Source organism: Streptomyces sp. NPDC001848, assembly GCF_042891915.1.
Classification (GTDB): Bacteria; Actinomycetota; Actinomycetes; order Streptomycetales; family Streptomycetaceae; genus Streptomyces.
In genome coordinates this window covers 57672-115342 of sequence record NZ_JBIATP010000019.1, presented here as the reverse complement: position 1 = coordinate 115342, position 57671 = coordinate 57672, and the positions used below count along the sequence as shown (strand labels likewise).

At 67.2% G+C, this 57671-nt stretch carries 43 protein-coding genes and 7 pseudogenes (2 of these 50 cut by a window edge); 26 read left to right on the top strand and 24 right to left on the bottom strand.

The features are described 5' to 3' along the window. From ACFYZJ_RS32530 to ACFYZJ_RS32520, 3 genes are all read right to left on the bottom strand, one after another. A protein-coding gene (locus ACFYZJ_RS32530) for a ferritin family protein (RefSeq protein ID WP_388573973.1) crosses the window boundary here: on the bottom strand, nucleotides 1–287 show its start. It extends 649 nt beyond the left edge of the window; only the first 287 of its 936 coding nucleotides appear in the window; its start codon is at nucleotides 285–287; its stop codon lies beyond the left edge, outside the window. 756 nt (nucleotides 288–1043) lie between these two features. After that, nucleotides 1044–1763, bottom strand: a complete 720-nt coding sequence (locus ACFYZJ_RS32525) for a hypothetical protein (protein ID WP_388573971.1) — start codon at nucleotides 1761–1763, stop codon at nucleotides 1044–1046. 147 nt (nucleotides 1764–1910) lie between these two features. Further along, a complete protein-coding gene (locus tag ACFYZJ_RS32520) occupies nucleotides 1911–2096 on the bottom strand; it encodes a hypothetical protein (RefSeq protein WP_388573969.1) in 186 nt (61 codons plus the stop codon). 79 nt (nucleotides 2097–2175) lie between these two features. Between ACFYZJ_RS32520 and ACFYZJ_RS32515 the strand changes: the two genes are divergently transcribed. Further along, nucleotides 2176–2901, top strand: coding sequence for a hypothetical protein (locus tag ACFYZJ_RS32515; protein ID WP_388573967.1), 726 nt, complete (start codon nucleotides 2176–2178; stop codon nucleotides 2899–2901). Between the two features lie 458 nt (nucleotides 2902–3359). Then, the gene (locus ACFYZJ_RS32510; RefSeq protein ID WP_388573965.1) at nucleotides 3360–4235 is read left to right on the top strand and encodes an LLM class F420-dependent oxidoreductase; all 876 of its coding nucleotides are present in this window, start codon (nucleotides 3360–3362) and stop codon (nucleotides 4233–4235) included. 79 nt (nucleotides 4236–4314) lie between these two features. Here the strand turns inward: ACFYZJ_RS32510 and ACFYZJ_RS32505 are convergent, their stop codons facing one another. The 4 genes and pseudogenes from ACFYZJ_RS32505 to ACFYZJ_RS32490 all read right to left on the bottom strand — a co-directional run bounded on the left by ACFYZJ_RS32505 (nucleotide 4315) and on the right by ACFYZJ_RS32490 (nucleotide 8143). Beyond that, the gene (locus ACFYZJ_RS32505; protein WP_388573963.1) at nucleotides 4315–5382 is read right to left on the bottom strand and encodes a Gfo/Idh/MocA family oxidoreductase; all 1068 of its coding nucleotides are present in this window, start codon (nucleotides 5380–5382) and stop codon (nucleotides 4315–4317) included. A 138-nt stretch (nucleotides 5383–5520) separates the two neighbouring features. Then, a pseudogene (locus tag ACFYZJ_RS32500) lies at nucleotides 5521–5814 on the bottom strand (FAD-dependent oxidoreductase); the annotation flags it as partial. 54 nt (nucleotides 5815–5868) lie between these two features. Then, nucleotides 5869–6609 (bottom strand): SDR family NAD(P)-dependent oxidoreductase, encoded by a 741-nt coding sequence (locus tag ACFYZJ_RS32495; RefSeq protein ID WP_388573961.1) that lies wholly within the window; start codon nucleotides 6607–6609, stop codon nucleotides 5869–5871. 94 nt (nucleotides 6610–6703) lie between these two features. Continuing rightward, nucleotides 6704–8143 carry a multicopper oxidase family protein gene (locus ACFYZJ_RS32490; protein ID WP_388573959.1) on the bottom strand — a complete coding sequence of 480 codons (1440 nt, stop codon included), beginning with the start codon at nucleotides 8141–8143 and terminating at the stop codon, nucleotides 6704–6706. 295 nt (nucleotides 8144–8438) lie between these two features. Between ACFYZJ_RS32490 and ACFYZJ_RS32485 the strand changes: the two are divergent. After that, a pseudogene (locus ACFYZJ_RS32485) lies at nucleotides 8439–8534 on the top strand (hypothetical protein); the annotation flags it as partial. Between the two features lie 167 nt (nucleotides 8535–8701). Here ACFYZJ_RS32485 and ACFYZJ_RS32480 read toward each other — a convergent pair. Next, a pseudogene (locus ACFYZJ_RS32480) lies at nucleotides 8702–9103 on the bottom strand (STAS domain-containing protein); the annotation flags it as partial. 816 nt (nucleotides 9104–9919) lie between these two features. On the opposite strand from ACFYZJ_RS32480, the gene ACFYZJ_RS32475 reads away from it, so the two are divergent. Beyond that, entirely contained in the window at nucleotides 9920–11488 is a 1569-nt protein-coding gene (locus tag ACFYZJ_RS32475) for a hypothetical protein (protein WP_388573957.1), read from the top strand. 92 nt (nucleotides 11489–11580) lie between these two features. Beyond that, entirely contained in the window at nucleotides 11581–11952 is a 372-nt protein-coding gene (locus ACFYZJ_RS32470) for a hypothetical protein (RefSeq protein ID WP_388573955.1), read from the top strand. A 2-nt stretch (nucleotides 11953–11954) separates the two neighbouring features. Here ACFYZJ_RS32470 and ACFYZJ_RS32465 read toward each other — a convergent pair. Continuing rightward, nucleotides 11955–12374 (bottom strand): annotated as a pseudogene (locus ACFYZJ_RS32465) (transposase family protein); the annotation flags it as partial. Between the two features lie 523 nt (nucleotides 12375–12897). On the opposite strand from ACFYZJ_RS32465, the gene ACFYZJ_RS32460 reads away from it, so the two are divergent. Next, on the top strand, nucleotides 12898–14583 hold the full coding sequence (locus ACFYZJ_RS32460; protein ID WP_388573953.1) for an FAD-binding oxidoreductase: 1686 nt from the start codon (nucleotides 12898–12900) through the stop codon (nucleotides 14581–14583). On the opposite strand, the pseudogene ACFYZJ_RS32455 reads toward ACFYZJ_RS32460, so the two are convergent. Further along, nucleotides 14562–14768, bottom strand: a pseudogene (locus ACFYZJ_RS32455) (hypothetical protein); the annotation flags it as partial. The gene ACFYZJ_RS32460 and the pseudogene ACFYZJ_RS32455 sit on opposite strands and share 22 nt — an antisense overlap. A 58-nt stretch (nucleotides 14769–14826) precedes the next feature. Next, nucleotides 14827–15715 (bottom strand): annotated as a pseudogene (locus ACFYZJ_RS32450) (MFS transporter); the annotation flags it as partial. Between ACFYZJ_RS32450 and ACFYZJ_RS32445 the strand changes: the two are divergent. Continuing rightward, a complete protein-coding gene (locus ACFYZJ_RS32445) occupies nucleotides 15603–16253 on the top strand; it encodes a hypothetical protein (protein ID WP_388573951.1) in 651 nt (216 codons plus the stop codon). The pseudogene ACFYZJ_RS32450 and the gene ACFYZJ_RS32445 sit on opposite strands and share 113 nt — an antisense overlap. Before the next feature lie 167 nt (nucleotides 16254–16420). Here the strand turns inward: ACFYZJ_RS32445 and ACFYZJ_RS32440 are convergent, their stop codons facing one another. Continuing rightward, nucleotides 16421–17395 carry a helix-turn-helix transcriptional regulator gene (locus tag ACFYZJ_RS32440; protein ID WP_388573949.1) on the bottom strand — a complete coding sequence of 325 codons (975 nt, stop codon included), beginning with the start codon at nucleotides 17393–17395 and terminating at the stop codon, nucleotides 16421–16423. 79 nt (nucleotides 17396–17474) lie between these two features. On the opposite strand from ACFYZJ_RS32440, the gene ACFYZJ_RS32435 reads away from it, so the two are divergent. The 3 genes from ACFYZJ_RS32435 to ACFYZJ_RS32425 all read left to right on the top strand — a co-directional run bounded on the left by ACFYZJ_RS32435 (nucleotide 17475) and on the right by ACFYZJ_RS32425 (nucleotide 20996). Continuing rightward, nucleotides 17475–18209: an alpha/beta fold hydrolase gene (locus tag ACFYZJ_RS32435; protein WP_388573947.1), complete on the top strand. Its 735-nt coding sequence runs from the start codon at nucleotides 17475–17477 to the stop codon at nucleotides 18207–18209. A 26-nt stretch (nucleotides 18210–18235) separates the two neighbouring features. Continuing rightward, on the top strand, nucleotides 18236–19312 hold the full coding sequence (locus ACFYZJ_RS32430; protein ID WP_388573945.1) for a winged helix DNA-binding domain-containing protein: 1077 nt from the start codon (nucleotides 18236–18238) through the stop codon (nucleotides 19310–19312). 706 nt (nucleotides 19313–20018) lie between these two features. Beyond that, nucleotides 20019–20996: an alpha/beta hydrolase gene (locus ACFYZJ_RS32425; RefSeq protein ID WP_388573943.1), complete on the top strand. Its 978-nt coding sequence runs from the start codon at nucleotides 20019–20021 to the stop codon at nucleotides 20994–20996. A gap of 126 nt (nucleotides 20997–21122) precedes the next feature. Here ACFYZJ_RS32425 and ACFYZJ_RS32420 read toward each other — a convergent pair. Beyond that, nucleotides 21123–21419: pseudogene (locus ACFYZJ_RS32420) on the bottom strand (Tn3 family transposase); the annotation flags it as partial. Nucleotides 21420–22158: 739 nt separating this feature from the next. Continuing rightward, on the bottom strand, nucleotides 22159–23094 hold the full coding sequence (locus ACFYZJ_RS32415; protein WP_388573941.1) for an ADP-ribosylglycohydrolase family protein: 936 nt from the start codon (nucleotides 23092–23094) through the stop codon (nucleotides 22159–22161). 343 nt (nucleotides 23095–23437) lie between these two features. Between ACFYZJ_RS32415 and ACFYZJ_RS32410 the strand changes: the two genes are divergently transcribed. The 4 genes from ACFYZJ_RS32410 to ACFYZJ_RS32395 all read left to right on the top strand — a co-directional run bounded on the left by ACFYZJ_RS32410 (nucleotide 23438) and on the right by ACFYZJ_RS32395 (nucleotide 26778). After that, the gene (locus ACFYZJ_RS32410) at nucleotides 23438–23713 is read left to right on the top strand and encodes a hypothetical protein (protein WP_388573939.1); all 276 of its coding nucleotides are present in this window, start codon (nucleotides 23438–23440) and stop codon (nucleotides 23711–23713) included. Further along, the gene (locus ACFYZJ_RS32405; protein ID WP_388573937.1) at nucleotides 23710–24243 is read left to right on the top strand and encodes an RNA polymerase sigma factor; all 534 of its coding nucleotides are present in this window, start codon (nucleotides 23710–23712) and stop codon (nucleotides 24241–24243) included. Before ACFYZJ_RS32410 ends, ACFYZJ_RS32405 begins: the two co-directional genes overlap by 4 nt. A 5-nt stretch (nucleotides 24244–24248) precedes the next feature. After that, entirely contained in the window at nucleotides 24249–25406 is a 1158-nt protein-coding gene (locus ACFYZJ_RS32400) for an XRE family transcriptional regulator (RefSeq protein WP_388573935.1), read from the top strand. Nucleotides 25407–25842: 436 nt separating this feature from the next. After that, nucleotides 25843–26778: a hypothetical protein gene (locus ACFYZJ_RS32395; RefSeq protein WP_388573933.1), complete on the top strand. Its 936-nt coding sequence runs from the start codon at nucleotides 25843–25845 to the stop codon at nucleotides 26776–26778. A gap of 112 nt (nucleotides 26779–26890) precedes the next feature. Here ACFYZJ_RS32395 and ACFYZJ_RS32390 read toward each other — a convergent pair whose 3' ends face one another. Continuing rightward, on the bottom strand, nucleotides 26891–27058 hold the full coding sequence (locus ACFYZJ_RS32390; RefSeq protein WP_388573931.1) for a hypothetical protein: 168 nt from the start codon (nucleotides 27056–27058) through the stop codon (nucleotides 26891–26893). A 301-nt stretch (nucleotides 27059–27359) separates the two neighbouring features. Between ACFYZJ_RS32390 and ACFYZJ_RS32385 the strand changes: the two genes are divergently transcribed. Continuing rightward, nucleotides 27360–31319: an NACHT domain-containing protein gene (locus ACFYZJ_RS32385; protein ID WP_388573929.1), complete on the top strand. Its 3960-nt coding sequence runs from the start codon at nucleotides 27360–27362 to the stop codon at nucleotides 31317–31319. Between the two features lie 228 nt (nucleotides 31320–31547). Here ACFYZJ_RS32385 and ACFYZJ_RS32380 read toward each other — a convergent pair whose 3' ends face one another. The 5 genes from ACFYZJ_RS32380 to ACFYZJ_RS32360 all read right to left on the bottom strand — a co-directional run bounded on the left by ACFYZJ_RS32380 (nucleotide 31548) and on the right by ACFYZJ_RS32360 (nucleotide 38642). Then, nucleotides 31548–33740, bottom strand: a complete 2193-nt coding sequence (locus ACFYZJ_RS32380) for a hypothetical protein (protein ID WP_388573927.1) — start codon at nucleotides 33738–33740, stop codon at nucleotides 31548–31550. Nucleotides 33741–33897: 157 nt separating this feature from the next. Further along, complete coding sequence (locus tag ACFYZJ_RS32375) at nucleotides 33898–34326, bottom strand: hypothetical protein (protein WP_388573925.1); 429 nt, start codon at nucleotides 34324–34326, stop codon at nucleotides 33898–33900. Between the two features lie 115 nt (nucleotides 34327–34441). Beyond that, entirely contained in the window at nucleotides 34442–35497 is a 1056-nt protein-coding gene (locus tag ACFYZJ_RS32370) for an AAA family ATPase (protein ID WP_388573923.1), read from the bottom strand. Beyond that, nucleotides 35497–37887, bottom strand: a complete 2391-nt coding sequence (locus ACFYZJ_RS32365; protein WP_388573921.1) for an integrase — start codon at nucleotides 37885–37887, stop codon at nucleotides 35497–35499. Before ACFYZJ_RS32365 ends, ACFYZJ_RS32370 begins: the two co-directional genes overlap by 1 nt. Further along, nucleotides 37884–38642, bottom strand: a complete 759-nt coding sequence (locus tag ACFYZJ_RS32360) for a TnsA-like heteromeric transposase endonuclease subunit (protein WP_388573919.1) — start codon at nucleotides 38640–38642, stop codon at nucleotides 37884–37886. Before ACFYZJ_RS32360 ends, ACFYZJ_RS32365 begins: the two co-directional genes overlap by 4 nt. Before the next feature lie 362 nt (nucleotides 38643–39004). On the opposite strand from ACFYZJ_RS32360, the gene tap reads away from it, so the two are divergent. Beyond that, entirely contained in the window at nucleotides 39005–41038 is a 2034-nt protein-coding gene (tap, locus tag ACFYZJ_RS32355; protein ID WP_388573917.1) for a telomere-associated protein Tap, read from the top strand. 212 nt (nucleotides 41039–41250) lie between these two features. Here the strand turns inward: tap and ACFYZJ_RS32350 are convergent, their stop codons facing one another. Both ACFYZJ_RS32350 and ACFYZJ_RS32345 read right to left on the bottom strand, forming a co-directional pair. Continuing rightward, nucleotides 41251–41445 (bottom strand): hypothetical protein, encoded by a 195-nt coding sequence (locus ACFYZJ_RS32350; protein ID WP_388573915.1) that lies wholly within the window; start codon nucleotides 41443–41445, stop codon nucleotides 41251–41253. A gap of 30 nt (nucleotides 41446–41475) precedes the next feature. After that, complete coding sequence (locus ACFYZJ_RS32345; RefSeq protein WP_388573913.1) at nucleotides 41476–42570, bottom strand: TniQ family protein; 1095 nt, start codon at nucleotides 42568–42570, stop codon at nucleotides 41476–41478. A 71-nt stretch (nucleotides 42571–42641) separates the two neighbouring features. Between ACFYZJ_RS32345 and tpg the strand changes: the two genes are divergently transcribed. The 8 genes from tpg (at nucleotide 42642) to ACFYZJ_RS32305 (ending at nucleotide 54000) form a co-directional block, all read left to right on the top strand. Next, entirely contained in the window at nucleotides 42642–43220 is a 579-nt protein-coding gene (gene tpg / locus ACFYZJ_RS32340) for a telomere-protecting terminal protein Tpg (protein ID WP_388573911.1), read from the top strand. Nucleotides 43221–43589: 369 nt separating this feature from the next. Next, nucleotides 43590–46013, top strand: coding sequence for a hypothetical protein (locus ACFYZJ_RS32335; protein ID WP_388573910.1), 2424 nt, complete (start codon nucleotides 43590–43592; stop codon nucleotides 46011–46013). Between the two features lie 141 nt (nucleotides 46014–46154). Then, nucleotides 46155–46496: a hypothetical protein gene (locus ACFYZJ_RS32330; RefSeq protein ID WP_388573908.1), complete on the top strand. Its 342-nt coding sequence runs from the start codon at nucleotides 46155–46157 to the stop codon at nucleotides 46494–46496. A 451-nt stretch (nucleotides 46497–46947) separates the two neighbouring features. Next, the gene (locus ACFYZJ_RS32325) at nucleotides 46948–48045 is read left to right on the top strand and encodes a hypothetical protein (RefSeq protein ID WP_388573906.1); all 1098 of its coding nucleotides are present in this window, start codon (nucleotides 46948–46950) and stop codon (nucleotides 48043–48045) included. 303 nt (nucleotides 48046–48348) lie between these two features. Next, nucleotides 48349–50355 (top strand): ATP-dependent endonuclease, encoded by a 2007-nt coding sequence (locus ACFYZJ_RS32320; protein WP_388573904.1) that lies wholly within the window; start codon nucleotides 48349–48351, stop codon nucleotides 50353–50355. Then, nucleotides 50352–51848 (top strand): UvrD-helicase domain-containing protein, encoded by a 1497-nt coding sequence (locus tag ACFYZJ_RS32315; RefSeq protein ID WP_388573902.1) that lies wholly within the window; start codon nucleotides 50352–50354, stop codon nucleotides 51846–51848. The genes ACFYZJ_RS32320 and ACFYZJ_RS32315 overlap by 4 nt, the downstream gene beginning before the upstream one ends. Further along, entirely contained in the window at nucleotides 51742–52260 is a 519-nt protein-coding gene (locus ACFYZJ_RS32310; protein ID WP_388574018.1) for a 3'-5' exonuclease, read from the top strand. The genes ACFYZJ_RS32315 and ACFYZJ_RS32310 overlap by 107 nt, the downstream gene beginning before the upstream one ends. A 678-nt stretch (nucleotides 52261–52938) precedes the next feature. Then, on the top strand, nucleotides 52939–54000 hold the full coding sequence (locus tag ACFYZJ_RS32305; protein WP_388573900.1) for a hypothetical protein: 1062 nt from the start codon (nucleotides 52939–52941) through the stop codon (nucleotides 53998–54000). A gap of 340 nt (nucleotides 54001–54340) precedes the next feature. Here the strand turns inward: ACFYZJ_RS32305 and ACFYZJ_RS32300 are convergent, their stop codons facing one another. Further along, entirely contained in the window at nucleotides 54341–54622 is a 282-nt protein-coding gene (locus ACFYZJ_RS32300; RefSeq protein WP_388573898.1) for a hypothetical protein, read from the bottom strand. Between the two features lie 1787 nt (nucleotides 54623–56409). Between ACFYZJ_RS32300 and ACFYZJ_RS32295 the strand changes: the two genes are divergently transcribed. Beyond that, the gene (locus ACFYZJ_RS32295) at nucleotides 56410–56649 is read left to right on the top strand and encodes a peptide deformylase (protein WP_388574016.1); all 240 of its coding nucleotides are present in this window, start codon (nucleotides 56410–56412) and stop codon (nucleotides 56647–56649) included. A gap of 14 nt (nucleotides 56650–56663) precedes the next feature. After that, nucleotides 56664–56882, top strand: coding sequence for a hypothetical protein (locus ACFYZJ_RS32290; protein ID WP_388573896.1), 219 nt, complete (start codon nucleotides 56664–56666; stop codon nucleotides 56880–56882). A gap of 35 nt (nucleotides 56883–56917) precedes the next feature. On the opposite strand, the gene ACFYZJ_RS32285 is transcribed toward ACFYZJ_RS32290, so the two are convergent. Then, nucleotides 56918–57671, bottom strand: the 3' portion of a protein-coding gene (locus ACFYZJ_RS32285) for a helix-turn-helix domain-containing protein (RefSeq protein WP_388573895.1). Its footprint extends 260 nt past the window's final position; only the last 754 of its 1014 coding nucleotides appear in the window; its start codon lies off the right edge, out of view; it ends in the stop codon at nucleotides 56918–56920.

Below are 57671 nucleotides of genomic sequence, written 5' to 3'. Positions count from 1 at the left end.
AGGCCCGCCTCCGTCACCTCATGCATCCAGTGGTCCTGGTGCTCGACTAGGCCCACCGACTGCCAGACGTCGGCCAGGTCCGGCCGACCGCTCCGCAGCGCACCGTCGGCGTAGCCGGCGTACTGCAGGGAGGCCGCCGACTCGGTCTTGGCGGCGTCGATCATCAGTTGCCGGCTGTCTGAGCCTGCGGCCGGTGTGGTGGAGGAGGAGGCGGCCATCGTCGCCGGGGCGGCGGTCCCCATCACTGCGAGGACCGCTATGGCGGGAACTGCGAGACGGATGTGCATTGCAAGATCCTCTCGAGCTGAGTCCTGAGACGCCCTGACCGATACATGCGCAGGATGCGAGACGGACGAACGATGCGGGGCCAGGGGGTTGACGCGCCATCCTGCGCACAAAGGACTCTACGACAAAGGGTTACAGATCGCCCATTAGTGGACAACTCTGTGTTATCGCCGCTGATCGGGCCGTGGGGGTGGCACCCGGGCGGCCGCCACGGAGGCGTCCGGCCGGGCAATCCTGACAACCGACCACGCGCCACCCCGGCGTTGGCAAGTGCACCCGCCAGAGGGTGCGTGCCGGTCTGCGGCCCGGTGTCAGCAAAGCCAGGCATGGTTGCGGACCAGTGCCGGTGCTTTGCGGAGCCTGACGGCAGAGGATGACGGCAACAGAGTCGTACACATAAGGACCTTGGCGGTAGCAAGGGGCCTGCCTTGAGCCCTTGTAGTAGCAACGCGGCAGCCCGCATGTAGCTGAGGATGAACTCCTAAAGCGGGTGTCGGCGAGATCCACAGTGCGACCACGCAGTGCGGGTCAACTACCGAGGCCTTGGGCGCAGACAGGGGCTGGGATGGCCTTCCGCGGCCATCCTCTGGCCAACTTGGTCCGGATGATGCGACCCAGGGCACCTAAGGCGCAGGTCAAAGGGCGTCTGGCCGGGGAAATCCCACTAATGGGTACGAGGGGGCCGGCAGCGCACCAGGCTCCTGATCCGGCGTGACGTCAGGCACCGAAAGCGCTGCCGACCTTTCTCGCGCCGAGTGTCACTCGGTAGAACGACGTCGGCGAAGCCACGCCACAGCCAGCATTCCCAAAACCATCAGCAAACCGCCGACCGCAATCACGATGTACTTTGCGCTCAGAAGCCCAGCGATGCAGCCAGCAGCCGCAGTATCACGCGAAACAGGGGAAAGTGTCCCCGGTGACGAGAGCATCGGGCGACGGGATCCGGACGAGCCATTCCCACCAGCAGTTTTACCACGATGCGGACCTGCACGGTCCCCGTCGTGATGGTCGTTGATGCAGTGGGCGGCCGGGAAGAGAAAGACTCGCTCGTGGCGGTCAAAGGACTTCGCCACGAAGAGCGGGTGCACCCTAAAGAAGCCACGAATCTCAAAATTATACTCTTTTGTGTCATGGGTGCGGTGATTCACATCCATATACGACTCGGGAGAAAAGGTGGTCCACGGTTTCACCGGCGACGAGGGCGAGAACCCGGAGTCCCCTTCGAGGAACAATGCCTCAGGCCCACGTCGGCCATTGGTCAGAATCACCCTCAGGCTCTTGTCGATGAGCACGACACGGCGCTGACTGTGGCAGTCGCGCCAGGGATTGCGGTGACCGCGGTCACCGTCCGCGTCATGTAGCCATGGCGAGCCGGACACATGCCGTGCAGACGCCTGCGCAGCGACGCCGGCCGACGGAAATACGAAGGCGATAGCCGCACCCACCAGCGGTGCTGCAACCCGGAGGCGAAGATTCATTCGATGACCCTCTATGACAGGCGGACGCAGGCCGGCACCTGTGGACTCAGAAGAAACTATGGGAATTCAACTCGTCACTTGTGAACATCCTCGTGGAGCCGTATTCGTTGTCACTCAACCGCAGCAGCGTCATGGGCCGCCAAGGCGCTATCCGGCGGCGCGGTCGTCCGCGCACCAGTCCGGACGTGGCTCCGGGAGTTCGTAGCGCAGCGGTTCCTCCACCGCTTGCGGCAGCAGTCCGGGGTCGTGACGCGGGTGCTCGGGGTGGCGCAGGAAGGTGATCGGCCTCGGTACTGGTGGGGTCGCGTATTCAACCGTCGTGAGTTGACCCACCTCACCCCGGCACTGCTACTGAGCGTGACAGCCGTGGGGGGAGATTCTGGGTGTCAGGGGCATCCGGTTGGATGAGCACGTGACTGTCTATGACGTAGCTCGCCAGCTCTCGTCCATCGCTGACCTGCGGAACCTGTGCCGCTCACTGGCGATGTTCGATGCGATCTTGAGTCCGGACTGGGAAGGCCGGTACTACTCCTTCAACGGCGGCTGGGCCGACGGCGAGGAGATGGCGTCGATGCGCAACGGGTCGGGGGACGAGTACTCCATCGTGTTCTCGGCGGCCGGGGCCTATGTCCGTGGCTTCGACCACGAAGCACCGATGAGCCCTTATGGCAACGATGGCGAGCCCTGGCCGGGAGTGATCGACGAGGTTCCGAAGGTATTCAAGCCCTTCGTCGAGGAGCCGGCGTTCACCGATGAGGACGACGTGCCTGTCGTGACGGCCTGTCTGTGGCGGGAGGCGACGGACGATCGGTGGCGGCACGGCGTGATCGACTTTCCCGCCGGGTGTTCCGACCCCGATGGGGCGACGAACCTGTTCGAGCTCTTGGTCGACCGTTCGCCGGAGGCGTTCCAGCGCTTCGCCGAGGACTACTACGAGGTTCCCGTGGACCTGGAAGCGGTGCGCGATGTGTATGCCTTGCGTCCGCTGAGTCAGAAGCTCGTGTCATCGCTGAACGCGGAGGTCACCCTCGTAGACCTGGCGGAGGACATCGCCGAGATCGGCTACCCGCAGTCGGTCCGGGACGTGATCTTAGCTTCAACCGTCGGTGAGGCGATGGGGAGTCCAGCCGGATGGTGACCGCAGGTGGTCGCCTGCGGCGTATCGGCTCCAGGTTCCGCCGCTTTCTCTGAGGAGGCGGCTGGTGGTCTTGTCGTGGTAGCCGAGGGCGTCCGCGACGACGGGGGCAGGCAGTTCGAGGAGTTGTTGCCGGATGGCGGCGCCGCGAGCGGCTGCGACCGGGATGCCGATCTCGCGCAAGAGAGCGGACATGTGGTCGGGACGGGCCGGTCGGCCGGCCCCGCGGCCGGGGAAGAGCCAGTTGAATACGCGACCCCACCAGTACCGAGTCCGGTAGACGACCAGCCCGACGACACGCAGGAGCCCGCCACTGCGGTGGCGGGCTCGTGCCTGTTCGACGTCTTATGGCCGTTCGGCCAACTGAGGGAACGGCGGGAATCGACCGGAACGCCCTCCGGTCGGTAGCGGCTGGAGACGTGATGATCACGGCACAGCCCACCACCCGGAGGGAACACCCGATGAGCGACACCAGAGTCCCCCTGAAGCAGCGAGTCGGCCGGTACGGTGCCTGGAGCATCGAACTGCGTTCGGAGGACCCGGCCCGGCGCGCCGAACTGGACGAGGCCGCGGCCGAACTGGAGGAACTCGGGTACGGCGCCATCTGGCTGGGCAACAACAGCACCGCCGACCACGCCGCCCCGCTGATCGGGGCGACGCGCCGCATCGTCGTCGGCACCAGCGTCCTGAACATCTGGCAGCAGGATGCCGCCACGACCGCGGCCGGCTTCGCCGAGGTGGAATCGGCGTACCCCGGCCGCTACCTGGTGGGTCTCGGCGTGAGCCACGGCCCGCTGGTGAAGGACTACAGCCGCCCGTACGCGGCGATGACCGGCTACCTCGACGAGCTGGACGAGGCCGGCGTCGCCGCCGACAGCAGGGTGCTGGCTGCACTGGGCCCGAAGATGCTGAAGCTGTCCGGCGAGCGGGCGGCCGGCGCCATCCCCTATCTCGTCACGCCCGAACACACAGCCCAGGCCCGCGAGATCCTCGGCGAGGGCCCGCTGCTCGCCCCGGAGCTGAAGGTGGTCCTGGAGACCGACCCGGCCCGGGCCCGCGCCCTGGCCCGCGACGCCCTCGCCATGTACCTCACCCTGCCGAACTACACCAACAACTTCCTGCGGCACGGTTTCACCGAGGCAGACCTGACCGAGGGCGGCAGCGACCGCCTGATCGACGCGGTCTTCGCCTGGGGCGACGAGGACCGCATCCGCGACCGCATCGACACCTTCCACCAGGCAGGCGGGGACCACGTGGCCCTCCAGGTGCTCACCGGCACTCACAGGGACAAGCTCCCGAGGGAGGAATGGCGCAGGCTCGCTGCTCTCTTGGGATAACGGTCTCGGGGAACACCGGAACGTGGTCGTCCTCGCCGAGGCGAAACGGTTGAGCTCCCGACGTGACTCACTTCGGGGCCTACGAGCCTTGCTCTGCGAGTGTGACCTTCCGGCCCGCGCGCGCCGCCTCTCGGATCCGCTCCAGCATGCGCTGTCGCCGGACGGCGTGCCGGAAGTCTGGAACGCCGTCCTCATCTGGCGCAAGGTTCCCGGTGATCTGGTCGCGCAGAAGCGCGTACGCGTGGGCGACGTTGCAGGCGGGCTCGGCGGATCGCCCGGCCCATTGCGTCAGCGACCGCTGATAGCGGGCGGGAACCGTTAGCTCGGCCAACGTGCCGCCCTCTCCCCGGGCTCCGTACAGCCGCAGCCCCCCGTACCACCACTGAGCCTGGTCGGCCTTGACGACGAGGTCACCGTCCGTGCCGTTGATCTCCCAGTGAAACGCGGTGGCGCGTGACGTGCCGCCGCGGATGTGCATCGCGGCCACGGCCCCCGACTCCAGCACCCCCATGACGGCGATCTGGTCCTCCGCAGTCTTGGCCGCGACCGCCCCGCTCGTGACGTGGCTGACCCCCGGACGCAGGTTCTCGATGAGAGCCGACACCTCGCGGAACTCCCCGAGCACCATGGCCAGCGCGTCGACCGAGTGCCCGAAGGGGATCGACAGCAGCGTGGCGCCGCTGGTGACGTCCAGCACGTACGCATAGTTGTCGTCGTAGGTGGCGCCGCCGATCCAGCCCGACCCGAGCATGCTGGTCGACAGCACCCGCCCCACGTAGCCGTCGGCGACCAGGTCCCGCAGATACCGAAGCGGCGGAGACGACCGGGCCTGCAGGCCGACGGCCGTGAGCACACCTCTGCGATGCGCGAGGCCGGCCAGCTCCTCGGCCTGCGCGAGGTCGGCACCGAGCGGCCACTCGCTGAACACCATCTTCCCCGCTTCCAGCGCGGGTCGGATGAGTTCCAGGTGATGCGGAACCTTCACCGTCACCACCACAAGATCGACTTCCTCACTGCGGGCCAGCTCCTCCGCGCTGCCGTAGGCCAACGGCACCGCATATTTTTCCCCGGCAGCGCGCGCGGAGTCGGCGCTGCTGGCGCTCAGCGCCCGCAACTCGTATCCATCGAGCCCGGCCAGTGCCGGCACATGGGCAGTGGCCGCTCACCCGCCGCTCGCGCTCAGACCCACGACACCGAAGCGGATCAGCTCCCGATGAGGGGAAGTGGACGTCATGTGCGCCCCGGCGTTCGCGGTCATCTGCTCTCTCATCTCAAAGCGGCCCATACCGTCGGCCAGCAAGACCTGCCGGCCGACCGGGTCGAGCCCCGTGGCACGCACTCCGAGGCGCCAGTCGGCGTCCGGGTCGCGGCGCATCGGCAGCCCGGTAGTGTCCGCCGCCGACATGCCGAGCAAAACCTGCTTGGACAGCGGCGGTCTGTCGTAGGGCGGGTGGGGCTCGTCCCCGACCACGGTCAGCGAGCCGGTGAAGCCCCTCTCGCGCAGTGCCTCAGCGGCCCGCAACCCGGCCAGCGACGCGCCGACGATGACGATGGGGCCCTCCCGAAGGTCACCGGGCAGACATCGTGGGCATGGGCGTCGGGTTTGGCATATCCATCGCAGCCCAGCCCAAAGTCATCCGATCGCGAGCTGTCCGCCGCGTGCCTCAAGAACCGCGCCGGTGATGTAGCTGGCGCGGGACGAAACAAGGAACAGAACCGCTTCCGCGATTTCTTCAGGGTCTGCGACCCGCCCCAGTACGGTGGTTCGCCCGATCGCCTGGAGGGTTGCACCTCCCATCTCCTCCGTCCCGGGGGTATGGACAGGGCCCGGAGCCACGGCGTTCACGCGGACGCCCTGGGCGCCGAACTCGTCAGCCCATACTCGTGTGAGAAGTTCGAGTGCAGCTTTGGAGGCCCCGTAAGCGCCCGATTCCCGCACCGGCGTGGTAGCCGCCGCTGTACTCACATTCACGATGACGCCACGCCCCCGCGCAGCCATTCCCGGAGCGAGGGCACCGACCAGGAGCATCGGCGCGCGTGAGTTGACGACCATCTGAGCGTCGAACATCTCGGCGGTGGTGTCCGGCGTACTGGCGAACCGGTAGATACCGGCGTTGTTGATCAGAACGTCCACCTCGCCTGTTTCAACGGCAAGACGCAGGACATCTTCCGAGCTCATCAGATCCGCAGCAACGAACCGAGCCTTCCCGCCTGCGGCAGCGATCTCTTTGACGGTCTCAGCACCCCGCTGCTCGTCCCGCCCGTGGACGATGACCGAGGCCCCCAACGCTGCCAGGCGCAGGGCCACGGCCCGGCCGATGCCAGCGGTGGCGCCGGTGACAAGAGTGGTGGATCCGTCCAGTTCCGCAGCCATGGAAAGCTCCTCCAAGCCGAGAGGAACGACATGCTGTCGGTTGTTCCTCGTGTAACTGATGATCCTGATGGTTCATGCCATGGCGAGGACGGAGTCACTTCTCGATGTCCAGTACCGCCATCATGCCCGCGTCTTCGTGGTTGAGGATGTGGCAGTGCAGGACCGTCTTGCCGGTGTAGTCCTTGAAGCGCATCCGGATGACGAACCGGCCCTTGGCGGGAACACTCGCGACGTCCTGCAAGCCGTGACCGTGGTGCGGGCGACCGTTGATGCTCATCAGTTGGAAGTGATTGGTGTGCACATGGAAGGAGTGTTCCTCGTTGCTCTCGTTGACCACAGTCCACTCCTCGACCGTGTTCAGCTTGGCCCGGACGTCCACCCGGTTCGGATCGAACTGCTTGCCGTTGATGTAGAACTTGGTGCCGGCCTTGTTCTCGGAGAACACCACGGTGCGCCGCGTGGCGATCGGCTCGTGGCTGAGATCCACGGTGGGCGCGAACGGCGTGGTGGGCAAGGCCGCTGCCAGCATCGGAGGTCCCTGGGAGGCCAGGGTGGCCAAGGTCGTCTGCGGGAAGGAGTTGCCGCCGGGCCCGGTCTGGTAGGCGAGTGTCTGCAGTTGGGTGCGGCCGGCCGGGCCTCCTCGTACGAGCACGTCGAAGCGGGCCCCAGCCGCAAGGAGCAGCGAGTCCGCCGTCCAGATGCGGTCGACAGGGGTGCCGTCGTGGGCGATGACATGGAACTTCTGTCCTTGTAGGTGGACCTTGTAGTAGATGTTGGCGCTGGTGTTGGCCAGCCGCCACAGCTGGGTCTCGCCCGGCCGGATGCGGATGGTCGGGTTCAGCTGGCCGTTAACGGTGCGGTTAGTGGGCGCCCCGATGTGCAGCCCCTGGGTCTTGATCGCGTCGCCCTGGAGCTGGAAGTCCTTCAGCCCGATGACGTGCTCGGTGATGTGGCGCAGGTTCGCCGGAAGGTACTGCTGCAAGTCGTCGACGATGAGGATGCCTGACATGCCCCCGGCGACCTGCGGTGCGGAGGTGGGGTGCGGGTGCGGGTGGTACCAGTAGGTGCCGGCTCGCAGGGTGCCGGGGAACTGGTACGAGTAATGGAACGTCTGGCCTGGGTGAATGTGGAGGAAGATGTTGTCGGCGTTGCCGCTCGGTGACACGTGGAGCCCGTGAACGTGCAGGTTGGTGACCTCATTCAGCGTGTTCTTGAAGGCCAGCTCCATCTTGTCCCCCGGCCGGATCCGCAGCGTGGGCGGCATGTAGCTGCCGTTGTAGGTGAAAGCCCACAACATGTGCCCGCCCACGTCCACGCGCCGTTTCCCCACGACAAGGTCCGCCCGAAGCAGCCCATTGTGGCTGACCAACTGCGCCGGTTCCTTGAGCGGAGAGCCTTCCGCGAACGAGAGCGTCGCCGATGGGGACGCCCCCATCGGCGACGGGGGCGGGTCGCTGGTGCAGCCGCTCAACAGGGCGCCGAAGGCGACGATCAGCGCCATGGCGATCCAAGGCAGCGTGGAACGGGATCGCATGACGCCTCCACTGATGGTCACCCGGAATGCGCGTAGCTGACCACCCTGAAAACCCCAAGGAAAGCAATACGCGCACTGGCTGAGCTGTTCGAGCGACGCTCTGCACCCCGATGCCGCACCGCAGCGACCGGTGGCGTACAGGCCTCCCACTGGTGCGCGAGCACGCCGTATCCACCAGTGCCAAGAGGCGCAGGAGTAGGGCCGACTCCGCTAGTAGGACTCCGCTGTCGACAGGCCACCAGCTCACGGAGCGCGGCGTAGCGCCGCTGCCACTCCGCCGGCCCACGAACGCCTCATGCGGCAGCCGTTCGACTCCCATGCGAAGGTCGACCAGGCCATCGGTGTCCTCCTCGCGACCCACCGGCTCCCGCCGGCGGCTGGGTTCGAGGTGCTACGCGAGGTCTCCCAGCACACCAACGTCAAACTGCACGCGGTCGCGAAAAACCTGATCGCCTGGGCGCTGGGGCAGCCGCTGCCGGTGCCGGTGGGCCAGGAGCTGGACGCGGCGGTGCGGCGGCGCGCACATCGAGGACAAGCCGGGACCAGCCCGGGTAGAGCGTTCAGGGCCTGCTCGATGGTGGGGTGGCAAGGGATGACTGTGTCGACGCCGACCAGCTGCAGGACGCGTAGGACGGAGTCCTGGGCGCCGGCTATGCGCAGCCACCCCTGCGCTTCACTCACCTGCTGGCAGGCGGCGACGAAGACGTTGATGCCGCTGGAGTCCATGAAGGTCACACGGCTGAGGTCCACCACGATCCGCGGCGGCACCGTGCTGTCCTCGGACATCAGGGCTGCGCTGTGGACGTCCTTGACGTCGTGGTCGATCTCGCCCTGCATGGTCACGACGCGGACGCCGTCGACCACTTTGGGCTCGACGGAGAGCCGGTTGGACCGGTCAGCCGCTCGGCTTGGTGAGCGGCGAGCGAACGGAACGGAAGGATCGCGCGTGGAGCTTGCTATCCAAGGTCATGGATCGGCTGCTGCGCAGTGATCGAGCCGCACGGCTCCGAGGGATGGCGCCCCTACGGCACCTGGGTCTCGCTGTCGCCGACCATCATTCCCAGCACCTCTGAGGTAGTCGATCCGTTTCTGGATGCGGCGGGGGTCATAGCAGCCGTCGATGTGTTCAAAGAGCGCGAGGTTCGTCTCGGCCCGGACGGCGAAGACGAGGCCATGGACGCACTCGGTCTTGATCAGTCAGTATCCACAGGTGTTCCGCCAGGGCGTTGTCGAACGAGTCCCCACCGAGCCCATTGACTCCTGAATCCCGGCTTCTACCAGGCGTGTGGTGAGCTTGATGGACGTGTACTGCCCGGAGTTCAAGAATCGTCGCAACACTGTCTGTCAGCGAGTCTTGGGTGAGCGGATAGGTTCATGAGGCGCACCAGATTGGTGTTGGATTCAATGACCCAGGATGCCGCGTGTTGGCTTCAATGACCCATACCGCGTGTGGTTATATCGCGACAGTGAAGGTGATGACAATGGCAACTGGCCGGCACGCCCACCGTCATCGGCCATCTGGCGGCACGTGCGCAGGACCCTATCGGCGCTGCGAACTCCGCATCGCGAGCAGACCCTTATGGCGGAGACGTGGTAGCAGGCTAATCGAGGGAGGTCCTCAGCGACGGCGCACTCACTCCAGCCCTCACCCTCTATTTCAACTCTGACCCCTCCGATGCGCATGAGTGGCAGGAGGTCAGTCCCGGTCATTCGAGCAGGTGAGACCTCGATGCCGGGTGATGGCGGACATCTACTCCATAGTGGGGAATACGTTTCATGTCAGATAGCAACGAAAATACCCGTGCGGGACGATCACATGGGAACTTGAGTAGGCGACGCCTTCTTCAAGGGACAGCGGGCGCCGTCGGTGCCGCTCTGGCATCCGCCGGCATCTATGAGCTGGTCGACGGCATTGCAAAACCACCGGACCGGCCCGCTGCCGGCGCCGACAGCCCGACCATCCAGGAACAATACATCCTGCAGAACGAGCAGGTGGTCATGGTCGATGGCTCGGGCGTGAAGAGCAGCAATGGCACGATTGCGGTCCGGGTGCCGCCCCTGCACGATCATGTCATTACCGCAAGGCTGAATGTGCCGGCGAATGCTAAGGCGTTGCAGGAGGCGCAGCACCACTTCGAGTCCGCCCTCCTGGATGTGGAACGCCAATTTCCGCCCACCCCCACAGGAGTGGCAATCACGGTAGCCTGGGGACTTCCCTATTTCCACCACTACATCCCAGCCCTGGGCAAGACGTCGGGCTTCTTCAAGGCGGGAACGCGTTACCCAGAGTATCTGCCGGTCGATCTGATGACTTCCAAGACAGAGGGCCACACCGTATATGCGCTGCAGGAGGCCAGGACGTTCCCCAGCGACCAGCCGCCTCCTGGCTTCGGGCCGGTCCGCTTGGAACAGAATGACGTAGCCGTGCTACTCCGCAGTGACTCGCTCGCCAATGTCAAGGCAGCCCAAAACGTCCTCTTCGGGTCTGGAAGCACCCAGGCGGGCAGCCTGTTCAAGGTGACGAGTATCCGCTACGGCTTCTCCGGGGGCGGTTTCTACGGGCAGCAAGGCCTGCCGAGCAAGCTGGCACTGGCAGCCGGTATCCCCGGTGCACAGTCGATCCCTCGACAGGCGCAGGGCTTCCTCGGCTTCGCCACCACCCTGGACTCGAATATGGGACCCGGCAACATCGCCAATCTCGAGACCCTGCCCGGCCTCACCGATCAGTGGCCCAACGGCTACTTCAAACAGGGGACCACCATGCATCTCTCGCACCTGTTTCAAGATCTGGTGACCTGGTACGGACGGAACTTCCCTCATTACGCGGATCGCGTCCAGGCCATGCTCCAGCCGGGCCTCTCGCCCGCGCCCGCACCGGGCACGCTTGCCCTCCAACCGCCAGGTCAAAGTGAGGCCGAAGTAGCGCAAGGGGTCCAGCGGTACCACGCCTACGGCCACACAGGGAGCATGTCGCAGGTGGACAGCACCACATCACCGACGACCAGCAACTACGGGAAGGCCTACCCCACCGGGACAACCATCCCCGTGCGCGGCGATTTCGACACACTGGACAATCCATTCCACTACACATCCGATCCGACGGCAGACCACTACAGCGAGAAGAAAGCCGCCGGGTTGCACTTCATTTCGTTCCAGCCGACGATTGGAATCTTCAATCGCGTTCGCCTTGCGATGGATGGCCACTATCCCGATATGACACTCCCTGTCGCACCGCGCAGCCCCCACGCCGGCATTAACTCGGTCCTGCACACGACCCACCGGCAGAACTATCTGGTTCCACCACGTCGCCATCGGTCCTTCCCGCTCGCCGAGTTCCTCGTCTGACACGAGCCGCGCGCCGCGTGGGAGTGAGCCCATTCCAACTTCGGGCGACAGCCGATCGGCGCTGTGTCGCGGACATCTGGTAGACCCTGGCTATGACGTTCTTGGCGGTGGTCGAGGGTGATGTGGGCGGATGGCGCATTGATCGGGATGCGCTGACAGACGCGATCCGTGCCCGGTGGTCTGGGGTCGAGATCGACTCGATGCACCGCAGCGAAGTACGCAGCCTCACACGGCAGTTCGAGACCGAGAACGGCCCAGGTGAGGCGTATCTGCACGAGGACGGTACCTGCCTGTACATGGATGTCTGCGAGGAGGACGCGATCTGGTTGGCGATCGTCTTTCGCAGGCTGACGCCCGTGGACCTTGACGTGGTGTTCTGTGATGAGGGTTACACCTTCGACGTTCGTCTGCGGGCGGAAATGACAGAGGCCGAATTGACGGACCTGGTGACTGCTGCGGGTTGATCTCAGTCCGCGGCGGCGAGCTGGAGGACCAGCACGGCTTGGACGAGGCTCGTGATCCGGGTCGTCGAGCAGCGGAGTTTGCGGAGGAGGCGCCAGGATTTGACGGTGGCGACGGCCCGCTCGACCAGTGCGCGGATCTTTGCGTGGGACCCGTTGACGGCCTGCTGGCTGGCGGAGAGGCTGTCCCATCGGCCGCGGTAAGGGAGACGGACCGTGCCGCCTGCGCCCTGGTAGCCCTTGTCTGCCCAGCAGGTGATGCCGGCCTCGGCGAGTGCCTCGATGAGGCCGTGCTCGCGCGCAGCACGGACGTCGTGGACGGCGCCGGCCAAGGCAGGTGAGGCCCACATCAGGCGCCCCTGCGGATCGGCTATGACCTGCACGTTCATGCCGTGCTTCTTGTGTTTGCCCGAGTAGAAGGGCTCTGGCTGCGGTGCTCGGTCCGGGTGCCCCCCCAGGTCGTCCCGGCGCTGGCGCTGCCCGCCACGGCGGCGGTGCGCGCGGCCGCACTGGCCGGCACCGCACCAGCCGTCATCAGCGAACTGGCCGTCGAGGACGATCTGGCCACAGGCCAGCTCGTGACGGTGCGGACCGGAGCTCGACCTGCGCAGGACTCTGCGCGTCATCTGGGACGGCGCCTCCACTCCGCCGAGCGGTGTGGCACGGGACCTGATCGCTCACATCACCCGCCGCGATCAAGCTTGGCGGACACGCAGGCCGGCATCCTGCCCGCAGCCGGCAACCGGCGCCGGCATCCCCCGCCGTTCTGCCTCCTGACCTCGCCGGACTCGCACCACGCGTTGTCTGCGAGCGTGTGCGGTCGCCGGCCTGCCCCCAGTGCAAAGGCCCCGGGCCCCAGGAGCATGGTCCGGGGCCTTGCCCCGAGAGCGACAACTCATCGTCAGTCATATGGTGGGAAAAGGTATCAATCGTCATGAGGGCGATCCCATGACCACAGTCGAACTGACCCGATTCCGGATGAACCCCGCCCGAGTCGATGATCTCCTCGCTACTCACTCCAAGATGCTGGCGGACTTCGCCGATGACCTGGCCGGACTTCTCGAGGCGCGCCTCGTGCGTCTGTCGGAGAACGAGTGGCTGGACGTGCTCATCTGGGACACGCCGGAAGACCTTGCCGCCTCTCACACAAAGGGGCGCAATCCTCCCATTGTCGCCTTCCTCGCCACGATCGGCGAAGTCGTCAGCGACGAGTACGGCGAACTGAGCACGCAGACGGAAGCTGCCGCCCTTGCCGTGCCCCGCAGCGAGGCCGCGGAACTGGCACGGCACATCGACGGCCCGGTGTTCTTGCCGGATGACGAGGGCTACGCCAAAGAATGTGCCGCCTACAATCGGAACCGTGTGATGGAGCCCGCACTTGCGGTGGGTGCGACCTGCGAGGGCGATGTGCGCTCCGCGATTCGCTTCGCCGCGGAGCGCCGCATGCCGGTGGCGGTGATGTCGACCGGACACCAGGTGGTCCTGCCCGCCTGCGGCGCCTTGCTGATCACCACGCGTCGGATGACCGGCGTCACCGTGGACCCGGAGCACCGAATCGCGCGGATCGAGGCCGGGGCACGCGCGCGCGATGTGCTCCACGCGGCGGCAGTTCATGGTCTCGCCCCGGCAAGCGGGTCCTCACCGACCGTCGGAGTGGTGGGTTTCACACTCGGAGGCGGACAAAGTCCGCTGCTCGGCCGCACTCTCGGATATGCCGCAGACCACGTGCGCGAACTGCGGTTCGTTTCAGCTGAAGGCATGTCGCGGACCGTGACCGCTGACAGCGAGCCCGACCTGTTCTGGGCGCTGCGAGGCGGTAAGGGCAATTTCGGTGTCGTCACCTCGATCGACGTCGAGTTGTTCCCGGTGGCCCGGTTCTATGGCGGGGGATTGTGGTATCCCGGCGATCAGGTGGCCGACGTACTACACACCTGGCGTCAATGGGTGCCCGAACTACCCGAGGAGTTGACCTCGTCGGTCGCGGTACAACGGCTTCCGCTCCGGCCCGAGCTCCCGGAAGCGCTGCGCGGAGCCTTCGTGGTGCATCTGCGGATTGGCTGTCTCAAGGAGGCGGAGGACACCGAACGGCTGATCGCTCCGCTGCGGCACCTGGGATCACCGCTCTGCGACACGATCGGGGAAAAGCGCTACTCCGCAGTAACCGAGATCCACATGGACCCGCAGGACCCGCTGCCGTACTACGACCGGACGACCTGTCTGCGTGAGCTGCCCGAAGAGGCGGCGAATGTACTCGTCGAGCTCACCGGCCCGGAGTCGCAGTGCCCGCTCGCGAACGTCGAGATCCGTGCTCTCGGCGGAGCGTTCGACCGCGAGCCCTCCGCGCCCAACGCGGTCTCGACCCGGGGCATTCCGTTCGTCATGTTCGGCTTCGGCGTGGGCGGTCCGGAACAGGGCGAGACAATGCGCAGCCACCTCGCCGGAGTCATGGGCGGGCTAGAGCCTTGGGCGACCGATCGGCGCATGCTGAACTTCATGTCCGGTGACGAGGCGACCACCAGGGAAGAGGTACGGCGGGCCTACGGCGCCGACCGTTACAACCGTCTGGCGCGGGTGAAGCGCATCTACGATCCATCCAATATGTTCCGGATGAATCACAACATCCGCCCTGTGTGAGGCCCGGCACGCCGTATCCGCCGCCGACCGGCCACTCGAAGCGGACGAACCGCCTCCGGGATTTCCACAAGCCCTTCCCCGGCGGGCGGGGTGAAGGCGTCGGACACGTCACCCTGCACCACGAACGACCCCGCGGCCGTGCGGTATACGTTCGGGCAGTCCTTCTCTCCGCACTCGCCGTTGCCAAGTGCAGGTCGGCGACTACATCGTCGGAGTCACGGCCACCGGAACCCTGGGTCCGTTGCTGCGGCCCCCGCGCGAGAACGTAGACGAGCAGGATCGCCATGACTGCTGCGCCTGTCCACATGGCCTGCTGCCAGCCGTCGACGAAGGACTCCTGGGCGGCTCGGGTCAGCATCTGCTCCTGGGCGCCGGCCCCGTCGGCGGCCGCTAGGGCGTTGGCGACCCCCTCGCGGGCGGTCTCGGCGGCGTCGCCCGGCACTCCGTCGAGCCGGGAGTGGATGGCGCCACGGTAGCCGGCGGTCAGGACCGCTCCGAGCAGCGCGACACCGAGCGCGGTGCCGAACTCCCGCGTGACGTCGTTGAGCGCGGACGCGACACCTTGACGCTCACGCGGCAAGGCGGCGGTGATGGCCTCGGTGGAGGGCGTCATCGTCAACCCCATACCGAGTCCCATGGCGAGCATGCCGGGGAGGATCGAGAGGTACCCGCCGTCAACGGAGACGAAGACGGCCATGAGGACCAGTCCCGCTCCGCCCAGGAAGATCCCCGAGGCCATCGTCGAGCGGCTGCCGATGCGCGCGGCTGCCTGCGGAGCGAGGCCGGAGGCGAACATCATCAGCAGCGCCATCGGCATGAGCGCCAGAGTGGAGCGAAAGCCGGACCAGCCGAGCACCGCCTGGAAGTACGGGAAGAGGACCACAAAGATCCCTGCCTGCACGCCGAAGACCGTCAAGAGCGACACCGAACCGCTCGCGAGACCTCGCTCGCGGAACAGGCGGACGTCGAGGAGGGGATCCGGCCGTCGCAGCTCCAACGCCACAAATCCGACAGCGGCGATGACGCCGACGAGGAGGCTCAGCAGCGTCGCCGGCGCGGTCCAGCCTCGTTGGGGGCCCTCATGGAGAAAGAAGACAAGCCCGACCGCCGCGACCACGGACACGCGAGAACCTCCTCACCTCCCGGCGCCGCACAGCCGCCACCGTGGCGCCGATCGTGGTGGCCGTCGGTCTGGTGGGCACGCTGCACTGAGCCACCAGCAGCGCGACCAGATCGAGCGGCGGATCCGCGCGGCCATCGACCGGCTGCTGGCCGGGCAGATCCCGCCCGGGAGCGCCTGCGACGTCAAGACGCTCGCCCGCGAGGCGGGCATCTCCCGCGCATCCCTCTATCGGACCTGGGGCCACCTCAAGGACGAGTTCGAGAAGCGGCGGGCAGCCGCCTGGGCAGCCGGTCAGCAGCCCGACCCGCGGGAGGCCCGCATCGCCCGGCTGCGTGATCTCAACCAGCGGCTCACCGGCAAACTCGCCCGTACGCACATCGAGTTCAAACAGCTCAAGGAGCGTCACCAGCTTCTGCTATCCGTCCTGGCGGCCAAGGACGACGAGGTCCAGCGGCTCCGCCGCGAGCTGAGTACGTTTCCCGCTCCGGGCCCTGATCAAGGGCAGGGGGACAACGCCATGAGCGTCATCCCCCTGCCCCGGCTCTGATGCCCGCACCGGTGACATACCGCTCGACCGCCGCGGTGTACGTGGCCGGAGGAGCGGACAGGGGCACCACCCTGGCGCGCGGCAGCCGGAGCGCGCGCCCGCTCCCGAGTACGGTCACCGGTTCGATCGTCACGCCGTCCCGCCCTTCCGGTCCTGCCGCACGGTATTTACTGCGGTAGTGCTTCCCGTTTCCGCTGGGCGGCTGCGGTGAGCTGGGCAGCCAGATCCTTGAGCGCCTGCCGTAGTTCGTCGGGCTGGTGGATGGTGAAGGGCCACTCCATGGAGGCGAGCATGTGGGCCATGCCGTCCAGCCGTTCTGCCCGTGCGTGCACGAGAACGCCGGTGGGCTGGGCGGTGAGGGTCACCGCTGAGGAGGGCAGTCGGCGGGCGATCTCATCGAGGGGGCCATGGATCGTCACCTCGACCTGCCAGCGGTAGGGCCCCTGAGCGAGGGTCGAGGTCAAGTGGGCGACGGGGTCGAAGCCGTCGGGTGCAGTGAAGCGGTCGGCTCGGGGGTTGACGGAGGTGATGCGGTCGATGCGGAAGGTCCGCAGGCTGTCGCGGAGGTGGTCGTGGCCGACGACGTACCAGCGGCCGGTGTGGAAGACCACGCCGTAGGGGTCGATGTCGCGTTCGGTGTGTTCCTGGCGCCAGGACTGGTGGCTGATACCGACGGTCGTGCGGGCGCTGGAGGCCTGGGCCAGTGCCAGCAGGACGCCGGTTCCGGGTGCCTGCCCGATCACGGCGTTGGCGGTGAACGACAGGGTCTCCCGCATGGCGGCGAGCGGTTCGCGCAGGGCGTGCGGAAGCACCCGCTCGATCTTGGCCAGGGCACCGGCGCTGGCCGGCGCGGTGGTGCCCATGCCCAGACGCTCTGCCGCGAGCAGGCCAAGGACGACGGCGAGGGCCTCGTCGTTGGTGAGGACCAGAGGTGGCATGCGGTAGCCGCGGGCCAGTCGGTAGCCGCCGTAGCGGCCGCGTTCGGCCTCCACGGGGATGCCCAGTTCCCGCAGGTGCGCGGTGTACCGGCGCACCGTGCGCACGTCGGTGTCCAGCCGGTCGGCCAGCTCCACACCGGTGAGCCGGGCGTTGGACTGGAGGAGTTCCAGCAGGGTCAGCACACGGGTGAGGGGATGCGACATGGATCACTCGGCATTTCAGGGCGGATTCTGTCCTGTATCGACTTTACGCTCCCCGCAGCACCTACTTCTGGGAGATCGCATGGCCACCTTCGTACTCGTTCCCGGCGCCTGGCTCGGGGCGTGGGCCTGGGAAGACACCGCCCGAGCTTTGCGGGAGCGCGGCCACACGGCGCTGCCGCTGACACTGACGGGCCTGGCCGAGCACGCAGACCAGGGCGAACCCGAGACGGACCTGAACACGCATATTGCGGACATCACCGGCTTCATTGAGCGGAACGATCTGCGCGATGTCACGCTGGTCGCCCACAGCTATGCGGCTGCCCCGGTAACCGGGGCAGCCGGACGTCTCAGCGACCGGCTGAAGCGCCTGGTCTACGTGGACAGCGCCCCGTTCGCAGCGGGCATGCGCATGCTCGACCTCATGCCGCCGCAGGCAGCGGACCAGCTGCGCCAGCAGGTCGACGCTTCTGGCGACGGGTGGCGGCTGCCGATGCCGCCGCTTGAGGTCCTGGGCTTGTCCAGCAGCCTCGACGGGCTCGATGAGAGCCAGCGGAACCTTCTACGTTCGCGTGCCACTCCACAGCCGTTCGGCACCTACACCCAGCGTCTCGACGGCCCGTCCGAGCCCGGTCCCGGTGTGGACCGTGTCCTGGTCGCTTGCCATGACTTCACGGGTCTGCTGGCTGCCGGGGTGCCGATGCTGGCCTACCTGAACCAGCCGCCGTGGCGGCGTTTCGACCTGCCCACCGGGCACTGGGCGCTGCTGTCCGCGCCCGCCGAACTCGCCGACATCCTCGACAAGGCCGTCTCCTGACCGCGCTGGGTGAGAGGCACGGCCCGATGCATGACCACGAATGCCTCCGCCGACTGCGGGCCCACGCCCAGGCCCTGGCCGGCAGAGCACGGGAGGCTTCTGCCGAGGCGGTCGTCCGACGGGTCTTCGCCATCCAGGCCCAGGACGCCACAGCCGCCGACCTGGGCATCCGGGTACGCGGCCGGTGCATCACCGCCCAGGCCATCCGCACGGCATACGAGGAGGAGCGGAGCATCGTCCGCAACTGGTACATGCGCGGCACCCTGCACGCCATCCCCAGCAACGACGCCCGCTGGGTCCTGCAACTGCTCGCCTCGCGGATACTTGCCGCCACCAATCGCCGCTACCAGCAGCTGGGCCTGGACGATGGCCTGCGCCAGCGCTCCGACCATCTCATCCGGCGCGCTCTTGCCGCGCACGGGCCACTTACCCGGGCCGAGCTGACCGAGCACCTCACCACTCTCGGCATCCCGCCGGACGGGCAGGCGCCGTTCCACCTGATCCGCCACGCAGCACTCACCGGCATCCTCTGCCACGGCCCCCAGCGCGTCGGCGAGACCACCTATGTGCTGCTCAGCGACTGGCTGCCCACCACCGGGCGCTTCCGGTGGGAGAACGACGCTGCTCTCGCCGAGCTGGCCCGCCGCTACCTTGCCGCGCACGCCCCCGCCAGCTTGGAGGATTTCGCCGCGTGGTCCGGGCTGCCGGTCACCTGGGCCCGCACGGCCTGGAAAATGCTGGCGGAGTCGGGCGCGATCACCGAGTACGGCGTGTTGACCATGCTCGCCGGGCGGGTGAAAGAACTCCCTGGCTCGCCTGATACCCCGGACGTTCGCATGCTGCCCGCCTATGACAACTACCTGGTCGGCTACCGCACCCGCGAGGTGTCCGTCCCCGCTCTCCACCAGGCCCGCGTCTGGCCAGGAGGCGGCCTCATACGGCCCACCGTCATCGCCGACGGCCTGGCCATCGCCACCTGGACCCGTGGCTCCGGCTCGCGCTCCATCCAGGTGGATGCGTTCGAACCTGTCCCGCCTCAGGTTGAGCAGGCTATCGACGTGGAGAAGGAGGCCGTCGTCGGCTTTCTGCGACCTATTGCATAGCCGACCCGCATCCCGATCCCAAAAAGGGCGGCCGCGTGGGCGAGAACGTTGGGTCAAGCGCTGTCCTGAGCACTTACGGCTTCGGCTCAGCTCAACGCAAGGCCCCCGTGGCCACAATGCGGCTGCCGACGTCACACTGCAGTCCCAGTCGTAGTCGTCGTCCGTGCCTCGATAGCGCTCGGGGTCGCGTTCCACTACAGCACGAGCAACCCGCCAACCACCGTCATCCACCGGCGCGAAGGTCGCCGCGAAGACTCCGTTACCGGTCCAGCTTCGGTGCAGGAAGACAACCTCGCCCTCCGTGAAGACGTCCCACTTCTCGTCCATACCTCGCGACGAGTACCCATGCTGGATCCGCTCCCAGTCGTCATCCGACCAGATCCGCTGGGGCACCCGTGGCATCGGTCGAGGAGCCGATATCGGCTGGATGCGACCGGCAAACGTAGACCGGGTTACGCGTTCGTCGGCGGGCATGCAGCGATCCTATGGAAGAAGCCGAGCGTGACAACAGCAGCTCCAGCAGCGATGTCATTGTGAAACGATCAGTTACTCGGTGAGACTGGTCGAGATCGAGCAGGCCCACGCCTGACCCGCGCCGCTGATCCGCCCGGCCCTGCTGCGCGATCGGCAAGGTGTTGAAAACCGGATGGTGCGAAAGGAGCAGGGTCGCTAGCGTGCGCGCATGGATCTTGAACCTGGACAGACCGTGCCCGCCGTTCCCGTTCCTCTCGATGCCGAACTTCAGGTCGCTTATGACGCCTACCTGGCGGAGGAACCGGACTTGGCGCCGATGAGCCTCGAGAAGCTGTCGGTGATCCGCGCGGAGGTCGACGCCGCAGTGGCGGCGCTCGAGGACCTCAGCCATGGCGGGCGCTTCACCGTCTTCCAGCCCTCGGTGCCCGGCCTGGACGGCGCCCCCGAGATCCCGCTGCTGGTGTGCACACCCTCCGGCGCGCCCGCATCGCGGCCGGCGCTCTACTTCATACACGGCGGCGGCTTCTACTGTAGCGATCACCGCACCGGGCTCGACCAGATACTCGAGACGGCCGAGCGGTTCGGGGCCACGCTGATCTCGGTCGGCTACCGGCTCGCGCCCGAGCACCCCTACCCCGCCCAGATCAACGACGCTTACGCCGGTCTGCTGTGGGTCGCCGACCACGCGGACGAGCTCGGCATCGACTCGGAGCGCATCGTCGTCACGGGCTTCAGCGCTGGCGGCGCCCTCAGCGCCGCGCTCGCTTTGACCGTGCGCGACAAGGGCGGTCCCCGCCTGCTCGGCCAGCTGCTGATTGCCCCGCTGCTCGACGACCGCAACGACAGCGCCTCGGCCCTGCAGATGGACGACGTCGAACTCTTCGACCGCAGCCGCAACGGGTTCGCCTGGAGATCGCTGCTTGGCGACGCCCAGGGCGGAGCTGACGTGCCGCAGTACGCTGCGCCCGCCCGCGCCACCGACCTGGCCGGCCTGCCGCCCACATTCCTCGACGTCGGCTCCGCCGAGTGCCTGCGCGATGAGATCCTCGCCTATGCCGACCGGATCTGGCAGGCCGGCGGCGAAGCCGAGCTGCACGTGTGGCCCGGCGGAATCCACGGTTTCGACCGGAAAGCCCCCGAGGCGCGGATCAGCAAGGCCGCTGTCGCGGCACGCCGCAACTGGCTGGAGCACCTTCTCGCCACCAACTGACGGTCTCCTCCGGCGGTAGTCGGTCGCGGGATGGACAACGTGCCGGGCTACAGCGCACTCGTCGGGGCCCGCGACGTCACCGGAGACGGCCACCCCGACCTCCTCGCCCGCGACCACAACGGCGTGCCCGCGCTTGAAATGGTAGTACTTCGGCGACGGCCCGGCGTGGATGGTCCGCTTCGGCACCACGAACCGCAGCCCGTCGACCGAGGCCAGCAGGCCCTCACCCCAGAACTGCACGATCGGCACCTTCGCCTGATCCTCGATCAGCTTCGCGTTCGCCGCGGCGATGGTGTCCACCCGCAGGTAGTACTGATCGACGTCGGCCAGCCGGGCCCGCGTGAGCGCCTCGTCCTCGGCGTCGATGATCGGCGTGTACCCGATGTTGCACGCCTCGCTCACGAGCAGCGCGACCAGCGAGGTCTTCTCTGGCTCTACACCGGCACCGGAGGCACTCCCCTCTTCAAGCCGCGCACCCGCGTCGGCTCGGGCTCCCGGTGAACGCGTCAGGCTAAGGGCTGATCTTGCCGTCTAGCACAGCGCCCAACTGCTCTGCCGAGCGGCGTCCTGTGGCTCTACACCGGCGCCGGGGGCGTCCTCTTCGGCGGGCAGCTTGGCGTCCTCCTGTTGTCGGTTCTTCACATGGTTGAGACACGTTCATCGCTGTGACCTGCTACATCTCAACTGCACTCACAGAAGCTAAGGTTGAGCCATCTACCCAGCTGACCTGCTCTGATGAGATAAAAGGGCTCTTGCGGCCCTTGACCGCAAGCCTCTGAACTGGGGTGCCGCATCTTTATCGAGAATGTCTCAGCTTTACGGAGAATTTCTTGGGATTGGGGTCCCTGGGGATGCGAAGAAGTTGATCTTTGTTTGAGGAGGTGGGACGCCGCTCTACGAGGGGGCGGAGGAGGAGCAAGCCAGCGTTCGTCAGAGTGCGCCTGCAGCGGGTGTCCAGCGGCCGTAGGCTCAGTTCGGCGCCTAGAAAACCACTGCCCCCGATAATCAGGACCGTCATGGATCGACAGCCACGTAGTGCGCCGGCCGTCGGCGCGTCGAATCGGGCCCGCGCCGGGCGAGGCGCTGCTGCAGCCGCTCGAACGCCAGCCGGTTCCGTTCCCACGCCACCAGCTCACCGTTTCGGGCTACCAGACCTGTCTCATCAACGGCGCTCTGCGAGGCGGTGTGCAAGGTGGAGCAGATCTGCCAGGTGCAGCACCCGCCCATCGCATCCTGGGAGAGGGACATGGAGCGGCTGGGTCCAGTGGGCGGGGATTGCGTCCAGCCCGTAGTACGCCCCCGCGAGGCCTCCGGTCACCGCGGCAACGGTGTCCGTGTCACCGCCGAGGTCGATCGCCGCGCGAATCGCGTCTTCGAAGCTGGTGGTGGTGCGCAGGGCCCAGACGGCTGAGCCCAGGCAGGGCCAGACGGCACCGTTGAACTCGGTCGCCTGATCGGGGTGCCAGTCGGGTGAGAGGACTGCGGTGTAGCGGCCGCGGTGGTCTGGATGGACAAGAGCCAGGATGTCAGGGAGCGCGGTGAGGGGGTCGGTGTCCTCGAACGTGACGCGGATGAGCTCGTGGAAGATCGCGGTGCCTTCCCAGGCCGCACGGTCACCGTGGGTGAGGGCAGCGATCCGGCGGGCCGCGTCCATGGTGGCTTCCTGGCCGGAGGAGGCGAAGTAGACCGCGGAGGTCGATGCCCGCATCAACGAGCCATTTCCCGCTGCTCGCTGGTTGACCTGGAAGTGAATCGCGGCGGCGAGGTCCCAGGGCATGCCGTTGGTCAGGACGTCTTCGGTCTGCAAGCCGATGTCCTTCGGTTCTGATGCCGCCCACCGCTGGAAGCGGGCGAAGATGTCCGGCAGATCCAGTCCGCCCCGCTCCAGCAGCGACTCCGCGACCAGGACGGCCATCTGCGTGTCGTCAGTGGCCTCGCCAGGGTCCCAGCCACCGCCTCCGCACATCTCGCCACCGGCACCAGGCACGGGAAACCGCGCGGAGAACGCCCCCCGGGGACCGAACTCGAAGGGACCGCCCAGGGCGTCACCCACCGCTGAGCCGACCACCGCACCAGCGGCCCGCTGAATCCGCTCCATCCGCGCAGGGTATCTGTGCCGCGCCGACGGCCGCCTGGCCCTATTTACTTCTTCGGCTCCCCGAACCATCGGCGGCGAGCGCGTCTCGTCTACGGAGGTGCGCCGCGTGAGACACCTCGGGACTGAGACATCCGTACAGGTCACACAATGCCGTCCAGCCCAGTGCCCGCCGACGAGCTGCGCAAGGGCCGCTGCCCGGAACTCGGGGCACGATGCAGGCAGCCCCCGGCAGGACCGTCTGCGCCTCGGCGCCTCGCTCCCAAACCGATTCCAGGTGGGACCCAACCTTTCGCCGGACAGCACGCCTAAGGATGTGTCAGCTTGGTCAAAGGGTGAGGACAGCATGGTCACCATCGAAGGTGTGGCTCGCGTTGCCGGGCGCCGTTGCAGCGGCCTGTGGCACTACCTGACAGCGCGTGTACAAGGGCGCCAGGCCGTGGAGATGGAACGCATGAGGAACGAGGCCACGATGATGGTGCTGTTGTTGTTGAAGCCAGGCACCGACTTCTACGAGTCTGAAGCGGGCGGGCGCACGCGGCTGATCCGCGTCGCGCAGCCGCCCGCCGGACCGGCAGCCGTAGGCCCGTCGCAACCGGCGACGGACCGAAGCGACCGATGACGGCGGACTTGCCGGGCGAGGAGTCCTACCTTGACGACGAGGTCGTCGCTCTGTGGTGCCTGCACGCACACCGGCTGACGGCGTGGCTCGTCAGCCAGCAGATCCCCGAGGACCTGGCGGCTGGCATGACGAACGACGCGTTCCTGGTGCTGCGTAGAGAGTGGAACCGTATCCGTGACGGGGCACCCATCGCCTACACCTACAAGGTCGCCTCGCGCCTGGCTCTGCGGCACTGGGAAAAACGCGGCCGGGACATAGCCTTACAGCACAGACTGCGACTGGAACGCCCGCACATCGGCGCCGACGTGTTCGAGGCGTATCGCAACAGAGTGGTGCTGCGCACCGCACTTGCCGAACTTCCCCGGCGCCAAAAAGAAGCGGTCACTCTGCGCTACCTCCAGGAACTGACTGTCGAAGAGACGGCCGAACTGATGGGGATCACCACCGGCACAGTCAAGACGAATACCCGCGACGGACTGCGGGCGCTGAGGGCGGCGTTGGAGAAAGCCGACGCGGACGAGAAGGAGTGAACTCTATGGACAGCACCACGCCCTCGCTCGCTGACAACCCTGACGTCCGGGAGGCACGATGGCTTCAGCAGTTCCAGCACGGGCTTAACCGGCTGCATCATGACCCGGGCGAGGCCGCCAGAATCGACGCGATTATCCGTGAGGTGGAAGAAGCACCCGCCGATGGCCCGGACCTCCTCGCGGAGCCTCTCGTATCCGCGGGCGCACGGGCCGGTGGCGGAACGCGGCTTTCGGGCACGCGCTCTTCGGGAGCGCAGCCGCCGCTCGAAGCCCAGGTCGAGCCGACTGGGCGGACTCCCGGGAAGCGCGGACGCCGCCTGCGAGGGATCGACGATGCTGTCGGACCTGCGCACCGCAGCTGGCTGGAACCCATCCGGCACCGCTTCTCAACCACCGGCATGACACTGAACGAACTCTCCGACCGTACCGGCCACTCCAAGTCCCGCCTGTCGGAGCTCATGCGCGGCAGCGGCCCGCATCCGCGCTGGGTCGTTACCGCCGGCGTCGGCCGCGCCTTGGGGATGCCGATGCCGCCGATGCTGCGCCTGTGGATGAACGGAGCCAGGGAGGCCGGAAAGGACCAGTCCTGGATTGACGCCTGTGTCCAGGAGTCGGCAGTCGAAGAGACGTCCCAGCCGCTGGCGCTGCGCGCCCTGACCTCGGTGATGGCCGGGCGCTACACCGCATTCGCCGGTGCCTTCCTGCCGGTCTCGCACCAAGCCGAGCAGGTGGTGGCCGAGGTCTTCGACATCTTGTGGATGCAATGGGAGACGGCAATGGCGAGTCCCAACGTGCACCGCTACGCATGGCATGTGCTGCGCGCACGCGTCCTGTCGCAGGCACCACGTGATCGCGATGGTCGTGTTGATATGAGCGCAACGGCGTTCTCCACCGCCGCCGCTCACGGCATCAATGACCTGGACGAACTATGGATCCATCTGCAGGAGACCGGCTCCCTGCTGAAGGCGATAAGCCGGCTGCCGGACAACCTTGTGGACTACACCGTCCTGCGGTACCTCTGCGGTATTCCCAAGGGAGAAATCCCGGGCATCCTGGGCATCGCGTCAGCGCAGGGCGGGCACTTCGACCGCGAAGCACGCCGGATGCTCGAAGCCGACCTGTTCGCCGCCGACCACGCGCAGGAGGGCCCGACGGGAAGTTGAGAATCGAGCAGCTCCCGTCGGGTTCGAACAGCAGGAGAGCCCTTGCCGACGGCTGGGGGCAGGACGACGACATGTCAGCGGGTGCCGGGCCGGTGGGCCCGTCCCGGCGGGGCGTCTTTCGGAGTCGAGTCCACACTTCCGTCGGACACCATGGCCTCCGGGCCACCGGTGGCACGGGCGAGGGCGCAGGTTTGTGTGACTGCACGGCTTCCGACGCCTGTGGATCTGCTGGGAACGCAGAGCTGACACATGGCCCGCTCCCAGGCGGACACATAGGTCAATGGGTTGGTCAGGCCATGGAGTTAGGGTCCTGACACGTACGGTGCCGGGCCGTGGGAGAGCTAACCCCCGGCTGTTTCTCCCCGGCCCGTGCTGCTGGATCACCTCCCGTAGAGTGTCCGCGGGGAGATATGAGACACAAGGGGGTGCTGTCGGCGTGACAGCGACAGCCGAAAGAAACATCAACGACAGCGTGTTCGTACGGGAGTTCTGCCGCATCGCGCTGCCCGAGTTGCTGATCGGTGCAGGGCTGAGCGACGTTGACGCCCACAGCGTCACCGTCGATGTGATCCGCCGTGCGCGGATGCTGACGGCGCTGCCCGTCGACTACTTCGACGTACTGGTGACACCGTTCATCGAAGAGGTCTCGCAGCACCGGCCGCTGTCGGCACCCGCCTGGCTGCGGGCTGCCGTGGTCGTCGCGGTGCGCAACAGTCGCCTGGAGGACTTCCACGCCCTGGGCGGACCGCTACGTGCTGCCGACATCACGGCCATCACGGAGGCCGCCACCGATCCGCTCGCCCTGCTGCTGAAAGAACCCGGCACACCAGTCAGCAACAACACGTTGGCCGGACTCGACGCGAGGTATCCCAGGGCCTGGGCGTGCCTTACCGCCTTGTCCGACCTGATGGCATCCGACGACGACACCGAACGCGCTTACAGCATGCCCCAGGCGCCGGTACCGGGCCTGCCGGGCAGCCACGAGAAGATCTACGCTGAACAGTCCACAAGCGTTAAGCCTCTGGTCGCTGGGCAAGGCGTCGTCGCCTCGGGCGTCGACCCGAGCTTTGACCAGGCGCTGCTGGCGATGATGCAGCAGGTCAAGGACGGCAACGCCGGAGTGGTTCCGCTGTCAGCGCTCAGCCGGTTGTCACGCAACAGCGACAAGCAGCTGCGCGTGCTGGACTTCCTCCTGGCACACGGGGCAACCGTCCTGACCACCAACTACCTTCTCAGCCCGGGCATGGTCGGAGTGCGTGCCCGACCGCTGGTCAAACCCGACTCCTACGACCTGCGGCGCAGCATGAAGCAACTGCGCGGCTTGGGCCCCACGCACACGGGCTGGATCAAGGCTCTGCGCAGACAGTGGTAGGTGCCCTCAACGCCTCGCATCTGATGCCGACGGCGGCCTGAGCACGGATTGCCAGGGACCTAGCAGCCTTCGAATGCAGGGTCTCGGGCGGATGCCCGCCCGAGACCGCGTCTTACGACGACTGCCGGGGATCGGCGACAGCCGCTTCCAGTTGCCGCAGGAGGCGGCGGATGAAGTGGCCCCACTGCCCCTCCTCGCCCTCCACGTCGAACCAGTCGTCGGCCGACGAGGTGGTGTCCCATCTGCGGCCCTGGTGCTGGCAGCCGGCCAATCGGGGCATCCAGCCCCTGCTCCGGGAGACGGGCCAGCAGCATCTGCTCGTCCTGGCCGCCGGCAGTGCTCGCCTGCGCCGCGGCCGTCCAGGCCGCCACCAGTTCCTGGCCACCCTCCAAGTGCCGCCTCCCGTCCCTTGCGTCGGCTGCTGCCCGCCGGAAGGCCGGGCTGCGCCCGTGCCAGGATGGGCTCAGCGAGGCAGGACGCCTGCTGCTCAGGGACGTTTTTTTGGGGGGGCGATGGGGTTCGTTGCCGGCGACCGGCTGCCGTGGTCCCGCTGGTGGGGGCCAGAGGGCACGGAGAACGAGTTGTTCGACGGGCTCCTGCCTGATCCACGGGGCGAACACACGCGTTTCCTCAACAAGCATCTGAAGGAGCTACAAGACTTCGCGGCATCGCGGGCGCTCGTGCTGTTGGGCGAGCCCGGAGCCGGCAAATCGACCGAGCTGGACGCGGAGGTCGAACGGCGGCGGGAGGCAGGCGAGTGGGTCGCGAAGATTCCCCTGGGAACATACCTGACAGCACCCGAGGTGCAAGGTGCCATTCGTGATGCCAGACAGAGCTGGAAGAATGACGGTGCGTCGGGAGATCTGACGCTGGCCTTCGATGGCTTCGACGAGCCCCTTGTCGCCGTCAGCAACCTCGCCCATGTCCTGGAACGAGAGCTGAAGCGCCTCGACACCGAACGTCTGCGCGTCCTGATCACTAGCAGGAGATCGGTCTGGCCGCAGCAGCTGAGCGCGGCGTTCAGCCAGCTGTGGCCGGGTGGGGACACGTTCTCCTTGGTCCTGGCCCCACTGACGGAACAGAACGTCACACAGGCCGCAGCAACGGAACTGGGCGCCCCGGCCGCCTTCATGAGGTCCTTGAGGACCGCCGGTGTGCAGTCGCTCGCGGCGTCCCCTTTGCCGCTGCGGCTGCTACTGGCAGCGCACGCCGAAGGAACCCAGGCCTCATCACGCCACCGCATCTACGCCCTTGGTGTCGAAGGGCTGGTGACAGAGGACAACACGGCCAGGGTGGAGCAGGGACTCGATGATCCACCTCTGCCGCAACGCCTCTCCGCTGCTAAGAGGTTGGCTGCGGCCAGCCTGCTTTCGGGGCGGTCCCAGGTGATCCGGCGGTCCAGGCCTGCGCAGGGTGCGAGCGTGCTGAGTCTGAACGAAGCGGCCGATCCCGGTGTTGGCCTCGACGCCCTGCAGGCTGTCTTCGACAGTGCTGTCTTCACCGACGGCCGTGAGGGGCGGGGGTGGATGCATCGCAGTGTGCAGGAGTTCCTCGCCGCCGAGGAGTGCGAGGCTTTGCCGTTGGCTAGCGTGCAGAACCTGGTGGCCGACCCGTTTCATCCCAGCCGGGTGCTCCCGCAGCTGGCCGGGATGGCGGCGTGGTTGGCGGAGGCGCGCGGTGAGGTGTTCGATTGGCTGGTCGAGGCCGACCCCGCAGTGTTGATGCAGGCTGATCTGCGCAGCTTGACGGGGAGTCAGCGCACGCGGGTCGCGGGGGCAGTCGTGGCTGGACTGGCGTCCGGCCCGGTGTTGGGGATGCGCACGGGGTACGGGAAGCTCCTGCACCCCGGCCTGGCCGGCCAGCTCGCCCCCCTGCTGGCTGTGGGTGAGCCGCCCTGGCGGCAGCAGGAGGCCATGCTGATCATCCAGGCCACGGGTTTGCGAGCACTCGACGAGCAGCTGATGGCCCTGCTCGAGCGGATTGCCTCGGGTCAGGGTCCTGAGGACTACGACGAGCACACCCGCGTGGCGGAGTGGGCCGCGATGACCCTGGTGCGAACGCGAGACCTCGATGTCGTGGAGCGGGCCGCACAGATGGCTGCGGATTCCGGGCGCCCCCTCGCGGTGAGAGCCGCGCTGTTGTCTGTGCTCTGGCCTGAGCATAGGGACATGAGGTGGCTGCTGCAGGCGGTGGAGGAGGCGGACCGTGCACCACGCAGCACGATCGGTCGCGGGTGCGTCACCATGCTGGGGCAGCAAGCCGGGATGGGTCGGTACACCGTCGAGGACCTGAACGCGTGGGCTGCGAGCTTCACCCATGCCGATCATCGAGATCCGGCCGTGCAGCGGCTGCTTGGCCGCGCCGCGTGGACGGCTGTCCTCACCGGCCCGGTCGGAAGCAGCGGATGGCGATCAGGCGGAAAACTGCTGTACGCGCAGTTGGCGGCCAACCAATCGCTTGCCGGTGTGGGCGCAGCGGAGATGGCCCAGCTGCCGCCCGAGCGTCGCCGGCAGCTGGTGAAGGATCTGCTGGACCAGACGGGTCGCCCCGACGAGGTTCTGTATCGGGTGCACAGGGCTGGATGGCTGCCCGCTGATGACCTGCAGTGGTGGCTGGACGATCTGCAGGGTGTCGACGCCGGCCACGTGGAGAGCGCTCCGGCATACTTCGTGTTGTCCGCCCTGGCCGATGCTGTCGACGGCCAGGCCGCCTCGCGCGTGGTGGCTGCCGCACAAGCATCGACACCGCGGTGGGAGATCTTGGCCGAGCGGTTCGCACCCGCCGCCCGCGCCGAACGCGCCCGCGCTCGGCAGCAGCTAGCGCCCACCGACGCCGAGGCATGGGACGCCGAGGCCGTTCTGCACGAGCCACAGTTCGCCGCCCTGGTCGGGGGCCTGCAACATCGCGTCGACAACAGAGGCTCCGGCCCGCGACCGCTTCCCGCCTGGCCGGCCCTGACCGAGGAGCAGCGGCACTCGGTTGCAGGCCGGGCCCTGGAGTTCCTGGATTCCGATCCAGACGCAGGCGATGAAGAGGCCGCTGAACTCATCGGTGTTGCGTGCACGATGATCGAGGCCGTCGACGCCAGCATGCTCGGGCGGGTCGCTGCAAGGTCCTGGCTGGGCTGGTTGCCCGGCCTGTGGGACGTACCCGGCGGCTTGGCGGCACTGACGTCCGCTGTGAAGCGGGCCGCTGCCCACGACCCGTACGCGACGACTGCCTTCCTCATCCAGAAGATGAGCGCCGACGCACCGTCCGTCGCCTTCCACCAGCGCAGCCTCCGGTCCTGGCAACTCAGCGCCCACGCTCTCGCTCAGATCGGTGCTGGCGGGCAGGCGGACCGTACGCTGAGCGCGCTTTTGGACATCGGTGCCGCTGCCCTTCCCGACCAGGCCGCCCGGACTGCCTTCGACCTCCTGCAGCGCCACAGGCCCGGCGGGCCCGGAGGCGACTGGCTGCCGGAACGGGAGACCGCGGTGGTGGCCGGGGCCTGCCTTGCCGCGTGCCCCATGTCTGCGGCGGAGTTCGACGGCCTGCTGGAGGCGTTGGAGGAGCATCCTGATCTCGGAGCAGAGATCATCCGGCGGGCCCACCAGAACGTGAGCGGCGCGTGGACCGGGCTGACTGCACAGCAGCGGGGCCGACTGCACCTGTGGGGGCGGGGGGCGCTGCCGAAACGGCGGCCGGTTGCGCCCGGACGCGTCGTGCGCATGGACCCTGTCGAGGAGTTCGCTTCACAGATCCTCCAGCCGCTGCTCAAGCAGGCGTCCCAGGAAGCCGTGGAGGTCCTGGAGGAGCTCGCTGAGCAGACCGGGGATGTGTGGCTGCGTGCCGCTGCGGTGCAAACACGTGACGCTGTTAGGGCCGCAGCCTGGCGTCCCCCGACTATCGCGCAGGTGCTGGCGATCCTGACCGATCCCTCCCGCCGGATCGTCACCTCTCATGAGCAGCTCGCCGTGCTCCTGGCCGAGACTCTCGACGAGATCGGTGACGACCTGCGCGAGGACCGCGGCCTGCGCGCCCAACTGTGGCACCGCCAACGCCCGGCCAACCAATGGGCCGGTTACGTGCCTGCGGAAGAGCGGGAGGTGTCAACGTGGCTCTCCCGGGAGCTGCGGCGCCGGCTGAAGGAACGGGCGGCGGTTCTGCGCGAAGTCGAGATCAACCCTGGCCTCGGCAAGACCACGGGCGACATCCCCGACCTGTTCGCGGTATCGCTCACCACCGAGGGTGAGGAGGTATCCGTCCCGGCCGAGGTGAAGTGCAGCTGGCACAAGGACATCGTGAACGCCGTCCACGACCAGCTCGGCACCCGCTACCTGCAGGGACTCCACGGTACCGCAGGGGTGTACATCGCCGTCTTCTTTAGCGGCACCGCGTGGAACGCCACCGACAGGCGCCGTGCCGAGTCGGCCCGACACGCATCCACCCTGGACAATCTTCGCGCGGACCTTCACAGTCGCGAGGTCGCCCTGGCCGCCCGCGGGGTCACCGCCCACGTCTGCGTCCTCGATGCTTCGCTGGAAGCTGACCAGGACTGACGTTGCGTTCTTGGCTTCGGTGGCGCGAGCGGCCGAGTCACGGGGCGGCGTTGGTTCGCGGACCACGGAGCACCACCGATCACACGTCCTGAACGTGGCTCGAGCACGGTGTGGACAGGCTGGCGTGGGCAGCCTGTGGCCGCTATGGCGGCCGCGACAGCGCGTCGGTCAGGCCGTGCGCCGGGATGGGGCCGCGAGAGGATCAGTTGCCGTCTCCCTCGCCGGGTCCTACGAAGGAGCTCCGGGGGCATCTCGCACCGCCCGCGCGCGTTCGCCGATTCCGTGGGCTACAGCAATGGAGTTGGCCGCTCGATGTGCTCTTGCGCTGGCTTCCGCGGCTTCGCCTGGTGACACTGGTCCACTCGGAAGTTCTCGGAGAAAGTCGACCATGAATTCAATTTGGTGTACTGCCTCGACGGTGAGAGGGGAACGGAGGTGCAAAGGGAGTACTTCGTCAAGGCGCTGCAGCGTGCGGTCGAGGGCGTGCAGGGCGCCATGCCGATCACTCGGGATGAGCTCGGCGCAGCGCCTATGAAGATCGGCAAGGGGAACGGTGACATAGGTTGCCTGGTCTCGAGGGGTGAGCAGGCCGATGCTGCCGATAAGCCACTTAGCTGTGATGAAGCTGAGAAGCACGGGCGTTTGGGGCAGCCCGCTCGGCTCCATCCCTTCGGTGAACTCTTCTCGGGAGAAAGTGACGGGTTGGCGATCCTTCAGCTGGATGGTCACCGAGGTTGGTACTGGTTGAGTCCCGAAGGAGCCGTATGCGACCGAGAGGAGAGCGACCTCGGCGGTGCCTGTCGGCATTGTTGGCGCGGTGGCGGAGATCATCATCTGCCCCCGGGCTATGGTGATGGTGACGTCACTGAAGCCGGCGATGCCGGCCAACAGGGCCAGTGTCTGATCGTATTGGCGCCGGGAGGGTCGGGCGGCCTGGACGGCAGCTGACATGTTGGGGTCGGTGTGGCCAGTCATCCACGGCCAGATAGCGAGATGAAGGGCCAGGAGCATCTCGTGCAGTGCCAGGAGTTCCTCGCCGAACTCGTCGTCTGTCAGCGACACGATCTTGCTTGAGACGACCCGCCCATCGCGGATTTCCTTCTGGGTGGCGGTGATTCCTGTGTCGGTGACGGTCACGGAGGCGTGTGCGCTGGCGTTGCGGTAGAGCATGTCGATACTGCTGGCGCACGGCGGGCCGAGACGAAGGAACTCGCTGACGATCTCGCCGGCCTTGACTGCTTCAACCGTGGCAAATTCGTAGACGCCGTTGGGCTCCTGCCGGCTGGCCCTGGCGGCGGCCAGGAGCACGCTGCCGAGGTCGCACAAGGCGCCCTCGACAAGCTCGCGATAGACTTCTGTGAGGCTTCTTGCGACGTGATGACGGGGAAGGCCGTGCCGCCATTCGCGGTTCAGCCTCTCGGCCTCGTCCTCTATCCGCTCGATAGACGAGAGGACGCGTTCCACGAGCAGCGCGTGATCCGCGATCCAGGCCCCACTGGTGTCGGCTATGTCGAGTGCTGCCCTGAGTTGCTGCGCCCGCGCGACGAGCAGTTCGAAGTCAACTGCCCTCGAGCTCATGGCAAGGACGGGCAGGAGGCCGATGACGTGCTCGTCAGCGGCGCTGGCTACCCCTGGAATGTCAGCGAATGCGTCTCGGACCAAGTCTGCGGCAGAAGCGATCGAGGTGACCTTGCAGCCAACACTCGCCCATGCTGCCGCAGCGTAGTTGATCGAGCCGCTGGCCTGGATCGGACCGTCGGCGGGAGAGTCACTGATGATCCGGATCAGTGAAGCGATTCGACCGGCGTGGCGAGCCGCTCGGTCAAACCACGCCTCTCCCTCCGCCATCTTCTGTCGCGCTTCCTCGAGGTCTACGGCTGTGATCGTCATGGCCATTGTGGTCTGCCCTCTGACCATGGCCAGCGCCGCACGCACCAGTTCGCGGTGGACTGCACGCAACGTGAGCGGCGGAAGGGCGTCGCGCAGAGACTCGACCAGCTCCCTGCCTGCGTCGATCTCCTTGACCAGTTCCGTGAAATCAGCGATGGTCCCTTGCTCTTGGGGGTCCCAAGGACGACTCCCAAGCAGCTCTTTCACCCTGGACTTGCCGCCCAGCCTTTGGAGGGCAGGAAGGAGCACTTGATCCCGATGAGCGTCCTCGTCCAAGGGGACTCCGCGCGTGGCGAACTGGTCGAGTTGGTCAGCTGTCGCGGACACGCGCTGATCCAGCCGGAGAAGTCCGGCTTTGAAGGCGCTACGGCGAGCCTTAACCGCACGCCGAACCAGGTCTACTTGCTCTGCCGGCAGAGGATTGCCACACGTCGGGCAGTCGCCCTTCCCCTTGACCGCCACAGCTGCCTTGCATCCCTCGCAATACGAGGCCAGGGGCAGGCGCACGGTGTAGATCTCAGGCGTCGTCATGACATCAGGATCTCAGGCGCGACACCGTGTCTTCACTTTCGCCGGGTGCAGTCCCCGTAGGAGCACCGGGTTGATGAGCCGATCGCTGTGTCAGGAAACCCAACAGTTCGGCGCATGGATGCCACGCCCCCGGCGTGCCACTGGTCGATCGCGTCTGTCAGCACTTATGGGTGCGCACCGCACCGTGAACGATCATGAGACGGTGGGTGGACCAGGCACTGTGGCAGGTATCGCACACGGCCTTGCGCCATCCCCCCGGGCTGTCGTTACGGGTACGGATGTGGCCCGGCGCGCCGCAGAACTCGCAGGTGCGTATCGACTCCGCCACGGCGGAGTCGATCAGGAGGCGCAGCGTGTCGCTGGTGCCTGCTTTCGGATTCTCTGCATGCAGGCGCAGGCCGCCAAGCTTTTCCGTGAGATCGACGAGGCGGTAGCCGGGGGCGATCGCGTGGATCCGCTCGTGCAGACGGTCGAGCAACTGCCGCCAGCCTGGCCCTACCGCGTGCGCGCGTTCAGGAATCTGCACCGGCTGCGGCTGCGGCTGCGGCTGCTGCTGCGGACCAGGCGCCGCACTGGAATCGGACATGCCGCCATCATCGCGTCCACAGTGCCGTGCGCACGCTGTTCTTCCCTTGCTGGTTGAACTGTGACCAGAGTCCGCGCCCTGGGCTGTTTGTCTGCCCGGGCGGTTGTGAGCGGTGTCAGATGGTGCGGCTGCGGCCGATGGTCAGGGATTCCAGCAGTTCCTCGGTGATGCGTTCCTTCTTGGTCCAGATCGCTTTCTGGGCGCCTTGGCTGATGAGCTGGGACAGGGCCCGCAGGTAGCCCTTGCTGCGACGGTGCAGGTATTCGTGCAGGCTGGTCAGGTCGTCCGGCTGGTGGTTGCGCAGGCACAGGTTCTCGTCGAACTTGCGGACGATCTTCGTGAACAGCTTGTGTCCGTCCTCGTCGTAGCCGATCCGGCTGGTGCGTAGACCGGCGTAGTCGCCCCAGATCTCCTCGTTGTCGGCCAGGACGGTCTCTCGGGCACGGGTGAGAGGATCGACGATGGAACGGGCGGCGCGTCCAGCGAAGACGAAGGTGGCGCCGGTGCTTTCACTGATTTCTTCCAGGTAGGCGAACGACTCCTCGGCGTCCGTGCCGGCCCGTAGCTGCTCGATGCCGTCGATGAGGACGAGCAGGGTGGAGCTGTTGCGCATCACGTGGCAGATGGAGCGGGTGGGGTCGGTACCGCCGTCGTGCTTGAGGCCGAGGAAGGAGGCGAAGGCGGCCGGCCAGTTCCGCCGCCCGCCTCGGGCCAGGGGCGGCACGCGCAGGGCGATCACCGGGATGCGGTTCTCGTCCGGCTCGTACAGGCGGGCGATCTTGTTTTCGTAGTGGCGGCCGATGTACTGCAGGATCTCGGTCTTGCCGGTGCCCCGGGGGCCCTCGATGATGACGCCGGTCTTGCCGTGGGTGCGTTCGCGGTTGGACAGCAGGTGATCGTGAACGACGACCAGAGCACGGCCGATGGCGGGGGTGACGATGGTCGGCATCAGGGCGTGATAGCGCAGCCGCAGGTCATTGTCAGCGACGTCCGTGCCCGCCGGTGGACTGTCCGCCAGGTCTGGCCGGGTGCGATCCAGCGCGGCGAAGGTCCGCCAGTTAGTCAGGGTGTTGAGCCACAGCGGCCGGGGCGTGGTGAACACCGGCGTGGGGGCGGGGGAGTCGACCAGCAGACGGATGTCGTCATCCTGGAGATCTGGCGGCTGCATCATCACACGTCCTCCTGTGGGGGCTCGGGTTTTTCGGTAGGCAGGTCCAGCAGCAGACGCGCATCGGCATCCAAGCCGTCCTCCAGGCCGTCCAGGTCCGCCCAGAGCGAGACCTCTTCGGTGTCCCCACGGCCCGGGCCAGGGCCGTCACTACCGGCTGCGGGACCGGGGTCGGCTGCTTCCGGGAGGGGCGGGGCATCGGGGGCGTACAGGCTCGTCTCGTCGAGCGCCAGCACCGTCAGGGGGCCCAGCGTGTCCAGGTCGAGCGCGGCCGCACCGGCGAACGGATCGAAGTCGCCTTCACCGGGCGGCGCCCACCCCGCTTCCAGCCCGGGCAGGGGCCCGTAGCCGTCGGGCACGCTCACCACACCGGGTTCGTCCGGGCCGCGTCCGGCCCGCTCCAGCAGCTCGGCCAGGACCTGGGCGATGTTCTCGTCGTCGGTGTGGCGGCCGCCGCGCGCCACATGCTCGGCGGTGGCGGTCTCCCACAAGTGCTGCGTCCACGGGGCGCCGATCAAGTGCTGGTGCTTGAAGACCGCAGTGATCAACTCACCGCTGCGGTGATCACGTAGCCATACCTGCTCCGGGGTATAGGGGTTGTAGCGCAGCTCCCACCCGTCGCGTTTCTTGCCCTTCAGCCCCGACGGCTTATTCCGGACCTCCTCCAGCTCCCCCTTGTAGTTGTCGTAGGTGCGGTTCCTGAAGCGGATGCCGTCGTCGCGGACGCCGACCCAGGCGGTGGGCAGCAGCTGCAGGTAGTCCTTGAATCCCAGCGGGATCGGCACGTAACCAGCCGCCTGCACGCCCGCGGCATACACCTGGTTCGGTGTCAGCGGCGGCAGGTTCGGTTCGTAGGGGTTGCGCAGTTCCTCGTGCGGCCGTGCCTGCCAGCCGACCGCGATCCACTGCTGCAGCAGGTCGTCGAGTTCCTGCAGGGTCCATAGCCGGTCGGGATCGGTCTCCTTGCCGCGGCGGCTGAAGTCCCGCCCGGTGTAGGAGTTGACGTGCTGGCTGAACAGCGACTTGATCGACTCGAAGGTCCGCTCGACGATCGCCTTGTCCGTCGGGGTGCGCTTGCGCGCCGGACGCACGGAGATGCCGAGGTAGGAACAGGCGTCGAAGAAGGTCTGCCCGGCGAAGACCGAGCCATGGTCGATCACGATCGTCTCCGGCATGATCACAGGCCGGGCCGCGGCGTGCTCCATCCGCGCATCAACCTCCAGCAGCTCCTCATACGGCAGATCCGAACGGGCCGCGGAGGCCGCCGCATCAAAGCCGGGCCGCATCGGAGCCGGCACCATGCACAGCGCCAGCAGCAGCGAGGCGTCCACTGCCTTGGTGGCTCGCCCCTTACTGGTGCCGGTGCTCAGCAGCGCCCGGGTCTGCTGCCGGGTCTTGCGCCGGCCCGGGGTCTTGGGCCGCAGCACGGCGGCGATGATGCTGCGGGTGAAAACATCGATGGCCGCCGTCAGCTCCACCTGTGTGGGCCGCCCGTCATCGCCCAGCACCTTCACATCCAGCGCCGTGGAGTCGATCTGCACCAACTCGCCCGGGGCGGTGGCGGTGGTCACCCCGAATGGCGGCGCCGGGCGGTTGAGCCGGTCCCTGCGGCGCCGGGTGGGGTCCCGCAGCTGCAGCGCGTCGATGCCCAGCCGTTTCAGCAACGCATACAGGGTCGCATCGGCCGGCACCTTCACCGCGGGGCCCAGACGGGCCCGTGCGGCGCGCCGCAGGTTCTTGAACAGGGTGCGCGCGTCGGTGGCGGCCTGCTCCTTCGCCTGGCGTTCGTACAGGGCCAGCAGCAGGTCCACGACTCGTGAGTCGGTGCGCCCGTGCAGAGTGCTTTTGCGGGTGCACCGCTTGTCGACCAGCCCCCAGATGCCGTCCTGCTTGAAGGCCAGCCGCTTGCGCTGGACCGTCTTCCACGACACCTTCCAGCCGAGCACGGCGCTCAGTTCGGCGGCCTTGCGCTGGTAGCGCTCGACCAACGTGAACCGGTCGGGGTCGTAGCCCTCGCGCGGTCTGCTGCCCTCGGGCACATCGGGCAGAAGGCCGGTGTCGACCTCGATGACGTGCCGCTGCCAGATCCGCGCATCCCGGGCGCAGTCGGGACTGACGCCCTCCAGCATGGCCCAGTTCGGGAACGGGGCGGCCGCCAGGGGCAGGCCCGTCTCGTCGAGCACGGCGAAGTCCTCGGCCACGGCCAGGAACTGAATCGCCGCCGCGATCGAGGGCGCCGCGCTGCCCGGGGCGGGGGCCAGATGCACCGTCGTGCCCGACAGGGCCGACACGGTGTACTGCTCACCCATCCACCGCACCCGGTCCCCGGGTGCCACAATGCCGCGCGGCGCCAGCCCCGACACCCGTGGCCGCGCGGTGAGTACCTCGTTCACACCGCATCCCTCTGCACTGGGCGGTGCATCGCCGACGGCAACCGGCCCGACACACTGATCACGCTGTCCGGCCCCATGGCCCGGTTCCACTCCATGGCCAGTTCCCGACGCCACAGCAGGTGATACAGGCGCGGCAGCGTCGACAGCCGCGGCAGTCCCGTGGCCCGCACTCCCTCTTCCAGTGCACGCGGCGTGCGGAACGCGGCCTTCAACGCCTGCTCGACGTCCCGGTCACCGAAGCGGGGATGCCGGTAGCGGGAAACCCACCGCAGATTCGCCAGCGCCATCGGCGCCGGAATCCGCGGCATGCCCAGCTCCCAGCCTGCCTCCTGGCAGGCCTGGCGCAGTACCTGCTGCTGGCTCTGCCACCGCGGGCTCGGTCCGCTCGCCGGGGGACAGGCCACAACCAGTGTCGTACCCTGAGCGGTGCGGACGAAGAAGTCCGGTACCACACTGCGTTCCCGGCCCCGCGTCCGCCACTTGATCTTCGCGGGCCATGCGGTGAGCTCCGTCACTGACGGATCGAAGTCCAGCAGCATGGCCACCGCCAGCACGTTCATCGACCGGCAGCCCACATGCCTGCCCGTCGTCGCCGCCCACCACCAGGTGGCGATACTGCGCTGCGATGGATGCCGGACCGGCTTCCACGCCTCACCCCGGCGAGTCAGCGGCACCGCACCCGCCTGGGCCACAGGGACCGTGACGCTCCTGCTGCCGTCTTCGGTCCGGTGGACGACCTCCAATGCGACAGCCACCGTAATTCCCGCTTCCTATCCGAGCCCTGCAGCCGACGGGGAAGTCACCGCTACTGAGGAGGGCAACCCCTACAGCAGCAGGGGAGTTGACTCTAGTGCAGGGCGGCCGCTACATGATCCGTAATCCGCCATCCAGACCGTAGAAGCGCCGGCAACAACCGCTGCCGTCCAGGTTCAACAGGCATGACGGTCCGCAACATGGTGGAGCATCTCCCGCAGGGCGCGCTCGACCGAGGCCACCTTTTGCCCCCGGATAGGGTCGTTCGTCCGGCCGGCCTCAGGTATCGAGCCACTCCCAGCACACCGACCCGCGATGACGAGAATCCGACGGGCATGGCACGGAAGCCTGACAGATTCGGCGTGTGCCAGCAGACCACGGTGACGAAGCCGAACTCTTTGCGCGCGTGGATGAGCTCCTCGCAGACCTCTCGGCGCAGCGCGTACCCCTGCCTCCGCCCCTCGAACGGGCACGGCTGCGCAAGGCCGCCGGTCTGTCCACAGACCAGATAGCCGATGCACTCGGCTGCCCGGCCGAGGACATCGCAGCCTGGGAAACCGGAACCCAGGAGCCGCGCGCCGCGCGCCGCGCCGCCTACGCGCGCCTCCTTCAGGGCCTCAAATACCTGCAGAGGCCAGAAGATCAGGACAGGCCGGCCCGTCAAGAGCCGACTCCCACACCACCCTCGAGAGCCGGCAAGAAGGCCGAGCAGCCGTCACTCTTTCCCGCCACCACCCCCGTGGCATCCACACCGCGCAGCCGAACCGCACTTTCTCAGACTGTTAAGCCCACCGGACCGCTGGCCGTCATCGACCACGCCGCCACCCTCACCGCCCACTTCACCAACGGCTCCCAACTGCCGCTGGACGCCGGCGACCTCGTCTCTCTGCTGCAGTGGACACTGCGCAGCGGCCTGCGCCGGGACAAGCTATCCACGCAAGGCCGCGACAGCGACTGCGACCCACTCATCGTCCTGACACCCGCGGCCAGTGCAGCCCTGCACCTCCCGGCCGCCCTCGACGACCGCGCCCGTCTGCGTCTTGCCGACTCCCATCCGGTCATCACCCAACTCCAGCAGGCAGGCTTCAGCCTCACCCGCCGCGGCTTCGGTCCCTGGCCCCGCGTCTATCGGCCTGTCACGAACAACAAGCGCGCCTCCATACAACTGGCCATCACCGCATGGGGAGCCCTGTCCCAGGACGGCTGGAACCTTCCACCGTTGCCGCCGACCGACCTCGCCCGCGTGCTGGGCACCTACACCGACCGGCTGCTGACCCCCCGCGGCTCCACCGCCGTGTGCGGCGAGGAACTTATGACCGCCCTGAGGCCGCCGACCAGACCACGCCGCGCTCCGGGCGGCGGGGGCGAGCCCAACCCCCGTGGCCTGCACACGATCCTGGAACCTGCGCCACCCGAGGCCCCCGATGCCCATCCGCTCGCCCGGGGCCGCCTGCCCGGGCAGGCCATGGAGGAGGAAGCCTGGGACTGGAGCCGCCCGCCCAGCGACCAGGAGACGGCCGAATTCCCCCACGTCGTCGGGCTCGACACCAACCTGGCCTTCGCCGCCGCCTCCTCCGGCCTGTCCGTAGGCCTCAACTCCCCGCCCCGCCACGTCCTCGCGCCCACCTTCGACAAGAAGATCCCCGGTGCGTGGTTCTGCGATCTCACCCACGCCGCACTGGACCCGCGCCTGCCCTCACCCTTCACCGCCACCGGACAGGCCCCGACCGGACCGGCGTGGTACACCACGCCCACCCTGGATTACGCCCAGGAACTGGAGATCGAGGTCCGCCCGATCGAGGCCTACCTACGTGACGATCACGGCCCCTACCTCACCTCCTGGTACGAACGGATCCGCAACGCCTACCTCGCCACCATGGCCGACCTCGGCGTGCACGAGAAAATTCCCCAGGCTGACTACCTCGCCGCCATGAAGAGTCTCGCCACGGCCGACCCTGCCCTGCTCGGCCTGCTCGCGGCTATCAAAGCCACCGCCAAAGGCGGACTCGGCAAACTCCGCGAAGGACCACGCGATATCACCGCCCCTTACACACGCTGGCCCGCCCTGAACAAACCGACCTGGCGCCCCGACATCCGTGCTGCCGTCGTCTCCCGCGCCCGCGTCACCCTGCACCGCAAAATGCGCAAGATGGCCGAAGAAACAGGCCGCTACCCGCTCGCCGTGCTCTCCGACTGCGCCCTCTACCCAGCTCACATGCCCACCGCTCTCGACGTCGTCCCGACAGCACCTGACCAGCAAGGCATGCCCGGCCTCCTGCGGCTAGGCGTCAACCCCGGCTTTGCCAAGGAGGAAGGCATCCGGACCATGGACTGGTACCAGCACCAGCACACCCAGGGCCTCAACCCGGCCCGCTACATCAAAGACTCCCGCGCCTGACCCAGGCACCCGGCGCCGTGACGGCCGTACAAAGTCGCAACGTGCGAACCTGCTGCCGCCACCCGATCCGCAGCATGGTCAGCGACGCCCTGGGCGCACTGGCTACCCTCTGGAACGAGCAGTTCCGCACGCAACAGGAAACCGAACGCGCCGCGTACCACCCCAAGAATCAGGAACAGGGAGACGAACCGTAGAGCGCAAAGCGGATCCCTTCAGACATCCCGTGACGGCACGCGGGCTGCCAACTCTGCGGCGAAGCGGCGGGCCTGTGCACCCCAGTCGTGATCTGCCGCGCCGAAGTGGTGCAGCACATCCAACAGCTCGTGCGCCTCCGACAGCGTGAACAAGGCCAGGCGCGGCTCGGGCAGTTCCATGGCGAAGTCGGCGTCCAGGAGATCGTCGTCCATGTACAGCCAACGCGGGGCGGGTAACCACGGTTACGGTCCCGCCGCCCCCCTGCCCATCCCGCCCGGCCAGCCCCACGACGTGCTCGTCATGGGTGAGCCCAGCCGCCACGGCAGGCACGACGCCTCCTCCAGAGGCCCGTGCAGAGGAATCGTCCGATGCGGCTCCAGCAGCGGCAACGGCACACTGCGCGGCACCGCCCGCTCCTCCTGCTGCGCCAGCCGTGTCACAACCGGCAGCGTATTGCGGTGCGCCATCAGCCACGCCTCCAGCCCGCGATGCCCGCCGTCGGCCATCTCCTCGCGCATACCGAGCCGTTCGCCCACCCACGCCGTCCAGCGGCCCGTCGACCAGCCCGCCGGGCCGCCCGCGAAACTGCGCCCCACCGCGCGTTGGCGCTCGCGCACGGCCATCGCCTCCGCCACGGTGACCGCTTCCGGATACACCACCAGCGGTACCGCCCACAGCGCCGAACGATCCACCCCCAAGATCTCCTGCCGCTTCCGCCACAACCCCCGCCAGGCCATCTGACGGCACTGCCACCAATACACCGCCACCTGCTGCGCGTCCGCCATCAGCGCCCGCGTATACGGGCCCGTGCGGCGCTCCAGCCGTATCCGCCGCACGTGGGCGTCCACCACCTCGGGCAACTGTTCCAGCCCGATCTGGAAGTGGCCCTGGTCCGTCGCGGTCCACCGCCCGTGGCGGACACACACCGCCCAGCGCTCCGAGGGCACCCGCCACACCGGCCGCTCACTGCGTCCCGCCGCACACAGCGCACAGGCCTGCACCGGCAATCGCCCTTCAGGCCAGGACACCATCTGCACCTGGTGGCGTGCCCGGGCGCTGATCCGGCTGTCGTCCAACGACACCAGCGCCTGCGCCAGTTGCCCGACCGGCCGCCCGCTGGCCTCCGCCAGCCGCTGGCGCGCCACCGGCCCCAGACGCACTTCCTCAATCCTCGGGTCCGCCGGCCTGATCGTTCTTGGTGCGCCGATGTGCTGGGCCAGCTCTTCGAAGGACATTCCGTTGCGTTCCGCTAGCCGCCACAGGTATGACGCGACCGTCTCGCCCCGTACCATCACCGCACGCCGCGGCAGCGGCGCGACCGGCTCGTTGATGCCCATCCGGCGATCGTGCCAGCGCCTGCCGACAGCACCGAACAAACTGGCCATCTCCGCGACGAAAGCTGCCTGCCTTGTCTCTGCGTCTGAGCGCCGACACAGTCCAAGAAGCCCTCGACCGAGCAGACTCCCGCCACTGGACGCGCACGCCGCCCCGTTCCACACGCGCTCGGCTGACCTACCTCCGCAAACAGACCCGACACGACACGGCCACTCTTGCCCAACTGCTCCAAGCGAACACCGCGGACCTCAAGGCATTACGTGAGACCGGGCAGATACCGACTGACCACCCCCTGTACCAGAGCGTGGAGCGCGAAGTCATCCGCCTCTGGCAGCCCCGCGTGCGTCGCCGAGCACACGACACCATCCTCGCCAACGGCGGCCAGATGATGCTCAGCTTCCGCGCATGGCTGGGATTCACCGCAGCCGCCGGATCAAGTGACGATCCCCGCCTGCGCTTTCTGACCCTGAGCATGCAAGCCCCCTATCCCGAAGCTCTGTTCACGGCCAGGCACCACGACGCCCCGGAAGCGGAGCTGCGTGCCATTCTCAACGACGCCCTCAGCGTCTGCTACTTCCACCGAAACCGGCCGGCACACACGACCGAAACGGTTAGTCTCGACCGCATCGACTACCTGGAGTTCTACTACTGAGCCGGGAGGGTGTGGCGGAGTCTTGCCATGTGCACCTGATCAAAGCAGGGTGAATGTGGTGCAGCAGGGTCGGGGCTTGAGGCGGGGAAGGAGCGACCCGTTCGGCGAGCGGGTAGAAGGCGCTCCGGTGGGTGCGGGCACGGCACCTGCAGATCTGGACGTCTGGACCCCCTCGAGCAGGCGCCCCCGGCTCCCAGCCGGGACAGACCTGCGGAAAAATGGCGCCCTCCCACCGCGCAACCCAGTCGCTCCGACGTATGGGACATCGGGTCAAGTCACCTTGATGCAGCGACTTGGAGGCACGTCTCGGGTGATAACAGCCTCATAACGGCTCTCGCCTCAGCCGGGGCGCAGCCCTAACCTCCTGCCGTGGTCGCTGAACCGGGTTTGACCTTAACCCCGACCGAGCAAGCGCTGATAGAGCACGTAGCAGCCGGAGAAGTTCTGGACCTGGCTGGTGCCGATCCTATCGACGAGGCCGCTATGCGCACGTGGGGATCTGAACGTTACGTGCGCGCTCGTGTCATTCGCGACATCCTTCGCGGGCGCCTTGCTCCGGATCCCGATCCCCATGGCCTCCGCTTACGCGGAGCCGTGATCTCTGGGCGCATCGATCTGGAAGACCTCACCACAGCGGTCAACCTCGATCTTGAAGCATGCCTCCTGGACGAGGGCCTATGTGCGAGCGGCGCACACCTGTCCGATCTCATGCTCACTGCATGCTGCGTGACTCACCCGACCGAACCCGCCGTCGACGCCGCCGGCCTGGTCGCACGTGGAGTCGGCCTGGCCGAATCGGTAATCACGGCAAACACCGAACGCGGCGCAGTGACACTGAGCTACGCCAAACTCCTGGGTCTCGTCTGCTCCGGTGCCCGCATCACCAACCCCGCTGGTCCCGCCCTGGTCGCGGGTCACCTGCAAGCCGACGACGTAGGACTCGACGACGGGTTCGAAGCCTCCGGAACCGGAACGGCCGGAGCAGTATCGCTGTATGGCGTCCAGATCACGAGTCGGCTGTCATGTTCCTCGGCACGCCTCGCCAATGTTTCCGGACCGGGCCTGAAAGCAGACAACGCCCGGATCGGACATGAGGCTTGGTTCGACGCATTTGAGGGACAAGGTGCTGGCGAACTCGGAGTCATGCGCCTGTCCGGGGCCAAAATTGGATCACTTATCTGCTTCGGTGCGCGCCTGATCAACCGAACCGGGCCGGCGCTGGTAGCTGAGGCGATGAACGTTGAGGGCCACGCTCACCTCACCGAGGGATTCTTTGCGAAGGGTAGTGGTGAGATAGGCACGCTTCGACTGATAAACGCTCGGATCGGCGGCGAGCTATTGTGCTCGGGGGCCCGCCTGGTCAATGATTCGGGGCCAGCCCTCTACGCGGACGGGATCCACGTGGCCACCGTTGCACGCTTCGATGACGGGTTCAAAGCGACAGGCAGCGGTAAGCGAGGCACTGTCCGACTCCCGGTCGCCGACATCGTCGGCGACCTGATCTGCTGCGGCGCCCGACTGGCCAACGATTCGGGACCAGCCTTGATCGCCGACCGGCTGCAGGTTGGCGGCGACGTCTGGCTCAATCAAGAATTCCATGCGTCCGGGCGTGGTGATCAGGGGGCCCTTCAACTCTTCGGCGCCCGCATCGGCGGCCAACTCAACGCCTCGCGCGCGAGGCTGCGCAACAAGACCGGCCCCGCTCTGTCCGGTGACTACCTGCAGGTGATGAACGATCTCAAGCTCGAACGGACCCGCGCCAGCGGCAGCGGTGGGAAGGGCGCGGTCCACCTGAACGGCGCACGGATCGGCGGCCAACTGATCTGCGCGCGCACCGCGCTGCGCAACAAGAGCGGTCCCGCCCTACGGGCGGAGATGGCGAACATCGAGCAGGGCTTCCGTCTTCTCGACGACTTCACGGCCTACGGCGACGGCGAACTAGGAGCGATCTGCCTCGTCGGAGCCCGCGTCGGAGGGCAAGTAGATTGTTCCGGGGCCTCCTTGCGTAACCACAGCGGGCCCGCACTGATGGCCCAGGATCTGCACGTCGGACTGCTCCTCCTCCTGGCTGGCACTGGTGCCTCCACTGGCTTCCGCGCCACAGGCGGAGGTCATGGAGTAGTCCTCGATCTCACCAACGCCAGCGTCGACGGCCCGCTCATCTACGACCCTTCGCTCATCACAAACGTGCGCAACCCAGATTTGTTCCTGCGCCTGGAGGGCCTCACTTACATTGGCCCACCGCAGCGAACGGACGTCCAGGAATGGCTCAGCCTGCTACGCGAGGCGACCCCCGCCTATGCGGCGCAGCCTTATCAGCACTTCGCGACCGTTCACCGGGCTTCTGGTCACGACCGTGAAGTGCGTACGATCCTCATGGCCCAGCGCCGCGACCAGCTTGACCGCGTCGTCACCAGCCGGTCCGAGCGCACCTGGGGTCGTGTTACAGGCCTCACCCTGGGCTACGGATACCAACCCTGGAGAGCTCTGATCGGATTGCTCGGCACGGTCGCCAGCGCCATCGTGCTGTCGCTGATCCTCGGCATGCACGGTGCCCTGGCACACGTCAGCGGCACCGCCGCCTCTTCCGGCAGCTGCTCATCCCTCGACCAGGTCGGGTTTGGTCTCAACGTCTCGCTGCCGCTTGTCAAAGTCGCAACCGGAACCTGCGCCGTTACGAATACAATCGCTGGGCAAGCGCTCACCACCGCCGGCTGGCTCCTGCAAGTTCTAGCGTGGGCGTTCACTACCCTCTTCGTCGCTGGCTTCACCAGCGCCGTCCGCAAGACATGACGTACGGCATCATCCACGTCGGCGCCCACCAGCGGTTCTCACCGTGTCCCTGGCTGGGAGGGGGAGGGCGACCTGCTCCTCGACGAGTCGATAGCCGCTCTCGATTCGGAAACACGGCACATCGGCGCCGGCATCATCGTCGTGGCGGCAGCCGCCGTCCTCGAGTCGCTTATGAACCAAATGCTGGACCGGCTCGCGGACGATCGCCTTCACAGGGCCGGGCTCACGCGGAAGGCAGACGAACTGGCGACACGGTGGCAGGCAGCGTTCGATGCAAAGCAATTCCTTGAGCACGTCTCATGGCTGAAGAGCCGACGCAATGCGTTCGCACACCGTCTTCTCGACGTCGACCGCACGGAGCACAACCGGTCGCCCGCATGGACCTTCGACGACAACATGGCATACGAAGCGCTGGAACGGATCAGCTCAATCGCTGTCATGCTGGAGGAAGGCTGGGAGCAACAGCTCACAGGCCGCATCTAACGCAGGATTTAGGCTGCCTGGCCGGTGGCCCGCAACCGTGTTGAGCTGTTTGTACGTCTCGCGGTCAAAAGCCGGTGGTCTGCCGCCCCGGCTGCCTCGACGCAGCCGGTGGCCCCGCTGGTCGGCCGGGACCAGAATCACCGCCCGGAGGCGGCGCTTGCGCAGGTGCTCGCGGATCGCGCGTGACGAATAGAGCCGAGCAGGGTCCGGGACCTCACCGCTGCGGCCATAGCACCGGCCGTTCCTACCTGTACGGCACGTTCGCCGCTCGGCTGCACTTGCTTCCGACTCCGCGCTGGTCGCCGGACTCAAAACCTGATGTGTGCCGGCACAGACTGGTGACACGATGCCTTGAGCGACTGCCCGACTCCTTGTGCCGACACCAGGTCGGGGCCAGTGCCGTACGACAGGAGGCGACACTCGCCCCCAGCACCTGGAGAAGAGCACAGCCGTGACGACCAGCGCCCCCGGTAACGACATCGCCCTGGCACTGATCGCGCAGGACATCATGTTCCTGCGACGCTTCGCCCACAGCGTCACCGCCGCCCCGGACCAGGCTGTCATTCCGATCTTCTGCATGCACAACTACATGTGCCTGATCATCCACGAGTCCCACCGGGCACTTCGCCACGTCGCTCCCGACCTTGCGGACGCACTCACCTACGACTGCGCTCGCGCCATCGAGCGCGCCCGGCACTCGGTCAAGCTCTACGACGACAAGTACAAGGAACTGGACGACGTCGGCACCGACTTCCGGCGCATCATCGAGGAACACCGTCAGGAGTTCCTCAACAACACCTGGCTGCCGCTGGCCCGGCCGCTGGAGAGGGACCTCGTCCTGTGGCGCTTTCGCGGCAGGCTCGTCTCGACCTCGCACACAGCGAGCTTCTTCCTCGCCTTCCCTCCGCAGGCCTTCAAGAACCTCGACGCGCTGGGCCCCGAACTTCATGCCATCGCCGTGGAACAGGGCAGCTACATTGCCGCCGCGGCAGAAGGTCTGCCCTGGCAAGGGCAGACTTTCCTCGACGCCATGCAGAAAACGGACCTAACCGAGAACAAAGTGCGTGCCGAGAAGCACTACCGACGAAGCTTCGACCCCGCCCTCCGAGAGGAAATCAAGGCATCCCTGACGGCCATGACCTGCGCGCTGAACACCGTTGATGTCCTCCTCGCCGACGACACCAGCCAATCCTCGGCGATCACTCTGTGGAAGCTGCGCTACATCACCCTTCACCACGTGCTCTCTAGCCTCCGCAAGCTCGACGAACAGTACGGAGCCGAGCTCCGCCCGCCGGATCGAGCGCTGCTGAAGGAAATCCTCGAGGCCCCGATAAGCAACCTGATCCTGCAGGCCCACGGAGGGTTCAGGAACACCCTGGTCCACTATCGCCCCACGCGGCATGTGCAGGAACGGCTGTCCCTTAACGCACCGCTCTATGGACTCCTGGATGCCTACTTCCAAGAAGATGAAGCACGTTCGCTGAGCGACGCACTCGCGCTCCACACCGCTTATGTCGCCAGCCGCATGAGCACCTGGTACGAAAACTGAGTCCCGCAGGACTTGCGATGCGCCGCCTGCACCGCAGCACCGCTCCGCGGCTTGAACCGGAGCCCGCCGTCAAGGGCGAAGATCTTGTTTGACGCCAAGCAGGTGGCGCAGCAGGCCGGCCCGAACCAGACGCGCCAGCTCCGGCGCCCGCCGAGGCGAGCCGTGCACCGCATAGCCGCGGCCCGCCCGCGGGTCGTCAGCACGCTGCCATGCCAGGCTCTTCCAGCGGCATCTAGGCTGGTGTGCCCGCAGGTGCGGGCAGCGGTTGTTGCGGCGCCTGGGGAGCGCCGGGGGAGGGGAGCTATGCGTCTTTCAAAGGTCAAGATCACCAACTTCCGTAACTTCCGGAATCTAGTGATTGATCCCTTCCCGACTCCGGCAGTGATCGTCGGAGAGAACGGCGTCGGCAAGAGCAACCTGCTGTACGCGCTGCGCCTGGTCCTGGACCCCGATCTGTCCAACCGGTGGCGCCGGCTCCAGGCCGATGACGTCCATGACGGATCCCCGGCACTGCACGAAGGGGCCGAGGTCAGAGTGCAGGTCGAACTCTCCGACTTCGACGAAGACGAGGACGCCATCGCCACCCTCGACGGCGCCATCATCACCGAAGACGGCCAGCCCCGCGTCGCCCGGCTGACCTACCTGTTCCAGCCCAAGGCGCCCGCAGGGGCCGTTTTCGGCGCCCAGCCGAGCCAGCCGCTGACCGCCGACGACTACTCCTGGACCATCTACGGCGCCGACGATCCGGGCGTGGACATGCGTCACGCCAAGGACTACATCCCGCTGTCCGTCCTCCCCGCCCTACGTGACGCCGAGGGCGACTTCGCCCGAGCCGACCGAAGCCCCCTCGTCCGGCTGCTGCGCGAGCGGCCTCCCTCGGCCAGCATCGTCACATCCACCCTGAAAGCCCTCCAACAAGCACGCAGCCAGCTCGCCCAGGACACCGCCATGCAGCAGGCGGTAGACGAACTCACTACACGCCTGGCCGCCATGACCGGCCCCCAGCTGCCCCTGACCCCTTCGCTGGACTTCGCCGGCAGGGAAGACGACCTGATCCGCAGCGTCCAGCTCATCATCGACCCCCTCAGCAGCCGCGGCATCCAGCACACCTCCACCGGAACCGCCAACGTCGTCTACCTGGCCCTGCTGCTCGAGTGGCTGAAGGTGCGGCGCCAGGCCAGCGACGGGGAAGACACACTGCTGGCCGTCGAGGAGCCCGAAGCCCACCTTCACCCCAGCCTGCAGCGCAAGGTGTTCGCCCACCTGCTGCATGAACCCAACCGGCTGCTGCTGACCACCCACAGCCCGCACATCGCCGCCGTCACTCCGTTGTCCAGCATCGTCCTGACCAGCAGGCGCGGTAACCACACCGTGGGCTCCGTCGTCCCGCCCGGCGTGCTCAACGCTGCCCAGAGGGACGACCTCGAGCGCTACCTCAACGTCACCCGCGCCGAGATCCTCTTCGCCAAAGGCATCGTCCTGGTCGAGGGCGCAGCCGACGCCTACCTCCTGCCCGCCCTCGCCGAGGCGGCCGGATTCCCCCTGGACGACTACGGCATCGTCGTCTCCAGCGTCGAAGGCACCGACTTCGCCCCCTACGCCACCTTGCTGGGCCCCCGAGCACTGCGGCGCCCGCACTGGATCCTCACCGACGGCGATGCCGCCGACGGTGAGCACCGCCACCAGAAGGAACCGGGCCTGTGGAGGGCTCGAAACCTGGCACGCATCGCTCAAGACGATGCGCTGCACCAGGAACTCGACCGCGGTATCAACACCCTCACGATCCAGGAACTGCCCGACCGCGGCTCACGCCACGGCCGCCAGCACGTGATCAAGGCAGCGACCCACGTGGGCGTCTACGTCGGAAACCACACGCTGGAAACCGACCTCGCTCCCTTGCTGCACCAGGAAATGGCCGCGGCCTACTCCGCATTCCGCCAGCGCGAGAGCAACAGGACCGCCTTCCGCGAAGCCCTCGCCCCCTTCGAGGACGGCACCGCAACCAGCCAGCAGCGTGACACCCTGGTAGACAAGATCGAAACCATCGGCAAGGGACGCTACTCCCAGCGGCTGGCGGCGAACGTCGCCCGCATGACCGACCTACGCGATCGCGTCCTGGACCTTCTCGAGCGAACGCAAGGACCCATCACCCGCGACGACCTCCTGACGATCGAGGGCCCAGGGGCGATCCTCGGCCTGCTGGACGACCTCAGCTGCACCTTCCGCGACCTGCCCCTGTTTCCCACAGCTCCAGACATCAAGGCCACACCCACCGGAGCACCGGCCGCCTCCCCGGACGACCTCCGATGACGGCCACCAGCAACGAGACCGGGCCCGCAACCGTGCCGCAACTGACTCTGCTGCCGCCCGCCCTGGCCGCGGAACTGGGCGCACTACACCCCGATCAACGCGCTGCTGCCCTCCACCACGGCAACATCACCGTGCTCGCCGGTCCCGGCGCCGGCAAGACCCGCACCCTCGTCGCCCGCATCGGATACCTACTGGCCACCACCACCAGCCGCCACCGCGGCGTCGCCGCCCTCACCTACACAGAAACAGCCGCCCACGAAACGACCGTGCGCCTGCGACGCCTTGGACTGCGCCCAGACCGCCGCCTGTCCAGCACCACCGTGCACGCCTTCTGCCTGCACCACGTCCTGCGCCCCTACGGCCGCCTCATCCGCGACCCGCTCCCCGAGGACCTCGCCATCCCCGACTCCTCCACATGCCGACAGCTGTGGGACACCGCCGCCTACAACTCCGGCCTGGACGTCAACCCGCAGAACCGAACCACCCTCGAGCGCCTGCGCCGCCTGATGGCCGCACAAGAGCCGATAGCCGACTACCCCCGCGAATACCCGCGCACCGTCCACCGCTACGAGCAACTGCTCCGGGACAACAACGCCCTCGACTTCGAGGCCATGACCATCCGCGCCCTCAACCTATTGCGCCAAAGCCGCACCGCCCGCGAGCAACTCGTGGCACGCTTCCCGCATTTCGTCATCGATGAATACCAAGACCTCGGTCCCGTCCTGCACGCCCTGGTCACCACCCTGCTGGACGCAGGAGCACACATCACCGCCGTCGGCGACCCCGACCAGGTCCTCTACGCCTACCAGGGCGCCAGCCCCCACTACCTCCAGCAGTTGAGCGCCCGACCGGACTTCCAACGCCAGCGACTGACCGTCAACTACCGCAGCGGCAGCGCCCTCGTGGCAGCAGGCCGCGCAGTCCTCGGAGAAGACCGCGGCTACCACGCCGCACCAGACCGCGACGACCTTGGCACAGTCACCATCCTCCACGCCGACGGCGACCTCGACGCACACGCCGCCCGCACCGTCGAAGTCCTCCAAGATCGCCTGGCAGCCGGCATACCCGCCGAAGACATCGCTGTCCTGTACCGCTCTCAAGGGCCCCTGCTCGACGCCCTGACCACCGCGATCCAGACCACCGGCATTCCCTTCGACAAAGAAAAGCAGCGCCGCCGCCCCAGCGGCCCCCTCGCCGACCTGATCGCCGCATGCGCCGCCCGACGCCTTACCGGACCCCTGCCCGGCCCGGCCGCAGACGCCACATCACCACCCCCCCAAGGCCCCCGGCATCGCCCCCGCCCGAACCCTCCGCGAACTTGCCAGAGCCTGGCACCGCCAACTCCAACTGGCCGGCCGCACCGACCCAGACGACACCCCCCGCACCCTGTCACGACGCCTGGCAGCCCTCCTGGACGCTCCCCACCGCGAGACACCAGCCCACCCCGCCAGCACCTTCCTCACCGCACTCTGGAACACCCTGAAAGTCCCTGAGCTCGCACAGGACAGTCCCGACCAGCGCGACCGGGACACAGCCCGGGTACTGGAAGACGCCGACGACCTCACCATGGCGGAACTCGCCGGAGGGCAGATCCCCGGCCACATTGCCCTGACCACCTACCACAGCGCCAAAGGCCGTGAGTTCGGGATCGTCATTCTGCCCGGCCTCATCGAGGGTCTCCTCCCACGCCACTACCCCGGCAAGCCACCCACTGCCGAAGAAGTAGCGGAAGCGCGCAGAGCCTTCTACGTCGCAGTCACGCGCGCCAGGGACGAGGCCGTTCTCCTCGGTGGCGACCGCTACACCATCCCAGCCAACCAGTGGTATCCCCGACGCCAGCGGGACTCCAAGCGCTCCAGATTCGTCGACGAAATCGAAGCCCAGATCATGCCCTCGCCCGGCTGACCGCCGGAACCTGACAGCACACCTGGCCGGGCCAGCACCCGTCAGACCTGACCGGAACAAAACGTGCCGCCGTGCCAGAAGGCCACGCCAAGCGAAGTCCGGACCGCCTCGCGGTAGGAGGTAGCCGCCGGTTCCCGGCCGGCAAGGCGCCCACGCCCCGGAAAGCCCGGCCGCACGCGGTCACCGGCGCGCGCTGCGGCCCGGCCGGCCGCGGTCTGCTGCCCTGGCAGGAGGGCAGGATGAGGCTGCGAGCAGGCATGCGTTGCGCCGCCATGGCGTGCGCACATAGGTGTGTGCTGGTGAAAGTGCTTCGGATTCTCACCAACAGGCGGTCTGCACATGGTGCGACTCACGAAAATCGAATACATCGAATTCTCTTACTGAGCCAGTCAGCTACGCGGCCCTCTTCCGCAGCGATGAGCCGAAGCATGAAAGTTGTCATATAGGCAGGCTGGTTGTCACTACGAGTTGGAGCCCGGCTCTTGCCGGAGTCGGCGGGGTAGCCCCGCCGCAGTCCGTGGTTGGGGCGTTGATGAGGAAGAGCGTGGACTGCGCCGTCGGAGCCTGATGCACGCCGTCGGCCGCCGCGTTCTGCCATCGCGGCGGATGGCAGGTGGTCGGGACGCGTGAGATCCGGACCTGTGGCTTGAGTTTTGCCGGCCTGACATGCTGTGGCTTGTGGGGACGGAAACGATCTGGCAGATGGTGTCGCGCTGGTTACGCAGACAAACGGGAGCCCGCGTCTTGCGTGCAGCAAACCGTCAGGTCGAACTGCTCAGGCGGGACATGCAGGTACTCCTCGGACCCGACAGCCGGCCTCCGGCGCGTGTGTGTCTGGGGTTGCGCCGGTTTCTCATCAGCCGCCGTCCCGCTGTGGCCGGCCGCCTGATCGCGGCGCTGGCCTTCTCCGAGATTGTAGTGATCCTGGATCGCGCCGTGGTTTCCGCGGCAGTGTCCCCCGCGCCCAGCCAGACAACCAGCGCCTCGACGGAGTCCGGTCTGCCCCCGGCGATTCTGCAAGGGCCGATGATGTTGGCAGCCCTCGCGCTGTTGGCCGCAGTGATCGCCGCATCGGTGGTGGTATTCGCTGCGCCTGTGGTGGCTTTCGTCGTTGTGTGGCGTGGATCGGCATCAACTCCCTGGCGATCGGGCCGGTGGGTCACTCGATACCGTTTGGTCTACAACGCTGCCCTGACTATTCATGCTTGTACGGCGGCTTCGACAGCGTCGGCGGACGACCAGCCGCAGCGGCTGCGTGAGGTGGCCCGTCGTCTGGCTGTGACCTCCAGGCTGATCGCGAGGTCCTACCGCGACGCGGGAAGCGTCCGGTGGCCCTCTCACCGTAGGAAGGCGCTGAGGCGCCACACGGGCCTGGTCATCGCCAAACTACGTCTCGTAGAGAGCCGTCTGGACACGGACTGCGACGCGGCGCTGCGGGAACTGGCAGCAACCCTGATCGCCGTGTGCGATCGATACGTGCACGGGAGGGTCGGCGCACTTCTGGACGAGGAGGCGCTGGCCGGCCTGGAACCGGTCAGGGACTGGGAATGGCTACGGCTGGTAGCGGCACTGCTGGCCTGTACCGGTGCTGCCGTGGGCGCATCCTTCCTTCCCATACCGGATGCCGGGCAGCCTTACGTGATCGGAGGCGCTGCAGCTGCCGCATTCACGCTCGCCTACACCGATCAGCCAGCCAGGGCGTTGGAGTTGTGGGACCGCATTGGCAGGACTGGAGCCTGACCCGCTGCACCGTGCGCTGTATGCGGTTGAGCACCCCAAGATCTTCGGAACCGGAGGCAGAAAGGCTGCCGAACGAGTGTTTGTGACAGGTCGCTTGCCTCTGTCGTGACAACCAGACTACTTCGACCCGTCCCATTTGCCAGCTCCTCGGGCTCTGCCAGTAACTGTCGTGCTTTTGCTCAAGCGGCGAGATAAGCGCCCGCGAAGCCCAGCACCTCAAACGAGCCCGCCGACGCCAAGCCGACCACTCCGCTGTTAACGGCGCCAGCACAGGCAGCGCTGGGGGAGGGCCTGAATGGATCAGGATGGCTTGGCCCGGCCGTCGCTAGGACCTAGAAGGTCATCGGGCCAGGCCCTCGTCGTGGTGGGACCGGAAGAGCCCATTCTTCAGTGCTGTCTTGTCTTCCAGCCCAGTGCTGGCCTCAATCGCGCGGGCAAGGCAACGTAGAAGCAGCCCTCGCAGTTGCCGCCCAACTGCGGCTCCACCCTGCAAAGTTGAACCCAGCGATCCTGCTGAACAACCCGAACCGAGCGCAGCATCTGAGCAGGTCAGAGCCACTCTTTCCTCAAATCTGTCCTGCGCCGTCTTGTTGATTTCCGGTTCTTCCAGATCCTCGCCCATGCTGAGGAACCGAAGCGGGTCGCGTATGGTTCGCTTCAGGCACGGTTGTTGGCGCTCCGGAAAGGGGGGCCCTTCTGTGCCGGCTCTTCGTCATTCTTCATCTGTTGGTCCAGACGGGGTGACGGAAGCATTGCGTGGGTGCTGGTTGCAGCCTCACCTGCGCCTCTGCGTGTGCGGCGGGGCTCATCTGCAAGCCCCGCCGCAGCGCAGCCCAGCTGGCCCCAGGGGACGATGCAGTGGCCTGTAACCGAACGCTCGCAGTGGCTCTCAAAGCAACGTGAGGGCTCAAACGCAGAACTTCCTACTGGCCAGGCCAGGGCGCTCTGACATCCATCCCGCTCGGCGGGTCGCCATGCGGGGACACGCAGCACTTGACGCTACACAAACAGCGTCATGCAGCTGAGGCAGAGGACGCCTGCGGCAGCCAATGGGCGGGCCAAGCCGCCTGATGGAGGAGTCGTCGATGAGATTCCCTGAGAAGCCACCAGCCCTGCCCCTCGCCCCTGGGCTTTCCTCCAGGAGACCTCTTTGAGGTGCTCGAACGTCCTCTGACGGCCGTAACGCTGCCCCCCCACACCAGGGGCCGCGCGTGGCCATTCGTTCTGGAACGCAGCGCTCACCGAAGGAACCGCTGCGGCAGATGAGTGACCAGCCGAGGGAACGCCGGAGCAGCCCGTATCCAGGTCGACGCGGCCACGGGACAAGAGGAGGAAGATCTGGTGCTGGTCTGCACTCAGCCGCCTCGCCGGCGCGGCGAAGAGCACCCTCCGCGACGCCCATGAGCCACTGGCTTCGCGGTCTGGCGGCAGGCAAAGCTGAGGCCCTGGCTGCACCTGGGCGCGGGTTTTGCGCTGGCATCGTCCGCGGGAAAGACCCATCGCATGCCAGTCGTAGGGGCCTGCCGCCCGCGATTCGCGGCACCCCCGCGCGCCCAGCCCGCCAGCGCAACAGGGAAGCGGAGCGATCGCCGGGCTGGCGGCACGAGCCGGCTCCGTAAGCAAGAGCGGTCAACCTCGCGGGCGAACCAGAGCGCACCAACTGGCCACGAAAGCCTTCTACCTGATGATCACGAATCCGGTGGCGCGGGAGGTGGCCCGCCACCCGGCCAGGCGATCGACAGGCACGCCTGCGAGGCTTGCCGCGCAGGTCGACGTCTGCCTGCCCCGCTCATCCTTGCACCGACATCGCCGCGCACAACGACCGCGCCCCCAAGCAAGCATCCATGCCCTTCAAAACTCGGCAACATGACCGACGGAAATGGTGTACTCCGCCGCTGCGCGAGAGACGATGAAACTTGTCGACATGGTCAGCCCGGCGATCCCTCTGCACGGTCAGCGGCATTCGGCGAGATCCTCGATGCAGAGTCCTCATACCTAATTACAAGAAGCGGATAGAAATTCCAGAACTGGAGGCCCCTTCGGTTTCCTCATTAAGCTGCAGGGGTCAGGGTCGTGTCTGTCCTGAACAAATTTCGGGCAGAGAGGATTCCGGTCTTCCTCCGTCTGAAGATTGCGCGCAATTTCATGACAGGGCGGCGTCGGTGCGAGAAAGGGCCAGGTCGCTCATCTCGGTGACGGGCTGCACGCCCGATATCGTTTGGGATCGAAATTTTGGGCCCCGGCCCGAACAGGACCCGAGGTCGGGGGAGGTCACATGGGCATCGCCACGACATCGGACGTGCGGCGGCCATCGCCCAGCCCCCCGACGAGGGGGCCAGCGCCATCGTGCCGCTCAGCCCCCGCATCACCGCCATCTCCCACGACAGCGACGAACAATACGAGGGCTGACTGCCGTTCTTCGACGTCTGCGGCCTTGTTCCCCGGCCCCTGCAGATGACCGTCGTGACCACCGCGCTGGACGGCACCACGGTTACCACCGTCTACGAGCAGCGGCTTGCCCGTCTCATCGCCCACGAGATCGACCGCCTCGACGGGCTGCTGTACCTCAACCGGCCGCGGCCCGCCGTCGACCCCATCCCCGTCGAACAGTACCGGCAGACCAGCCGGGCCTGGGTGCACGACTCCTGACCCGGGAGCTGCCGTTGACGACCGCGGAGGATGTAGGCGCCGAGGATCCGACCGCCTGGAACGACCTGTTCGTGAGCGACGTCAACGAACGCCCGGTGGGGCCCGCCCACACCGACCGGCCGACCTGGGCGGTGTACGAGGACGGCATGTACCTGGGCGCGTGCCTGCCGAGCAGGACGGCGGCCAGCCACTGCGGCAGGCCGGCACAGAAAGGGGCGGGTGCGAGGTCATGAACACCTCACACCCGCCCCTGAGGGAAGCAGGCCGGTTACCCGGCCCAGGACTCACTGATGCCGCTCTCGCGGCAGAACCTGCCCCACTCCCGCCGTTCCTCGGGGGTGGGGGAGCGCACGAGCGCTTGGGCCAGCACGGTGAGCTCCCTCCTGGTGCGCGGGCTCGCCCCGACGGCCGCTTCGCTCGCACGGGAGAGCATGTGGGCGGGCAGGAACTTCCCTGCGAACAGCCGGTCGACGAGCGGCATGTCGAGCTTGGCGCGCGCGGCGAACACCTTGATGGTCACGCCCTCCTCCGTCAGCGCCCGCTCCAGCACGGACGCGAAGCGTGTGCGCGCGGGGGAGGAGACGACGTGCTCGACCTGCCCGCCGGCCGGCTCCAGCAGGCGGGACCTGCGCAAGGAGCACGGGTTCCAGCCGGTGCGCACGTCACGCGCCGGGTCGAACTTGGCGAAGACGCGCGCCCACCCCTGCTGTTGGCGTACCGGCACGCCGCACCCGGCCAGGACCGCGGCCAGGTGCTCGAAGGTCATGGCACGCTCACCGGCCAGGACGGCGCCCAGGGTGGCGCGGCTGTAGGGGGCGCCAAGGCGCTCGGTGGCCCGCGACAGTTCGCGCAGCGACAGGCCCACGTACTTGCGCAACGCGGTCACCGCGACGAGGAACTGCTTCTCCGTCTCCAGGCCCGGAACGACCGCCCGCCCCCGGGTGTGTTCCCAGTAGCCGAACGCCCGGGCCTGCAGCGCGGCCATGTCGGTGGGGCCGGTTTTGGTCTGCATCTCATGCACC

Excerpts from the sequence above, each read along its gene's own strand:
- ACFYZJ_RS32525 (WP_388573971.1), bottom strand. The coding sequence starts at position 1,763 with ATGAATCTTCGCCTCCGGGTTGCAGCACCGCTGGTGGGTGCGGCTATC.
- ACFYZJ_RS32510 (WP_388573965.1), top strand. The coding sequence starts at position 3,360 with ATGAGCGACACCAGAGTCCCCCTGAAGCAGCGAGTCGGCCGGTACGGT.
- ACFYZJ_RS32495 (WP_388573961.1), bottom strand. The coding sequence starts at position 6,609 with ATGGCTGCGGAACTGGACGGATCCACCACTCTTGTCACCGGCGCCACC.
- ACFYZJ_RS32490 (WP_388573959.1), bottom strand. The coding sequence starts at position 8,143 with ATGCGATCCCGTTCCACGCTGCCTTGGATCGCCATGGCGCTGATCGTC.
- ACFYZJ_RS32475 (WP_388573957.1), top strand. The coding sequence starts at position 9,920 with ATGTCAGATAGCAACGAAAATACCCGTGCGGGACGATCACATGGGAAC.
- ACFYZJ_RS32470 (WP_388573955.1), top strand. The coding sequence starts at position 11,581 with ATGACGTTCTTGGCGGTGGTCGAGGGTGATGTGGGCGGATGGCGCATT.
- ACFYZJ_RS32460 (WP_388573953.1), top strand. The coding sequence starts at position 12,898 with ATGACCACAGTCGAACTGACCCGATTCCGGATGAACCCCGCCCGAGTC.
- ACFYZJ_RS32445 (WP_388573951.1), top strand. The coding sequence starts at position 15,603 with ATGACGCCGACGAGGAGGCTCAGCAGCGTCGCCGGCGCGGTCCAGCCT.
- ACFYZJ_RS32440 (WP_388573949.1), bottom strand. The coding sequence starts at position 17,395 with ATGTCGCATCCCCTCACCCGTGTGCTGACCCTGCTGGAACTCCTCCAG.
- ACFYZJ_RS32435 (WP_388573947.1), top strand. The coding sequence starts at position 17,475 with ATGGCCACCTTCGTACTCGTTCCCGGCGCCTGGCTCGGGGCGTGGGCC.
- ACFYZJ_RS32430 (WP_388573945.1), top strand. The coding sequence starts at position 18,236 with ATGCATGACCACGAATGCCTCCGCCGACTGCGGGCCCACGCCCAGGCC.
- ACFYZJ_RS32415 (WP_388573941.1), bottom strand. The coding sequence starts at position 23,094 with ATGGAGCGGATTCAGCGGGCCGCTGGTGCGGTGGTCGGCTCAGCGGTG.
- ACFYZJ_RS32410 (WP_388573939.1), top strand. The coding sequence starts at position 23,438 with ATGGTCACCATCGAAGGTGTGGCTCGCGTTGCCGGGCGCCGTTGCAGC.
- ACFYZJ_RS32405 (WP_388573937.1), top strand. The coding sequence starts at position 23,710 with ATGACGGCGGACTTGCCGGGCGAGGAGTCCTACCTTGACGACGAGGTC.
- ACFYZJ_RS32400 (WP_388573935.1), top strand. The coding sequence starts at position 24,249 with ATGGACAGCACCACGCCCTCGCTCGCTGACAACCCTGACGTCCGGGAG.
- ACFYZJ_RS32390 (WP_388573931.1), bottom strand. The coding sequence starts at position 27,058 with ATGCCCCGATTGGCCGGCTGCCAGCACCAGGGCCGCAGATGGGACACC.
- ACFYZJ_RS32380 (WP_388573927.1), bottom strand. The coding sequence starts at position 33,740 with ATGACGACGCCTGAGATCTACACCGTGCGCCTGCCCCTGGCCTCGTAT.
- ACFYZJ_RS32375 (WP_388573925.1), bottom strand. The coding sequence starts at position 34,326 with ATGTCCGATTCCAGTGCGGCGCCTGGTCCGCAGCAGCAGCCGCAGCCG.
- ACFYZJ_RS32370 (WP_388573923.1), bottom strand. The coding sequence starts at position 35,497 with ATGATGCAGCCGCCAGATCTCCAGGATGACGACATCCGTCTGCTGGTC.
- ACFYZJ_RS32350 (WP_388573915.1), bottom strand. The coding sequence starts at position 41,445 with ATGGACGACGATCTCCTGGACGCCGACTTCGCCATGGAACTGCCCGAG.
- ACFYZJ_RS32345 (WP_388573913.1), bottom strand. The coding sequence starts at position 42,570 with ATGGGCATCAACGAGCCGGTCGCGCCGCTGCCGCGGCGTGCGGTGATG.
- ACFYZJ_RS32320 (WP_388573904.1), top strand. The coding sequence starts at position 48,349 with ATGCGTCTTTCAAAGGTCAAGATCACCAACTTCCGTAACTTCCGGAAT.
- ACFYZJ_RS32315 (WP_388573902.1), top strand. The coding sequence starts at position 50,352 with ATGACGGCCACCAGCAACGAGACCGGGCCCGCAACCGTGCCGCAACTG.
- ACFYZJ_RS32300 (WP_388573898.1), bottom strand. The coding sequence starts at position 54,622 with ATGGGCGAGGATCTGGAAGAACCGGAAATCAACAAGACGGCGCAGGAC.